Here is a 57,671-nt window from a genome sequence, read left to right as displayed (position 1 = left end):
GACTGGGCTACACCGGTGATCCGACCCTGGACACCAGCAACAAGAGCTACCGTGCGGTCGAGTTTTTCGACTGGCAGATCACGCGACAATTCGGCGGGCAGATCGAGGCCGTGTACCAGAAGGACATTCGTCCCGACGGCCAGGGCCAGAACTGGATCTCCCTGGGGGTACGTCCGACCTACGCCATTACCGAGCAGTTCAAGCTCGTGACCGAATTGGGCCATGACCAGATCGAGGCGCCGGGCGGCACCCGCAAGCTCAGCAAGTTTACCTTCGCCCCCACCTGGTCACCCCGAGGTCCGGATTTCTGGACGCGGCCCGAGATACGCCTCTACTACACCTATGCCAGTTGGAACGCGGCGGCCCAGCGTGCGGCCAATCAGTTCGATGCGGGGTCGGCGTTGTCCGATACCGGTAGTTTCGGCAGCGCCCTGCATGGCTCCAATTTCGGTGTGCAGGTCGAGTATTGGTGGGAATAAGTCCTATGCTGGCGCGGCCTTCGCCGCGCCGGCGCTTCAAAGAACAATGATAAAGGTGATGTCATGACCGCAACCTCTTCCCTGGAACTGCTCGCGCCCCTGTCCGGGGTGCTGATCGAGTTGGATCAGGTGCCTGATCCGGTGTTCTCCAGTCGCATGATCGGTGATGGCCTGTGCATCGACCCGACGTCTTCGGTGCTCTGCGCACCGTTGGCCGGGGTGGTGAGCAATGTCCAGGCCAGCGGCCATGCCATCAGCATTACCGACGATCACGGCGTGCAGGTGCTGATGCATATCGGCCTGGACACCGTGCAGCTTCAGGGCAAGGGCTTCACCGCCCTGGTCCGCGAGGGCGAGCGGGTGACGGCCGGGCAGGCGTTGATCGAGTTCGATGTCGATTACATCGCCTTGCACGCCCGCAGTCTGTTGACCCTGGTGTTGGTGGTCAGTGGCGAGACGTTCACCCGGCTGGCTCCGGCCAGTGGTTTGATTGAAAGCGGTGCGCCGCTGCTGCGTGTCGAGCACAACGGTGCATCGGCGGGTCCGGTGCTGGAAGAGGAAGGCGAGGCGTTGTTCTCAAGCCCCGTGACCTTGCCCAACGCCAATGGCCTGCACGCCCGTCCGGCGGCGGTGCTGGCCCAGGCGGCCAAGGGTTTTGCCGCGAACATCGTGGTGCATCGGCGCCAGGACAGCGCGAATGCCAAGTCCCTGGTGGCGATCATGGCCTTGCAGACGGTACGTGGCGATGTGTTGCAGGTCAGTGCGGTGGGCGAGGATGCCCCGGCCGCCATCGAGGCGCTGGCGGCCCTGCTGGCCGAGGGTTGCGGTGAGGCGGTCGAGCCTGCGGCCGTGATTGATATTCCTGTGGTGGTCGAGGCCTCTTCGCCGACCTTGTTACGCGGTGTGTGTGCCTCGCCGGGCTCGGCCTTCGGTCGGGTGGTGCAGGTGGCCGAACAGCGGCTGGAAGTTCCGGAGTTCGGTTCCGATGAGCCCCATGAGCGCGCATCGCTCGAGCGGGCCCTGGACGAAGCGACCCAGGCCTTGCAGCGGTTGCGGGACAACGCCGAGGGCAGCGCCCAGGCGCAGATTTTCCGCGCGCATCAGGAATTGCTGGAAGACCCGAGCCTGTTGGAGCAGGCCCAGGTCCTGCTCGCCCAGGGTAAAAGCGCGGCGTTCGCCTGGCGCCAGGTCACCGAGGACACCTGTGCCTTGTTCGAGCGCCTGGGCAGCAGCTTGCTGGCCGAGCGCGCGCTGGACTTGAAGGACGTCGGCCAGCGCGTGCTGCGGCTGATTCTCGGGGTCGAGGAGCGGGTCACCGAGATGCCGGACGACGCCATCCTGATTGCCGAGCAACTGACCCCGTCACAAACAGCCGGGCTCGATACCCGCCGGGTCCTTGGGTTTGTCACCGTCGGTGGCGGGGCCACCAGCCATGTGGCGATCCTGGCCCGGGCATTCGGTTTGCCGGCCCTCTGTGGTTTGCCCGCCGAGGTCCTGAAGGTGCCCGCCGGTACCCAGGTGCTGCTCGATGCCGACCTCGGGCGCCTGCACCTGATGCCGGAAGAAGCGGATGTTCAACGCCTGCTGGTCAAGCGTCAGGAGCAACGCCAGCGTCACCAGCGCGAGAAGGAGCAGGCGTCCGAGGCGGCGCGTACCCGTGACGGTCATCATTTCGAGGTGACCGCCAACGTCGCCTCGCTGCAAGAGGTGGAGCAGTCGTTGACCCTGGGCGGCGAAGGGGTTGGTTTGCTGCGTTCCGAGTTTCTCTATCTGGAGCGCCAGAGTGCGCCCAGTGTCGAGGAGCAGGCGGCGACCTATTCGGCCATTGCCCGCGCCCTTGGACCGCAGCGCAACCTGGTGGTACGCACCCTTGATGTCGGTGGCGACAAACCCCTGGCCTACGTGCCGATGGACCCTGAAGCCAACCCCTTCCTCGGCATGCGCGGCATTCGCCTGTGCCTGCAACGCCCGGAACTGCTGCGTCAGCAATTGCGGGGGATTCTTGCCTGTGCCGGGCTGACCCAGTTGCACATCATGCTGCCGATGATTACCCAACTGTCCGAGTTGCGGCAGGCGCGCCAGTTCCTCGAGGATGAAGCCCTGGCCTTGGGCCTCAAGGCGTTGCCGAAACTGGGGATCATGATCGAAGTCCCGGCGGCGGCCCTGATGGCCGATCTGTTCGCCCCCGAAGTGGACTTCTTTTCCATCGGCACCAATGACCTGACCCAATACACCCTGGCCATGGACCGTGATCACCCGCAGCTGGCGAGCCAGGCCGACAGCCTGCACCCGGCGGTATTGCGCTTGATCGCCACCACCGTGAAGGCCGCCCATGCCCACGGCAAACCGGTCAGCGTGTGTGGTGCGCTGGCTTCCGAGGCGCTGGCGGTGCCGGTATTGCTGGGCTTGGGCGTGGATGAACTGTCGGTCAGCGTGCCGCTGATTCCGGCGATCAAGGCGGCGGTCCGCGAGGTCGAGTTGACGGAGTGCCAGGTGTTGGCCCAACGGATTCTTGGCCTGGAAAACGCCGGGCAGGTGCGTGAAGCCCTGCTCGATCATCAACACACCACGGCGCTGCAGCCGCGGGTCCTGGAGAACTGAACATGTTCGAGAAATTTCAGCGGGCATTCTGGAAAGCCCTGACGCCGGACCTGGTGGCGGATCAAGCGAGTACGCCGGTTGCCACGGCAGAAGAGGCGCTGCGCCCGGAGATCGTCGCGGCCCTGGGCGGTGAGGGCAATCTCAAGTCCCACCAGCGCGTGGCCCTGACACGCCTGCGGGTGGCATTGAATGACAGCACCCGGGTCGATCAGTCGGCATTGCGGGCGGCGGGTGTCGCCGGGGTGATGATATTGGCCGGTGGCGTGGCCCATTTGTTGTTGGGGCTGGACTGATTTTCTTACGGTTTCGCAACTGCGGGTGTATCGTATTCGCCTTTTGCGCGCCCAGGCGTGCGGCTGAATAGGTGAGGTGGTTGCGTTCATGTCCTTTACCCGTCGACAGATACTCGGTGGACTGGCCGGTCTTGCAGTGGTGGGCGTTGGAGCCGGCGGTGCATCGCGTTACTGGTTGGGGAAAATGGCCGACGCCAATGCCGGCCATGACTATGAGCTGATCGCCGCGCCCCTGGACGTCGAGTTGGTGGCCGGGCATCAAACCCCGGCCTGGGCGTTCGGCCCGTCGGCGCCGGGTACCGAGTTGCGGGTGCGCCAGGGTGAATGGCTGCGGGTGCGTTTTATCAACCACCTGCCGGTGGCCACCACCATTCACTGGCACGGTATCCGCCTGCCGCTGGAAATGGACGGCGTGCCCTATGTGTCGCAATTGCCGGTATTGCCTGGCGAATACTTCGACTACAAGTTCCGTGTCCCGGACGCCGGTAGCTACTGGTATCACCCCCACGTCAACAGCAGTGAAGAACTGGGGCGCGGCCTGGTCGGTCCGCTGATTGTCGAGGAACGTGAACCCACCGGTTTCCAGCACGAACGCACCTTGAGCCTGAAAAGCTGGCACGTCGATGAAGCCGGCGCGTTCGTGCCTTTCAGCATTCCCCGTGAAGCCGCGCGTGGGGGCACGGCGGGGCGCCTTTCGACCGTCAACGGCGTGTCGCAAGCCGTGGTCGATTTACCGGCCGGACAGATCACCCGGGTTCGCCTGCTCAACCTCGACAACACCCTGACTTATCGCCTCAATATCCCCGGTGTCGAGGCGCAGATCTATGCGCTGGATGGCAATCCGGTGGAGCCGCGCCCGTTGGGCAAGGAATACTGGCTGGGACCGGGGATGCGCATCTGTCTGGCGATCAAGGCGCCGGCGGCCGGTGAAGAGCTATCGCTGCGCAACGGTCCGGTGCGTCTGGCGACCTTTCGTTCGGTGGCCGACAGCGGCACGGCGACCGACTGGCCGAAGGCCTTGCCGGCCAATCCGATAGCCGAGCCGGACCTGGCGAACGCAGAAAAGCTCAACTTCAATTTCGAATGGGTTGGCTCGGTTTCGGTGAACGTCGATAATGGCCAGCCACCGAGCCTCTGGCAGATCAACGGCAAGGCCTGGGACATCACCGACAAGACCTGCGCCGACCGACCCATCGCCAAGCTGGTGAAGGGCAAGAGCTATATTTTCGAATTGAAGAACATGACCCAGTATCAGCACCCGATCCACTTGCACGGCATGAGCTTCAAGGTCATCGCCTCGAACCGCAAGACGATCACGCCGTACTTCACCGACACCTACCTGCTGGGCAAGAACGAGCGGGCGCGGGTGGCGTTGGTCGCGGATAACCCGGGGGTGTGGATGTTCCATTGCCATGTGATCGACCATATGGAAACCGGCCTGATGGCCGCCATCGAGGTGGCCTGATGCGTCAGATACGGCCGACGCCGATCATCGACCGCAGTCGCGACCAGGACTTCATGCGTGAAGCCCTGGCGCTGGCCGCCCAGGGTGCGCTGTTGGGCGAAGTGCCGGTGGGCGCGGTGCTGGTGCAGGACGGCGAAATCATCGGGCGGGGCTTCAATTGCCCGATCAGTGGCAGCGATCCGAGTGCCCATGCCGAGATGGTCGCCATCCGCGCCGCCGCCCAGGCGCTCGACAACTACCGACTGCCGGGCAGCACACTGTACGTGACCCTGGAGCCGTGCAGCATGTGCGCCGGGTTGATCGTGCATTCGCGGATTGCACGGGTGGTCTATGGTGCACTGGAACCCAAGGCCGGGATCGTGCAGAGCCAGGGGCAGTTCTTTACCCAGGACTTTCTCAATCACCGGGTGTTGTTCGAAGGCGGCGTCCTGGCTGAGGAGTGCGGGGCCATCCTCAGCGAGTTCTTCAAGGCCCGCAGAAGCAAGTCCTGAGTCGCCCCAATCTTACTTGCGGGCGACCATCACTGCCCGCATCGGCGCCGGCAAGCCTTCGATGGTCTTGCTGTGATCTTCCGGATCGAGGAAGTCACTCAACGACTGATACTTCATCCACTCGGTCCCGCGCTGCTCCTGCACCGTGGTCACGCTCACATCGACACAGCGCACGTCGCTGAACCCGGCACGGCGCAACCAGCGCTCCAGCGCCGGCACCGACGGCAGGAACCAGACATTGCGCATCTGCGCATAACGATCTTCGGGCATCAACACCTGATGCTCGTCACCTTCCACCACCAGGGTTTCCAGCACCAGTTCGCCGCCCTTGACCAGGCAGTCCTTGAGCGCCAGCAAATGCTCGATGGGCGAGCGCCGATGGTAGAACACACCCATGGAGAACACCGTGTCGAAGCCTTCCAGCTCGGCCGGCAGGTCCTCGAAAGGGAATGGCAGATGCCAGGCCGACGGCTCCGACAAGTAGCGCTGCACAGCCTGGAACTGGCAGAAGAACAGCCAGTTCGGATCGACCCCGATCACCGTGTCCGCGCCGGCCCCGAGCATGCGCCACATGTAGTAGCCGTTGCCGCAACCGACATCGAGAATGCGCTTGCCCTTGAGGTCCAGGTGCGGGGCGACCCGCGACCATTTCCAGTCCGAACGCCATTCGGTATCGACATGCACACCGAACAGATCGAACGGGCCTTTGCGCCACGGGCACAAGCCCATCAGCGCGCTACGCATCCTGGCGCGGGTGGCGTCGTCGCAATCAGTGTCCAGGGTCAGGCCGTTCAGCAGATCGACCTGGGTCGGCTGGAGCTTCGGCAGCGCATCGAGCGCGCTCTGCCAGCGCTCCAGGTCGCCATGGCCTTTTTCCATGCGGGCATCGAGTTGCGCTTGCAGGCCGTTGGCCCACGCGGCCAAAGGGGTGCCCGCCAGGCGGCGGGCGAGGGGGGACAGATCAATCATGGCAGGGCAATCAACGAGGCAAAGTTAAGGCATTGGAACCAGGGCACGACTTTCGAGAAACCCGCGGCCAGCAGGCGTTCGCGGTGTTCTTCGAGGCTGTCGGGTTTCATGACGTTTTCGATGGCGCTGCGCTTCTGGGCAATTTCCAGTTCGCTGTAGCCATTGGCGCGCTTGAAGGCGACGTGCAGGTCGGTGAGCAGCGCGTGTTCTTCGAGGTCATTGAAACGCAGTTTCTCCGAGAGAATCAGCGCGCCGCCGGGCAGCAGGGCCTGGCGAATGCGCCCGAGCAACGCCTGGCGCTGTTCGGGGGCGATGAATTGCAGGGTGAAGTTCAGCGCCACCACCGAGGCCGGCTGGAATTCCAGGGCGAGGATATCGCCCTCGATCACGTCCACCGGCAGCAGCTCCTGGAACATCGAGTCCTGGCCGTTGAGGTACTGGCGGCAGCGTTCGACCATGGCCGCGGAGTTATCCACAGCGATCACCCGGCACCCGTCGCTGCGCACGTGACGGCGCAGGGCCTGGGTGACCGCGCCGAGGGAGCTGCCCAGGTCATAGAGCACGCTGTGGGGCTGGGCGAACTGCGCGGCGAGCACGCCGAGGTTCTCGACGATGGTCGGGTAGCCGGGCACCGAGCGCTTGATCATGTCCGGGAAGACCCGCACCACGTCTTCGTTGAAGGCGAAGTCCGGCACCTGGGCCAGGGGCTGGGCGAAAAGGCGATCGGGTTCTTTGCTCACGACGGTTCCGGCGGATGCTGAAAAGGCCGGCATTTTAGCCAAGTTGGCGCCGCGATGCGCGCTTTGTCGGATAAAACGCCTGGCCCGCTCGCTGCAAACCTCAGCGCGGCTTCTGGCTGAAGGCCGAGGCCGCAATGCCCCATTGTCCCAGCCAGTAGGCAATGATGATCAGGTAAGGCGCGGCGGCGAACTTGACCACGAAGCGATCGATGCCGATCAGGCTGTCGGAGAAGGCGAAGGTCAGGGCGCCGGCGGCCGCCAGAAGGGCGGAGCGCTTGGGCACATCGGTACCCAGGCGGGCCAGGGCGCGCCAGAGCATGGCGCTGATGGCCAGTGCGTAAACCGTGACCGGGATCAGCAGGTCGCCCAGGCCCTTGGACATCAGGATGCCGAGCAAGCCGGCGCCGATCAGCAGGGCCAGCAACAAGGGCAATGGCGCCAGTCGACGGCAGTCGCCCAGGTAAGCCTTGAGGTAGGCCAGGTGTGCGACCAGGAACGCGCCCAGGCCGAACACGAACAGATCGCCCGGCCAGGCCAGCAGCACATCTCCCAGCAGGGAAAAGATCAAACCCAGGCCGATCCAGCGGCGATACTCGGTCACCGGCGCATCGTGCAACCAGCCGAGCAGGACCAACACCGGCACCGGCTTGGTCAGCAGGCACAGCATCGGCAGCTCGATGCTCACGCCGTAGAGGAACGCGGCAGCCCCCATCAGGGCGAGGATCAGCCAAGGCATGTCAGTTCACCGTGATCGGGCAGTCGAAGCTTTGTGCCGGCGCGGCTTCCGGTTCCCAGGGTTGCTGGTAGGTCAGGCGCAGGCGCCCGGTGCCGGCGGCGAAGGCCTGGAAGCGCCAGGTCGATTGCCCGCCGCTGCCCACCAGGCCGTTGTCGTCGGGGTTGTGGTAGACCTCCGGGCCGAGGCTTTTCAGCACGCCGCCGGCCGAGTCCTGGATGGCCCAGCGAAAACCGGTGGTGGGGTTGCTGGGCAGGCTGAGGATCATGTTCTGCCCGGTCTTGAGTTGCATCGGACAGTCACTCTGTTTTTCCAGCGTCACGTTCTGGCGCGGTTGCTGGGCACAGGCGGCGAGCAAGGCGAGGCTTAACGGCAGCAGCAGGCGAGTCGGGGTCATAGTGTCTCCAGTTATTACAGCGATGACCGAGCATAACCCGTGGAGCTGGCGTTGCACTAATGCCTGGCGTTTGAGAGCGCGGATAGCGTCTTGACCCGCCATACCAGACGGCGCGGTCCTTGTAGGAGCCGGCTTGCTGGCGATTGCGGTTGATCAGTCGACAAAGGCGTCGACGGTTAGATTGCAATCGCCAGCAAGCCGGCTCCTACAGGTCCGCGCATGGTCGCTATCCGTTAGAACAAAATCTTCGCCGCATCCGAGAAGCGCTTGGCGAAGTGCACCGTGATGCCTTCCTTCAGGTAATCCGGCAACTCCTCGAAATGCCCACGGTTGGCGTCCGGCAGGATCAGCTCGAACAGCTTCTGCCGCCTCGCCGCAATCACCTTCTCGCGCACCCCGCCAATCGGCAGCACATGCCCGGTCAGCGTCAGCTCACCGGTCATGGCCACGCCCTTCTTCGGTGGCTGGTTACGCGCCAGGGACAGCAGCGCACTGGCCATGGTCACCCCGGCACTCGGACCGTCTTTCGGCGTCGCGCCTTCCGGCACATGCAGATGCACAAAGGCTTTATCGAAAAACTCCGGATCGCCGCCAAACTGCTTGAGGTTCGAGCTGACGTAGCTGTAGGCGATCTCCGCCGATTCCTTCATCACCTCACCCAACTGCCCGGTGAGCTTGAAACCCCGGTTGAGCGTATGGATGCGGGTCGCCTCGATCGGCAAAGTGGCACCCCCCATACTGGTCCAGGCCAGACCGGTGATCACACCGACCCCGGAGAGCACCTGTTCATTACGGAACACCGGCATACCCAGCGAGGCTTCGAGGTCCTTGTTGCCGATCTTGATCGCCGTGTCCGGCGCGTCCAGCAACTTGACCACCGCCTTGCGCACCAGTTTGCCCAGTTGTTTCTCCAACTGACGGACCCCGGCTTCCCGGGCGTAACCGTCGATCACCGCGCGCAAGGCACCGTCGCTGATGCTCAGGCTGCTTTTGCTGACGCCGGCCTTTGCCAACTGCTTGGGCCACAGGTGGCGCTTGGCGATGGCGAGTTTTTCCTCGGTGATATAGCCCGACAGGCGAATCACTTCCATCCGATCCAGCAACGGACCCGGGATCGAATCCAGGGTGTTGGCGGTGCAGATGAACAGCACTTTCGACAGGTCCAGGCGCAGGTCCAGGTAGTGGTCGAGGAAATCCACGTTCTGTTCCGGGTCGAGGGTTTCCAGCAGCGCCGAGGCCGGGTCGCCCTGGAAGCTCTGGCCCATCTTGTCGATCTCGTCGAGCATGATCACCGGGTTCATCACCTCGACCTCTTTCAAGGCCTGCACCAGCTTGCCCGGCTGGGCGCCGATATAGGTGCGGCGGTGGCCCTTGATCTCGGCTTCGTCGCGCATGCCGCCGACGCTGAAGCGATAGAACGGCCGCCCGAGGGATTCGGCGATGGATTTGCCGACGCTGGTCTTGCCCACGCCCGGCGGCCCCACCAGCAGGACGATGGAGCCGCTGATCTCGCCCTTGTAGGCGCCGACCGCGAGGAATTCGAGGATACGTGCCTTGATGTCATCCAGGCCTGCATGGTGCAGGTCGAGGACCTTGCGCGCATGCTTGAGGTCGAGCTTGTCTTCGCCATACACGCCCCAGGGCAGGGCAGTGGCCCATTCCAGGTAATTGCGGGTGACGGCGTATTCCGGCGAGCCGGTCTCGAGGATCGACAGCTTGTTCATTTCCTCGGTGATGCGCTTTTGCGCCTGGGCCGGGAGGACCTTGCCCTGCAAGCGCTGCTCGAACTGTTCGAGGTCGGCGCTGCGGTCGTCCTTGGTCAGCCCCAGCTCCTGCTGGATGACCTTGAGCTGTTCCTTGAGGAAGAACTCGCGCTGGTGCTCGCCGATCTTGCGGTTCACCTCGGCGGAGATTTCCTTTTGCAGCCGCGCGACTTCGACTTCCTTGCGCAGCATCGGCAGGACTTTTTCCATGCGCTTGAGCATCGGCACGCAGTCGAGTACTTCCTGCAGTTCGTTGCCGGTGGCCGAGGTCAGGGCGGCGGCGAAGTCGGTCAGCGGCGACGGATCGTTGGGGCTGAAGCGGTTGAGGTAGTTCTTCAACTCTTCGCTGTACAGCGGATTGAGCGGCAACAGCTCCTTGATCGCATTGATCAGGGCCATGCCGTAGGCCTTGACCTCGTCGGTCGGATCGCTCGGCTGGTGTGGGTATTCGACTTCCACCAGGTACGGCGGGCGATGGTGCTTGAGCCAGGTACGGATACGCACCCGGGTCAGGCCCTGGGCGACAAACTGCAATTTGCCGCCTTCGCGACTGGCATGGTGGACCTTCACCAGGGTGCCGTACTCGGGCAGCGCCTTGGTGTCGAAATGGCGGGTGTCTTCGCTGGGCGTGTCCATGAAGAACAGCGCCAGGGAGTGGTGATCGGACTTGCTCACCAGTTCCAGGGTTTCGGCCCAGGGTTCTTCGTTGACGATGACCGGCAGCACCTGGGCCGGGAAGAACGGGCGGTTGTGGATCGGGATGATATAGACCTTGTCCGGCAGGTTCTGCCCGGGCAGCGCCAGGCCGGTGCCGGAGGCGCTCGCGGCGTGGGCATCGTCAAGGGTGTGTTCGGTGTCGGCCTCTAGGGTCGGATGTTCAGGGAATTCCTGCTGCTCGCTCATGGGGCACCTGCACAGTGATATATGCCAGTTAGATGGGGCGAGCCGCCGGTGGTTTCAATGGCCGAGGGGTATAGCTTTGCGAAAGTCGGCCGATAGTTGGTCAATAAGCGTTGTACAGGGTTACTTTTTCTGTAGAGGTTTGGCCGGGCGCACGGTTGTTCGTCGGCTTTGCCAGAATAGTGGCTAATGGCCCCATTTGCCGCGTGCTCTTCCCTGCAAGCCCCGGTAATCTGCATTCGCGGAACGCTTTTATGCCAAGGTCGGCCCCCACGATCACCCACTTATGAGTAGTTGCTGCATGGCCCGCCCAACCTCGTTGATTGGTTTGTTTCTACTTGTTGCATGCCTGCTGTCGAGCGGCCTGAGCGCCGCCGCCGGTTTCCAGGCCGAGATCGTCGATCAGGACGGCAAGCCCTTGCCGAACGCGGTCTTGACCCTGCAGGGCGATGCGCCGCCGCCTGTCCTCAGCCTCAAGGCCGACATGGACCAGCGCGACAAACAGTACGACCCCCATGTGCTGGCGGTGCATACCGGCACCCAGATCCGCTTTCCCAACAGTGACAATATCCGCCATCAGGTCTATTCCTTCTCGACGCCCAAGCGCTTTGAACTGCGCCTGTACGAAGGCACGCCGTCGGACCCGGTGCTGTTCGACAAGCCCGGTATCGTGGTGCTGGGTTGCAACATCCATGACTGGATGCTTGGCTATGTCTATGTGACCGACGATCCCTGGTTCGCGGTCAGTGATAAAAAGGGCCTGATCCGTTTCGACAAACTGCCCGCCGGCCGCTACCACGTGACGCTCTGGCATCCCCAGGTGGCCGATATGCTGCCGCAGCCAGGAGGCGAAATCGGTGTGTCCGCCACGGACCTGAAGCAGCGCTTCAGCCTGTCGATCCAACCACTGTCACCGGACGCACCCGCGGCGCCGGCTCCGAGTGCTTTCGGCGATGCCTTCAATAAAGCTGTCAGTGAAACTGCGAAGTAGCTTTCAGGCGCGGGTCGCCTGCGTCCTGATCCTGCTGTTGCTGGTGGTGGTCGGCGCGCTGTATTTCAGCGTCAAGGCGGCCACCAGCAGCGCGATCCGCAGCCAGGCTGCCGAACAATTGCAGCTCGGTACCCGGGTCTTCGAACGCCTGCTGGATGTCCAGAGCCGACGCCTGAGCGATGGCGTGCAACTGTTGGCGGCGGATTTCGGCTTTCGCGATGCGGTCGCCAGCGGCGACTCGGCGACCATCCGTTCGGTGCTGATCAACCACGGCAAGCGCATCAACGCCACTGACATGATCCTTTTGAGCATGGACGGCAAGGTCCTTGCCAGCACCCTGGCCGAGGCGCCCGAAGGTTCGCAGTTCCGCTATGACCAGGCCTTGCGCGACGCGCGGCGGGCCAGGCAATCGACCCTGATCGTGCCGTTGCAGGGCCAGCCGCACCTGTTGGTGGAAGCACCGGTGCTGGCGCCCTTGCCGATTGCCCGGGTGGTGATGGGCTTTTCCATGGACACCGCGTTTGCCCGCGAGCTGCGTTCGCTGAGCAACCTGGAAGTGTCGTTCCTGACCGTGGACATGCAGCAGCCCGGGCAATTGGTGAGCACCCAGCCGCCGGCCATGGCCGAAAGCATTGAGCATCTGATGCTCGCCAACGCCACGAAACACATACAGGAACTGACCGAATATGAGCAGCACAGCTTCCTCAGCAAGACCCTGATGCTGGCCAGTACGGCCGACGAAAATGACAACCAGGTCATCGCCTTGCTGCAAAGTCCGCTGGATGCGGCGATGCAGGCGTTCGCGCCGCTCGACCAGAACATTCTGCTGATCGCCCTGATCTCGCTGGTGGCATCCCTGGCCGGTGCCTTGTTGCTGGCGCGCAGTGTTTCGCAGCCGGTGCGGGCCCTGGCCCAGGCGGCGGAACGGATCGGCCAGGGCGATTACCAGACCCCGGTGCCGCTCAAGCGCAGTGATGAACTGGGGCTCCTGGCCACTGCCTTCAACTCCATGCAAAGCGGTATCGCCGAGCGCGAACAGCAACTGGCGCACAATGCCTTGCACGACGGGCTGACCGGCCTGCCCAACCGGGCGCTGGCCATGGAACGCCTGGGCAGCGCGATCAGCGCCGGGCGTCCGGTGGCCCTGGTCTACCTGGAAATCGACAACCTGCGGGCGATCGGCGAAGCCGGCGGCCCCGACTCGGTGGACCTGATGCTGCAACAGGTCGGCCAGCGCCTGCTGGGCGCCCTGCGTGCAGGCGATACCGTGGCGCACCTGATCGGCGGCGAGTTTCTGTTGTTGCTGCAGAACACCGCCAGCGACGGCGCGGTCGCCACCGCGGACAAGCTCCAGCAACTGTTGCTCAAGCCCCAGCGGATTGCCGGGCATGACGTGGCCCTGGATTGCCGGATGGGGATTGCCGCCTTCCCGGGGGATGGCCTGTCCGCCGAAGAGCTGCTCAGCCGCGCCGCCATCGCCATGAAAGATGCCGAACAGATCCCCGGCCGTATCCAGATCTACGAACAGGGACGCGACGTCGCGCACCGCCGGCAGGTCACCCTGATTCGCGACCTGCGCCATGCCGCGGCCAATGGCGAGTTGCTGCTGCACTACCAGCCCAAGCTGGATATTCGCCTGGGCCGCGTGCGTCAGGCCGAAGCCCTGTTGCGCTGGCAACACCCGCAGTTCGGCATGGTCTCGCCGGCGGAGTTCATCGTCCTGGCCGAACGGACCGGCAGCATCCAGATCCTCACCCAATGGGTGATCGAGGAGGGCGTGCGCCAGTTGTCGGAGTGGAACCAGCGGGGCCTGCGCTTGCAGCTGTCGTTGAATATTTCGGCAGAAGACCTGCTCGGCCCCGACCTGACCGACCGGGTCTCGGCATTGCTCAAGCACTACCGGTTGCCGGCCGAACAATTGATTTTCGAGATCACCGAAAGCGCCGTGATGCGCGAGCCCGAGCAGGCCTTGAAGGTTTTGCACCGGCTGCGCGAGTGCGGCATCAGCCTGTCGGTGGATGACTTCGGCACCGGTTACTCGTCGCTGGCGCACCTCAAGCGCCTGCCGGTGCAGGAACTGAAGATCGACCAATCCTTCGTCCGCGACCTGGATGAAACCAGCGAGGACGCGGTGATCGTTCGCTCGACCATCGAAATGAGCCACAACCTGGGGCTCAAGGTGGTCGCCGAGGGCGTCGAATATGCACACAGCCTGCGCTTGCTGGAGCGCTGGCACTGCGACACCGCCCAGGGTTACCTGATCAGCCGCCCGTTGACCGCGGCGGCGTTCGAGGCCTGGGTTGCCTTACCTTTGGGTTCACCGTCCGTTATGGTTCATTGACTGCCATGAAGCGTTTATCTCTCTTGCTCTGCGGCCTGGCCTGCCTGGGTGCGCAACCGGTTCTGGCCGACAACGGCCGTTTGATCGCCACGGGTGGGGCCAGCAGCCTCGAAGGCCCGGCGGGCGGTGGGATCACGCCCTGGGCGGTGTTGACTGGCTATGGCGAACAGAACGAGTGGAGTGCCACCGCGTTCGCCACTACGGTCAATCTTCCGGATTATCGGCTCGATGTGGCCGGGGCCGCGGCGTCCTACGACAACCGCGTGGAGGTTTCCTTTGCCCGCCAGCGCTTCGACCTCGGCTCGCTGGTCAGCAAGCTGAACCTGCCGGAGGATCATCTGGGGCAGGACATCCTTGGCCTGAAGGTGCGGCTGTTTGGTGACGTGATCTACGACCGCTTGCCCCAGGTGTCCCTGGGGCTTGAGTACAAGCACCAGACCAACTTCGAGATTCCGCAACTGGTGGGCGCCAAGCGTGACCAGGACGTCGAAGGCTATCTGGCCGCCAGCCGCCTGTTCATGGGGGCGGCCTTCGGTTACAACCTGCTGGTCAACGGCGGCGTGCGCTACAGTCGGGCCAACGAGCTGGGGTTGATGGGCTTCGGCGGTGATCGACGCGATACCCGCAGCCTGCTCAAGGAGGGCTCGGTGGCGGTACTGTTCAACCCGCGCTGGGCCATGGGCGTGGAGTATCGGCAGAAGCCGGACAACCTGTCGTTTTCCGGTGAGAGCGATTGGGCTGATCTGTTTGTCGGTTACTTCCCCAACAAGCATGTTTCCTTTGTTTTGGCTTACGCCAAGCTCGGAGAAATCGCGACCCTGGATAACCAGAACGGCACCTATCTGTCCGTGCAGGGGAGTTTCTGATGCGTGGTCTGAAACTGTTGCTGGTTGTTCTTCTGCTGGCCGGTTGTGCCCAGCAGCCGCCCAAGGATGACAGCCTCTATCGTGACCTCGGCGAGCGGGCGGGGATTACCCGGATCGTCGAGGGCATGCTGCTGAACATTGCTCATGACCCACGGATCGTCGAGCGTTTCCGCAAGATCGATATCCAGCGCCTGCGGGACAAACTGGTCGAGCAGTTCTGCGTGGAGGCGGGCGGGCCTTGCGTGTACACCGGCGACACCATGGCCGAGAGCCACAAGGGCCAGAACGTCAGCCGCAGTGATTTTAATGCGCTGGTGGAGGACCTGATTGCGGCGATGGATGCCCAGGGTATTCCGGTGCCGGTGCAGAATCGTTTGATTGCACGGCTGGCGCCGATGCGCGGTGAGGTTATTCAGCACTAGGTTGAGTCGCTGCGATTTGGTGTTGTCTGTGTAGGTGTAGTTGCCTGAGTGTTTGCATAACGGCTACTGGCCTCTTCGCGGGCAAGCTCCGCTCCCACAGTATTTGCGTTGAGCCTGGATGTTGTGCACGACACAAATCTAATGTGGGAGCGGAGCTTGCCCGCGAAGAGGCCGGCCCAGACACTACAAATCTTATGGGTGCTCTACGGCACGCTCATTCAACGCCGAATCCACCAACGCCTTCGCCAACTCGATCAGGTGCACCACGCCCAGCACCACCTTGCGGTTGGCGCCGCTCAGGTTTTCCACGGATTCATAGGCGGTCGCGGCGGCCGATTCGAGCAACTCATAGGCGGCGGTCAGCGACTCTTCCGAGCGCACATCCGTGCGGATCCGGTACAGGCTTTCCGGCAGTTTGCAAGGTTCGGGCGGTTCCAGCGGCGGCAGGTTGTAATGGGCGAATACCCGGTCGCTGGTCTTGTCGTGCTTGTACAGCGGGTTGACGGGGGGATCGGGAGTAATCTTCGACATAGGTCTAGCTCTCTCAACATGGGTTGAGCTGCTACCGAGTCGCGACTAAACGATGGGGGTGGCAGCTGTACGCAGGTTAGTCGACCGGCGAGCTAAGGAACCGGCGCGCCCGAGGGCGCCCTGCGCACAGCCACCATAAAGTGCAGGCAACAAAAAAGCGCCTGAACAGGACGATGGCGCTATGCGCCTTAACTCAACAGTGGGCGACTAAACCCGATCACTGAATTGGCAGTGACCAACGAAGACTAGTCACGTGTTTTGGCAGGCGCAAGCGGTCAGGATTTTCTAGGAAACTTCATACGAATGAAAGAGCAAAGTCGCATTCGAGGGGGATCCATCAGGCCTTTTCAGGGACTGTTAACGCACCGTATCAGCCTCATTCGTCGGTAGTGTTTTTTCAAAGCGCTTGCGAGCGGGGCTGCCGTTGGTCAGAACTGTCATTTCTGACAGTAGAGCCTTGTCTCGCGTTCTTCTAGGGTCATGCTCAGCAGGCCCCGCGTTGTATCGAGTGCTTAACCGATAAGGGTCTTTGAGAACTCGGAGGTTGCGCGAGTCAGGAGCCAAGGTCATGAGCCATGACAGGGTTTTGATGCAAGGCTGGCGTGGGGGAGCCTTGAAGGGCGTGGCACTGCTGGGCTGGGTGACATTGGGCATCCAGCTCTACCAGAACTGTCAGGCCGCGGGGAGCCTGTTGGGTGGGCTGGACGTCTTCTTCAGTTACCTCACGGTGCTGATCAATATCCTGGCGGCGTTGGTGTTGACCTGCGTGGCGACCTCAGGTGATTCGACCCTGCGGCGTTTCTTTCTCCAGCCCTCGGTTCAGGGCGGCGCGGCGGTCGGCATGATTCTGGTCGCCCTGGTGTACAACCTGCTGTTGCGCGTTCCGTTGAGTTTCCAGGAGTTCCAGTGGGTCCCCGATGAGTTGATGCACGATGTGATGCCGGTGCTGTTTTTGCTCTATTGGTGGTTCTGTGTGCCAAGGGGACGCTTGTCATGGCGGGATGCGCTGCCATGGCTGATCTATCTGCTGGTCTACTGCGCTTACCTGCTGCTGCGCGGATACCTGATCGGCGCCTACCCTTATGACTTCATCGATGTGGGCGAGCTGGGTTATCCCCAGATGTTTATCAATGCCGGGAGGGTGGTGTTGGCATTCGTGCTGTTGTCGGTGCTGCTGATTGCCGTGGATCGCTGGCGAGGCCGGCGCTGATGGTGACCGTTGGTCAGGACTGTCATTTCTGACAGTAGAGTCTTGTCCTGCATTCTTCTAGGGTCTTGCTCAACAGACAGCCTGTTTATAAGCGCCCAATCGATGGGGGCTTTGCCGTCGCAGGTGCCGCGTAGCCAGGAGCCAGGTCATGAGCGACGAGATGGTGTTAACGCAAAGCGTGGGCGGTATTGCGGTGAAAATCGCGGCAGTGCTGGGATGGTTTGCCCTGATCCTCCAGCTTTACGTGATCCTGATGTCACGCTGGCAGGGCGACAAGAGCCTGTTGGGCGGGGTGGATATCTTCTTTAGCTACTTCACGGTGTTGACCAATATCCTGGTGGCGATCGTGCTGACCTGCGCGGCCACATCAGGGGATTCGCCGCTGCGGCGGTTTTTTCTCAAACCCACGGTACAGACTGGTGTAGCCGCCGCCATTGTGCTGGTCGGGCTGGCGTACAGCCTGCTGCTGCGCAATACCTGGAATCCCGAGGGCCTGCAGTGGGTGGCCGACGAGTTGCTGCACGACGTGATGCCGGTGCTGTTTGTGATCTATTGGTGGTTCTGCGTGCCCAAGGGCACCCTGCAATGGAGCGATGTGTGGCCGTGGCTGATCTATCCGGCGGTCTATTTCGTTTACGCCCTGGTGCGTGGTTACTTTGTCGGCTCCTATCCTTATCCCTTTATCGACGTGGGCCAACTGGGTTATTCACAGGTGCTTATCAATGCGCTGATGGTACTGGTGGTCTTTGTGGTGATATCGCTGGTGCTGGTTGCATTGGATCGCTGGAAAGGCAAGGGCTGATCCGTGCAGCGGTCTCTTGAAAAGGCGGCCACCGAGAGGTGGCCGCCTTGTTCATGGCCAACTGAAGGATCAGTGGGACCGGACCTTCGCAAGGCGCTTCAGAACGTGGTACGCAACCCGAACTCCACGCTGCGCCCCGGCGCCGGCGCGATATCCCGCAGGATCGAACTGGCGTAGCGCACGGTCTGGTTGGTCAGGTTGTCACCCTTGACGAAGGCCAGCCACTGGCTGCTGCCGATGTCGAAGTGGTAACCGGCGCTGGCGCCGAACGTGGTGTATCCCGATGTGCCGGTCTCGTTGGCCGGCACCCGCCCTTGTCCCGCCGCATGCTCGACGTCGATCCGCGCTTGCCAGCGATCCAGCTCCCACAGCAGGCCGCTGTTCAGGCGCAACGGAGCGATCCGTGGCAGCGCCTCGCCGGTGTCGAGGTTGGTGGCTCGGGTGTAGTCCCCGGACAGTTCCAAGGCAAATTTGCCGTAGGCGCTTTCGCCAAGTTTCCAGTGATCCTGCGCCTCGAAACCGGCGAAACGTGCGCGTACCCCGGAGTAGCGGTATTCGGGAATTCCGGCCGCGTCTTCCTGACCTTCGTCGTTGAGGGTGCGACCGGTGCCCAGCAGGCCGATGTAGTTGGAGAAGTGGCTGTAGAACACGCCGACGCTGCCCTTGTGGGTGCCGTTGTCGAAGCGCAGGGCCAGGTCGCTGGACACGGCTTTTTCCTTCGACAGGTTGGCGTCGCCCAGTTCATAGGTGCCGGTCGCCACGTGGGCGCCGTTGGCGTACAGCTCGTAGAAGGTCGGCGCGCGTTCGGTGTAGTTCAGGGTCGCGGCCACGGACCAGATCGGCGTCAGGCTGTAGATCGCGCCCGATGACAGGCTGCCGGCGGTGAAGTTGCTGGAGCGGTCGGCGGCGAAGCGTTCGTTGCCCTGGGCGTTGGGGTCGATGCTCGTATGTTCCAGGCGGCCGCCGAGGCTGAAGGTCAGGCGCTCGCTGGCCTTTAATTCTTCCAGCAGAAACAGCGCGCCAGTGTTGGTGTCGGTCTGTGGCACGAAGGCTTCTTCGCCCAGTGCCGAGAACTCGTTGCGACTGACCTGTGCGCCGATCACCCCGTTGAACGGACCGATGGGCAGGTGCCGGGCTTCGACCCGCGCTTCGTAACCCTTGTTCTTGAAGGTGGTGCCGACTTGCCCGTCCTCGATCTCGCTGTGCTTGTACTCGGTGTAGCCGGCATCGAGTTTCACCGAGCTGAAGGGGCCTTGCAGGTTGCGGATTTCAGAGGCGAAGGCGTAATGGTCCTGCTGCATGCGAATACGCACGTCCTGCTCGGCAGGGGAGCCGTAGTTGGAGTCGTAGTTGCTGTAGGACAAGCCGGCGTAGCCGTCGTCCCAGGTGTAGGAACCGCCGATTGCGCCGCCATCCTGGCGCCCGTCACTGTTGCCCAGGCGTCCCTTGCGTTGATCGGCCTCTTCGCTGGCCGGTGCGTTGCGGTCTCGGGCGAAACCTGGAATGCGCAGGTCGTTGAACTCGCGGGCACTGGCATCCAGGTGCAAGGCGAAGGTGCCGTCACCGGCTTCCAGCTTGCCGGCGCTGCTGCGGGTGGTGTCGGCACCGCCGTAGCGCAACTCCCCGGCCCCATGGATACCGTCGATGGCGGTGGTGGGGATGCGGTTGTCGAAGGTATTGACCACGCCGCCGATGGCGCTGCCGCCATAGAGCAGGGCGGCCGGGCCGCGGACGATTTCAATCCGTTCGACATTGACCGGGTCCAGCGGCACGGCGTGGTCGTAGGACAGCGCCGAGGCATCCAGCGCGCCGACGCCATTGCGCAGCAGGCGGATGCGATCGCCGTCCTGGCCACGAATGATCGGCCGGCTGGCCCCCGGACCGAAATACGAGGACGACACGCCAGGTTGCTTGTTCAGGGTTTCGCCAAGGCTGCCTTGCTGTTGCAGGGTCAGGTCATCGCCTTCCAGTACGGTGCTGGGGGAGGCGAGTTGTTGGCTGCCCAGCGGATTGCCGGTGATGACCTGGGGTTGCAAGTCCAGGGCATGGGCCGGGGAGGCCATCAGCAAGGCGGCGGCCAGCGGTGTCAGGTGAGAACGCAGGGGAGAGGAGAGGGACATCGATGCTTCCTTGGCAAGCGGGGCGCGAAATAGAGCGCCTTGAGTCAAATGAAAGGCTGGAACGGTAGATGGATGTGATTGTTAATATTTCTCATATGTTATGACATAACATAGCTTTTTTGTCAGGAAAACAAAACCCCGAGTGTTTTCGGTGGCAGCGCTAGACTTGAGGCAGAGGGCGTTCTTGCGATTGATCGCCAGCAGGCCGGCTCCTACAGGGACTGTCGTTCGTGCGCAATTCGCGTGCTGCATCAGAGCGGTCTTACGGTCATTTCAGATACGGGACGCCTTGTCTTCGCCCGTGACTCTTCCCCCCGCCCCAAGGCTCGGCTAAGGTGCGCGGCTTCTTCCACTTCCTGACCTGAAGGCCTGGCATGACGGCATCGAACAACAACCCTTTGCACGGCGTGACCCTGGAGCAGATCCTCAATGCCCTGGTGGCCCATTACGAATGGGAAGGGTTGGCGCAACGCATCGATATCCGTTGCTTCAAGAGCGACCCGAGCATCAAGTCAAGCCTGACGTTCCTGCGCAAGACTCCCTGGGCGCGGGAGAAGGTCGAAGCCCTCTATATCAAGCTGGCGCGGACCAAGCGCGAGCTGTGAGCGCGGGAGCCAGAGCGATGCACAGCGCTGTGGAAACCTCGGGCGGCTGGCGGCGGATCCTGCTGACGGGAGCGGCGTTGCTGGGTTGGGGCGGGCTGACGATCCAGCTTTATCTGCTGCTGATTTTTCGCTGGCAGGTGGAGGCCAGCCTGATCGGCGCGTTGGTGACCTTCTTCAGTTTTTTCACCGTGCTGACCAATACCCTGGCGGCGACGGTGCTGACCTGTGCGGTGACTTCGCGGGACTCAGCGGGCAGGCGCTGGTTTCTCAAACCGGCGGTGCAGACGGGGGTGACGGCGAGCATCGTGGTGGTCGGGCTGGCCTACAACCTGTTGTTGCGCCATCTGTGGCATCCCCAGGGGTTTCAGTGGCTGGCCGATGAGTTGCTGCACGACGTGATGCCGGTGCTGTTTGTGGTCTATTGGTGGTGCTGCGTGAGGAAGGGCACTTTGCGGTGGTGGGATGGGTTGCCTTGGGCGATCTATCCCGTGGTCTATTTCGCTTATGTACTGCTGCGCGGACATCTGATCGGGGTGTACCCGTATCCCTTTTTTGATGTGGATAAGTTGGGTTATCCACAGGTGTTTATCAATGCCGGGCAGATTCTGTTGGGGTTTTTGCTGGTGTCGGGCGGGCTGATCGGGATGGATCGGTGGCGGGGCAGAGGTTAGCTCTGCTCCCGCTGTTTGTGGTGGGGTGAATCACTCCTCGGCGCTGTTGTCCAGTTTCCAGTAGCCGACCGCCTTGAGGAATTCCTCGTTCAAGCCATGGCTGCCCAGTAGCACCTTGCGGATCTTGCGTGACAGCGCCGCTTCGGTCGCCACCCAGGCATACAGGCTGCCTTCGGGGATATCCAGCTGTTCGACGGTGTGCAGCAGATCCTGCTCCGGCGCATCGCGCCGCACCCAGGTCACCTCGACCTGCGCCGGGCTTTGCAGCTCCTGCTGCTCCCCGGCATTCTCCACTTCGATCACCACTCGCGCCCGACGATTGGCCGCCAGGCCTTCCAGGCGTCGGGCAATGGCTGGCAGTGCGGTTTCGTCGCCGATCAGCAGGTAGCTGTCGAAGATATCCGGCACCACCATCGAGCCCCGCGGGCCGCCGATATTGAGGAACTGACCGGGCACGGCCTGGGCCGCCCAGGTCGCGGCGGGGCCGTCGCCGTGGAGGACGAAGTCGAGGTCCAGCTCGCCGCTTTCCAGGTCATAACGCCGTGGGGTGTAGTCACGCATGGCGGGCATCGGGCCGTTGTCCTTGGCCCCCAGCACCATCGTTTCCAGGGCGGCCTGTTCGGCGGCGTTCTGTGGGAAAAAAACTTTCACATGGTCGTCCGTGCCCAGGCTGATAAAGCCCGCCAGCTCCGGCCCGCCGACGGTAATACGGCGCATGCGCGGCGTAAGGTCGACGACCCGCAACACCTCCAGGCGGCGTCGCTTGATCTCGTGCATGACGCGATGAATCCCTTGTTGATTGACTGCATTCATTCCGGTTTCTCCGAGCAGGATGGAGCGGATACAGGCCCATCGACGATGGCCTTGGCGGTGTTGTTCAGCAGATCGCGAACCCGAAGGATTTCTTCCGGGCTCCAGCGGCCGTTGTGCAGTTGCAGGGCGTGGCGCAGGTTGTGCACCGCCTCGTGGATTTCCAGCGGTCGTTCATGACCGCGCAGCGAACGCTTGCTGACATCGATGCGCATGCGTACGCCATCGAGGGCTACGGCCTGTTCGACCAGGGACTGTCGTCCGGCGTCGGTCACGCTGTAGCGCTTTTTCCCGGCCGCAGCGTCGCCGAGGATCATTTCGCTTTCTTCGAGGAAGGTCAGGGTCGGGTAGATCACGCCGGGGCTCGGGCTGTAGGCACCGTCGAACATGCCTTCGATCTGGCGGATCAGGTCGTAGCCGTGGCAGGGCTGTTCGGCAATCAGTGCCAGCAGCAACAGCTTCAAGTCGCCAGGGGCAAAGACCCGCGGGCCGCGGCCGCCGCGTTCGCGACCGGGACGACGTTCGAAGCCGTCATGGCCATCGCCGAATTCCCGGGGATGGTGACGATGGTGGGGGTGTTCCTCTCTCATTTCTCTTTCTCCTGTCTAGTTAAGATATACCTTAAGATATATCTTATCTGGGCGGCAAGAAAAAATGACGAACGGACGTTAAGCCCCGTTTGTGCACATTTGCCCTTCAGGGTTTGGTTGGATTTTCTGTGCCTACTTAGAGTTTTCCCCTATGCCAATAGAAGAAAAGCACTCTAAGCAAGGTCGGGACAGCTCTTTACCATGCCGCCTTGTGTCAAAAAGGCGGGACTTATTCATGCCCAGTTTCTTGTTCGGAGCGCTGCTGTGGGTGTCACCGGGCCTGTTCCTGTCGGCCCACGCGGCTCTCGATGGGGCGAAGCCCGTTTCATCGGCCAAGGTACTAAAGGGATTGCGGCCCAAGGCCGCGCCGGCACCCATCGACAATGTCGTTGGCCGTGCCCATGAATTGATCGGCACGCCCTATCGGTGGGGCGGGATGTCGGTCAACGGCTTCGATTGCAGCGGCTTGCTGGTCTATCTGTTTCAGCAGGAGGCCGATATCAAGTTGCCGCGTACTACCGTCGGCATGCGCCGTTCCAACGCCAGGACCATCGAGCGAAAAAATCTCAAGCCCGGCGATGCGGTGTTCTTCCGACGTAATGGGCAGAACACCGTCAATCATGTCGGGCTCTATATCGGCGGGGACAAATTCATTCACTCGCCGCGCAGCGGCAAGACGGTACGCATCGATTCGCTGAGCAATAGCTACTGGAAAAAGAGCTACACACTCGCCAAGCGTTTTCACGCGACCCGTTGAGGCGCTTCTCCTGTCGTCAGGGTGTTTGCGCGACCTTTTGCGCGGTGCACAAGGTGTTGCTGCCCGGTTGCAGGTAAGGCGTCAGGATCGGCGCCATGCCCTTGAGCACCTGCACCGGCAAGGCCGAGGTGAACTTGAACGACTCGGCCGAGCGTCCCGGCACGAAAGCGGTCAGGGTGCCGAAGTGATGATCGCCGATGTAGAACACAAAGGTGGCCGTGCGGTTGATCGACTTCGAACTCAGGACCCGCCCGCCGGCGCCGATGGCCTCGATGCGGTTGTCGCCGGTGCCGGTTTTCCCACCCATGGCCAGCGGTGTGCCGTCCGGCTGTTTGAAGCTGCCGGAGACCCGCCGCGCGGTGCCCGCATCCACCACTTGTGACAAGGCTTCGCGCAGGGCCGTGGCGACCTCCGACGGCATCACCCGCTTGCCCTTGCTGGGGTCGTTGACCAGGCGGGTTTCGTAAGGCGTATCGGCGGCGAAGTGCAGGCTGTCGATGCGCAGGGTCGGCATGCGCACGCCGTCGTTGAGGATGATCCCCACCAGTTCGGCCAGTGCCGCCGGGCGGTCGCCGGAACTGCCGATGGCGGTGGCCAGTGACGGCACCAGGTGGTCGAAGGGGTAGCCGACCTGTTGCCAGCGCTGATGGATATCGAGGAAGGCTTCGATCTCCAGCATCACCCGGATCCGGCTGTCGCGGGCGCTCTTGTGTTTGCTCTTGAACAGCCAGCCATAGACTTCCTGACGTTCGAATTCGCTGGCGGCCACCACCTGGCTGAAGTGCGCCTGGGGGTTGTTCAGCAGGTAGCCGAGCAGCCACAGGTCCAGCGGGTGAACCTTGGCGATAAAGCCCTGGTCGGGCAGGTCGAAGGTCCCCGGACCATAGGTCTTGTAGAGTTTGGCCAGGCGTTCGTCGGTGACTTTCTCGGTTTTCAGGTGGGCCCGGACAAAGGCATTGAAAGCCGCTTGCGGAGCGTTCGGCAGCAGGTAGCGATGCACCGCGGCCAGGCGAATCGGCGTCGGGTGCATGCCGTCGAGGAAGGTGTCCAGGCGTTCCTGGGACGTCTTGTTCTGGTACTTCTTCCAGAAGCGCAGCATAAAGGCCGTGCCCTCGCGGTCGGCGAAGCGCGCCAGGTATTCCTGGCGACGCGGCTCGCTGTCGTCCTTGAGCAATTCGGCGCTGTTGTTCGGGCCCTGGTAGGTGCTGTAGCGCACCAGGTCGCGCATCAGGCGGATAAAGGGCAGGTTGATCGACTCGCGCAGGGCTTCGCGCAAGGTCGGGCTGCGGCCGTTGTCTTCCTTGCGGAAGTTGTGGAAGTGGTGCAAGCCGCCGCCAGTGAAAAAGCTTTCGCCGGGGTTGGCCGAGTATTGCCGGTTCAGGGCGGCGTCGAGCATTTTCGGCAAGGAGCGGTCGCTGTTCTGCGCCAGGTAATCCACCGCCCAGCGGGTGATCGGGTCCTGGGACTGGTCGGAGGCTTTCTTCAGTTCGGCGGGTGACTGATCGCCATAACGGTCACGCAGTTCGGAGATGATCTGCAGGTAGCTGGTCAGCACCCGCAGTTTCGCGGTGGAGCCCAGTTCCAGCTTGCTGCCCTCGTTGATGTCGAAGGGCTGGTCGGTGCTGTCGGTCTGTACCCGCACCCGCGCGCTGTCGGGGGTGAGCTCGAAGAGGGTGAAACTGTAGCGCACTTGTTGTGTGCTGGTGGGGGTCAGCAGGTGGTCACCCAAGAGGCCCAGGGATTTGGCGAACTCGGGGTCGGCCAGGCGCTTGAGGTAGTCGCTGGCCTGGCTTTGCAGGTCCGACTGCAAGGTACTGGTGGCCGAGAGGTCGAGGCGGTCGAGGTCGTAGAGGGGTCGATCGAGCATGGCCGACAGGCGACTGCGGGCCAGGCTGATGCCCTTGTTCGATTCCACCGGCTGGATCGTCGGCTCCTGTTGCCAGTCGCGGTAGGTCACCTTGCTGGCCAGCGCGGCGGCGGCCAGGGGGCCGTCGATCACCGCGTTCTGGGCCAGCAGACGGATATGGCTGTCGGTCAGTTCGGCCAGTTCGTCGCGGCCGCGGGCCAGGTAATGGGAGGGGCGACGCTGGGCAATCATCAGCGACAGCACTTCACGCAGGGCCAGGCCGCGTTGGGACAGGCTCAGGGGATCGCTGGCAACGCTGTTCAGGCGGGCGTTGACCTGGGCGAAGTCGGCGCCGTACCAGACGCGCAAGCCTTCCGCCATGCCATGCACTTCGCCATGCCCGGGCACGGCGGACAGCGGCACGCTGTTGAGGTAGTCGCGCACCACGTCCTTGCGCACTTCCAGGGTTTGCGGCCCGCCCTGATAGGCCCGCACGCTGGCGGAAATCATCTGGCGGATTTTTTCGCCGCCGGAGAGGGTCAGGCCGTCCGGCGAGTGCCGGTACTTTTCCAATTGGGTCGCCAGGGTGCTGCCGCCGGCGGTCTGGCCGCCGATATGCAGGACCTTGGTAATCTGCGACAGCACCGCCTTGCCGAAGCGAGGCCAGTCCACGGCAGGGTTGGCCTCGGGCTGTTTCGGGTCGAGCAGCTCACGGTTCTCGATGAACAGCAGGCTGTTGACTACCAGCGGTGGAATGGCTTCGAAGCTGGCATAGAGTTGTTGCGGATAGTCGTAGTGGTAGACATCGCCCCCACGGCAATCGGTGATCGACAGCCCGGCCTGGATTTTCTCCTTGTAGGGCACGAAGAAGCCTTCCTGGCTGTAGTCCAGCAGCGCCGGGGAGAAGCGGGCCTGGGCTTCGATCAGGTAATTGCGTTTCAGCAGGCGTGGGAGGAATTCGCCGAGGGCGCTGTAGCCCAGGCGTTTGTCGAAAGGTCCGTCACCGGGATAGAGCATCGAGTCACTGGGGCCGGGCTCCAGCGAGTAACCCAGGTCGGCAGCGAGACGACTGAACTCGCGCGCCTGGATCTTTGAGCTGCGCATTTCCCGCGAGGCGGCAAACCCCAGCAACACCAGGGCAATCAGCAGTACCAGCCAGAACAGCCGCCACCACAGCCGACGCTTACGCGGTTTTTTCGGTAAAGGCGCTTCATCCTCCCTGTTGGCTGGCGCCACAGTGTTGCTCGAATCGGATTGCCATAAAGCGCCCATAGTCGATTCATCCATTCACGCAGATTGATCGCACTTGCCTGAAGCTTAGACGTTGCTTTGGAGCGGTGAAAAATATGTGAGGTGGGTCAGGTTTTTCTGGCTGAGGGGTTTACCCGTGGCAGGAGGGCATGAGCGGCGCAATGTCATGCAGCATCTGCGTAGCCACTGGCTGAAAAACGCCGCCAAAGTCATGACCCCCCGGATAGGCCGTGGCTTTTATCCAGGGTGGTAATCGGGTTGTTTCGCACAGGCTTCTGTCGGCCACGTGGATTGAGGGAGCGGTTCCGAAGTAACAGACAACGGGTAGCTGTTGCTGGAGGCTGATCAAGGGGGGCAGGGCATCGTAATGCCTGACGGGCAGGACGGCGTTGCGCAGTCGTTTGGCCTGGGTCCGCAGCCAGCTTTGGTGCATGTAGTTTTCCAGTTCAACCTCGAAAAAGATGTCCTGGGTCGGTCCCAGTAACGTCAGCGCGATCACGTGGCTGCGGTCCTCGGCGGGTAACCGTTCGATCAGCGAAGGCAATACATTGGCGCCAAAGGAATAGCCGATCAGCCAGATGTGGGACTTATGCCACTGTTCGCGGTAGCGAGTGATCAGGAGGGACAGGTCAGCGACGGCCGACTCGGGCGAGCGCCCATTCCAGAAGTAAGCCTTGGTATCGACGCCCAGTACCGAAATGGCATGCTCGTTGAGGGGCTGGCTCAGTTGTTGTTCAACGAACCCCCAGCCCGAGTCTCCCGAATAGAAAATTGCGAAGAGATCCCGGCACTCACCCTGGGCAGGAGCAACCAGGGTGTTGTCCACGACCGTCAGGGATTGTTCCAGCGGGCTTGTGCCCCAGGGCAGGAGCACAAGTATTCCGAGGACCGGAAAGAGACACAGCAACCACAGTAGTTTTCCGGAGAGTCCGTTCATGGATGCGCTCAACTGTTGGTCGTTGGCTACATCGTTACGGCACATCAGCCAGGGTGGGGCGGGTAGGATTGATTCCAGCAGCGATGGTCCGCCGGCGATAGCTGTCAATACTGACAGTCCCGACGAATGGTCCACGGCAGCCGTCCTGTCAGGCGGCGACCACTTGTGCGGGACGCCCCAGGCGCTTGTTGAGGTCCAGCCAGCCGGCCAGCGCTGCCATCAACGCCACGCCCAGCAGAGCACTGAACACCCGAACCGGCAAGCCATCTCCCGCCTGGGCATTGAGCATGTCCGCCAACGGTGCCAGCAGCACGCCGAAGCAGAACACTTCAAGCGAGTAACGGCCCATCCGGCAACTTTGTCGGGCCAGCCAGTGATCCAGCCAGCCACTGTTGGGCAACAACTTCGCCAGCACATAGGCCAGCGCCAGGAAATGCAGCAAGCGCGCCGGCGAAAGATTGGTCTTGCTGATCGGATAGAGCCATTCGCCCAGCAGCTTGGGCATGAAGGCGTCATGCGCCTGTGGCCATTTCCACGACAGGGCTATCACCGCGCAGACCAGCAGATAGACCGCGCAGGTCACGAACAGTGGCTGGTGTAACAGGGGGCGGGTCTCCGGAAGTTTTTCCCGCTGCCCATGGATCGCCGCCGCGCCACCGAGCACGAACAGCAACTGCCAGGCCATGGGGTTGAAGAACCACACGCCGCCCTCCTGGGCGGCCAGGTTCCATTGGAACCAGGGCGCCAGCAGGTACAGCAGCACCGACAGCCCCACCACGTATTCGGCCTTGCGCAGCAGCATCGGCAGGATCAGCGGCAGGCCGAGCAACAACAGGATATACAGCGGCAATGGGTCCATCAGGTTGGGTTTGAAGCGCAGCAACAGTTCGTCCACCAGCGCCTGCTGTGGATGGGTGAGGAAATACTGCAAGCCCATTTCCTGCACCAGGTCACGGGTTTCCACCTGGCTGTTGGCAAAGAACACGATGCCCATCAGCACGGCCAGCAGGAAGATATGCACCACATAAAGCACCCAGGCCCGGCGCAGGATACGCACACTGGCCACCAGAAAACCGTCGCGGCGGGCGATCTTGCCGTAGGCCAGGATCGCGGCGAAGCCGGCGAGAAAGACAAAGATCTCCGCCGCGTCGCTGAAACCGAAATTGCGCACGGTGAAATGGGCGAGAGGGTTCTGCGGCACGTGATCCCAGAAAATGAAGATCAGCGCCAACCCGCGGAAAAAGTCGATGCGGCGATCGCGTCCGTTGGACATCACGGGAAAACTCTTGGGCGAATGTTGAATAGGGCTGTTGTGGGTGTAAGAAATTGCACGCGCACAGCGGCGGCGTGCAGGTTGGCGGGAATCGGTGGGAATTGCAAAGCGGGGGTATTACTGAATGTCACAGTTTTGTGTTGGGGGTTGCCCGACCGCGTTTGCCGGGGCGTGGATGACATAGAGCCGGAGTTCCATGCTGCCGGCGTGCTTGGCAAACTGGCACTGCCAATCGCTGGGGAACGGGCGTCGTTCATCTTCCCAGTGAGTCGATGTCACCCACCACACGCGCTTTTTTATACCCGCTGGTAAATGCTCAAAATCCTCAAAAAACAATTTATCCCGGTCCGCGTAAATGAGTGTGGATGCGCCGTAGCCATTAGGTCGGTTGTCACGACCTTCCCAGGGTGGATCAAAAAGCAAAGGCTTGGCGCCTGCGCGGTTGTAATAGGCCACGCTCAGATACTGGTATCCGCCCTGAACGACGATGCTATCGCCCTCAAGATAGCGCTCGTCTATATAGGCAACGATGTCATCAAGAGGGGCGTCCTGCTCATTGCGGGGGTCATCCAGATCGTCTTGTTGAGCGTAAAGGGTTTGCAGCCCTATCAACTGAATGCTGATGATCAGCAGGAGCGTGCTCAAGGCCAAGATGGGAAACCGGCCCAGCAGCCTGCTGATGGCGACAGACAGTAGCATCGGTATACCCAAGGCCGCAAAAGACACATAACGCTCGACAAAGACTGGGAATATAAATGAAATCAGAAAAACAACCAGGATCGGCAGGAACGTATAGAGCGAAAGTAAAAGGCCAAACTTGAAGCGACTTTTTATCTGAAAGGCTCCGGCCAGGGCCAGGGCGGTGATGAACAAGGGGAATAGCAGGTAGCCCGCTGTAAAGAACTCAAGCCCGTTTCTGACGGAAAAGAACATCCAGAGGGAAGAGGGTAATGTAGAAAGCGTGGGATCTGGCACCCACAAAATATCGCCGCTGACTTTTAATTTATCAAAGTTGATAAACAACTCGTCGACCAGGCTGATCAACCATGGCACATACAAGAGGGCGATGCTTATATTGGCCAGCCACCACGCCCAACGGAAAACAGGTCGCGTTGGGTGGTTTCTCTGGAAGGCCAGCATCGACAGGTACGTCCAGTGAGAGAGTACGCAGAAGATTGCAAAGTAATGGGTATAGAGTGCTGCCGTCATGAGCAGCGCGTACGCCACCAGGTATCGATCACGAGCCCTTTTCACCCAGTAGACCAGGGCAATGGTTGCACCCAGTAGCCAGACGTGTTCCAGCGTATACATCCGTGTTTCCTGGCTGTAACGGACGGCGATCGGAAACAGGGCGAGGAGCAGCCCGGCCAGCACGGCCGTTCGCGGTGTATCCAGCAAGCGCATCAACCACATGCCCAACAGCGTGCTCAGTACCCCGGCCAGCGCACTCATTGCCCTCAGCGAAAATACGCCATCGCCATACACGGCGCTCCAGGCATGAAGCAGCAGGAAATAGAGCGGCGGAGAGATGTCGTGCCCTGCGTGAAACCATATCCGCTCGGGGGATTGGCTGCTGATCAGGGCCGACAGGGCCTCGTCGGTCCAGAAATAGGGGCCCTGAATAGCATAAAACCGGACATAGGCGGCCAACGCCAGGACCAGCACCCAGAGGTATTTTTCAGATAGACAGGGCAGGTTTGAAAGAACCCCGTCATGGCGTTTTTTAGCGTCCATGTTTTCCTGGCAACGAAAACCCACGGGCAGGAGCCTTACACTAGAGCGCTTCAACAGGTCTGTCTACTGTCGGGAATAATAGGTGTGTACGTGCCAGAAGGAACGGCAGAGTGCCTTGGCCGGAGAGTGGGAACTCATATGTACCTGTGATTTCTGACAGTAGACAGACCTGTTGACGCGGCCTAGTGTTGAACTCTCACCACGCTGGTGTTTCGTTGTACGTGGAAGCGCCCCTCGGTACTTATCGGGCGGGTATTTCTTTCCGGCTGCGGAATCCAGGATATGGCCGTGTGTGTGTTGCTCAAGCATTTTTCGACTTACGTCTATATTGGCGTTCTGAATACGCTAATCCACTGGGGCGTCTTCCTGACGCTGCACAGCGTCCTATCGGTTCGTCAGGCCACCAGTAATATCTGTGCTTTTGGGGTGGCGGCCACGTTCTCTTTTTATGCCAATTCGCGATATACCTTCAAGCAAACTGCAACGTTGGCTCGCTATTTATCCTTTGTCGGCTTTATGGCTTTTATGAGCTTTGTAATAGGGTGGCTTGGAGATGGGTTGGCCCTGCCGGGTATCGTGACACTGGTCGTTTTTTCAGGCGTCAGTCTGGTCGTGGGTTACTGCTATGCCAGTTACGTGGTCTTTCGGAGCACGCCGACGTGAAAGTTTCCTTGGTGGTTCCGCTGTTCAATGAAGATCAGACGATTGAGCTTTTTTACCAGAGCGTCAGACAAGAGCCTGGGTTGAGTCTTTACCAGGTCGAAATTATTTTTATCAATGACGGCAGTTTAGATGCTACGGAAAACATCGCTCGTGCGTTGACACTGATGGATGACAATGTAGTGCTGGTCAATTTCTCACGAAATTTCGGTAAAGAACCGGCGTTGTTCGCCGGCCTTGAGTTTGCCAGCGGTGAGGCGGTCATTCCCATCGATGTTGACCTGCAGGATCCGATCAAGGTCATTCCCCGATTGCTCCAAGCCTGGCAAAACGGCGCTGATGTGGTGTTGGCCAAGCGCCGGGATCGTTCCAGTGACGGTTACCTGAAGCGTCACAGTGCTTCTCTCTTCTATCGTCTGCTCAAGCACATCGCCTACACCCACATCGAGGAAAATGTGGGCGATTTCCGCCTGATGGACCGCAAGGTGGTGGACGTGATCAAGGCGTTACCTGAACAGCCACTGTTCATGAAAGGCGTGCTGTCGTGGGCCGGTTTCACGGTCGCCATTATTGAATACGATCGCGCGCCCCGTGTCGGCGGCCGGAGCAAGTTCAATGCCTGGAAGTTATGGAACCTGGCACTCGACGGGGTCACCTCGTTCAGTACCTTGCCGTTGCGTCTGTGGAGTTATATCGGGGGCGGGATTTCAGTGTTGGCGTTGCTGTATGCCGGTTATATGGCGTTGGACAAGATACTGTTTGGTAATGATGTGCCGGGGGCCCCGTCGTTGATGACGGCGATTTTGTTTTTGGGCGGTGTGCAACTGATCGGGATTGGGGTGCTGGGGGAATATATAGGGCGAATTTATATGGAATCTAAACACCGTCCCAGATATGTTGTTAAAGACGTGGTTTCAGGGAAGCCTAGTGGTTTGCTTTCTCGGCAGTCGAGCGTGAAATAAAAGGGACAGTGGTGGGCTATGAAATTTGATGTTCTGAAGAAGCAGCTGTCGCAAGGTGAAGCGGTAGTTTTTTACCTGATTGTCAGTTTTTTATATGTGCTCCCCTTTATATTGTCCGACTATCTCTATGTTGATGATGGTTGGCGTTCTGTATTTGCCAGGGCGGACTTTTCCGACGAGGGACGAGTTCTGACGGATATTCTGTATGGGCTATTATCGTTAAGTCATGCCGCGCCTAATATGTTTCCGTTAGCCCTCCTGCTGGCGATCACAGTATTGGCATTGGCTTTGGCCCGTCTCTCCAGGCATTATTTTACTGACTTGACATACAGCCGTTGTCTCGTCGTCTTGCCCTTGCTGTATTGTCCGTTCTTCCTGCAAAATCTGACTTATCAGTATGATGGGCCGTCAATGATACTCGGTATTGTTGCGAGCATCCTAGCGGTGACCTACCAAGAGCAGGTGTTCTGGAAACGAACGGCGATGCCGGCTTTACTGGTGGCTGTGCTCACGGCTTTCTATCAGCCTATGATCAACGTATTTGTGGGATTGTGTTGTATTGAGGTGTTCAGGTTGCTGGAGAGGGGCGAGCCTCTTGAGCGTATCTTCAGGGTAACAGGTGATAAACTGCTTCAGTTAGGGATTGGCGTCGTTATTTATTATGTAACGGCCTACCCTTTAATGGGCGATGAGCGTAAGACACTGATTAAGTTGGACGCCTCCGCGATCGCGGAAATCGGTTCGAGAATCATGTTGTTTTTCGACGGAACCCCGGAGACGTTCACCGGCGCAAGCTACGGGCTTGTTCTGTGCCTGTCAGGGGTGGCAGCAGTCGGCTATTGCTGGGTGGTTGTTGAAATGCTCAGATCTGATATTCGGGCTCGAGAAAAATTAATAAGAGCCTTATTGTACAGTGTGTTGCTGGGTGTGCTGGGTCTGTCCATTCACGGGATCATGCTCGTATTCGAACCTTTTAATTTGGGGGGCGGACACTGGTTGGGGCTTCGGTACTTCTGATGTTCTTGTTTTATCTAAGTGCTTCGGTGTTGGTGAGGTGTTATCCACAAGCCGGGGTTTTGCTAGCGGTGCCGTTGCTGTACATGTTGTCCTTTTCCTACGCCTATGGGCGGGTACTGATGATGAGGCAGGAGATGGAAAAGACAATTTCATTTAATCTGAGTTACGATGTTTTCAGCCGTGTGGAACTAAGAAAGGTCAAAAAATTTCACCTGCAGGATGACGATTCAGGTTGGGTGCCGGCCGCTCAAGGCACGCTGGCGGTAATGCCCGGTATTGACGATATCATGGGACTGGGTGCGGCAGTCAGTTTGGCGGCTCTTTTAAGAGTGGGTATGGATAATGTCGAGGATGCTGATGAGTCGTATCTCAGTAAAGATAAACTCGATGACTTCGGTATGCCGGTGGTGAATAATAAGTTCTATGATATTTATCTTGGTGGGGAAGAAGGACTTATCATGATGAAACAGATTAAGCCCTAGGCTGAACGTCCAGGAGTGCTGGCGTCATGAATGATATCCCATCAATTGCCGTGACGGTCCCGCGTTCACACGCCATCGGGTGGTGGATCTTCGCGATTGTTAGCGTGTCGACAGTGCTGCGTTTTTATCTGTTGACCAACGCCTCCATATGGTCCGATGAAGGTTTTACTCTGGAGTTGATTGCCTATCCGCTGGCTGATATCTGGACGTTAAGCGGACGCGATGTACATCCTCCGCTTTTTTATATGCTCCTGCATGGGCTGGTCGCACTGACCGACAGCAATGGGTTGGTGTGGACGAGAGGTTTCAGTGCCGTGCTTGGCGTCGTCAACGTCGGGCTCGGCATTTGGCTGGTGCGGGTGGTTTCAACACCGCGAGCGGCAATAACGGCGGGCTTGTTGCTGGCGTTGTTACCTATCGCGGTTCGCTACAGCCAGGATGTCCGCATGTATGCGCTGATGGGGGGCGAACTGACGGGCGCCACCCTTGCGCTGGTGTATTGGGTGCTCAAACCGCAAAAAAGTAGCTACCTGGTGATGTATGTTTTATTGATGGTGAGTGGACTTTATACCCATTATTTTTCGATTTTCTGCGCGCTTTCCCATTGGTTGTACCTGCTGTTGATCCGGCTGCCGGCTTATGGGCGGCATCGAGGCATAGAACGGCCCCAGTGGTGGCTGGCGAACGGGGTGATTGCCCTGCTTTACTTGCCCTGGTTGTCAAGTGCTTTTACCCAGTTGAACACCTTTGGCGTGGGCTGGATTCAGCCCGTTTCCGGTTATAGCTTGCCATCAGCGATATGGAAATTCTTGATCGTTAACGATGGGCGTGGCTGCAATGCGTTTATTTACTGGCTGGTGCCGATCGTGTATGGGGTGACTGGAGGTATCGTGTTGTGGCAAGACCGCAGCCGGTACGCAGTGCAAACCCTGATTGTTATCTGCAGTTTTTTGACCGTGATGGTCGTTTTTTTATTCTCTTTCTATATTCCTGTGTTTGTAGAGCGATATTTGTTTTTTTCTGCGGTGATGATGCCCCTTCTTGTGGCGATAGCACTGGATAAGCTGCGTAATAGATGGGGGTTTGTCATGGCGGTGGGCGTATTGTCAGCGGTAGAGGTTTTTGGCTTGAGCCATGTTTATAGTCAACAGCATACAATGAACAACCCTTACCGGATGGCTGACGATAGGCTGGCTGAGTTGATGGAGGATTTTAACGTCAAGTCAATGAGCGGTGATGTATTGGTGGTGAGCGATGCCTATCTCTTTTACGCTGGGCATTTTTACAACGATAAACACCGGAAGCTGCTGTTGCACTTTTCGTCGTCATCAGGCCATCGGCCCATCGCGTCAGGCTTTTCTGCCCCGATGATGAAATATGGCGATGACACTTATGTTGAGTCTCTCGATCGTCTTGAAACGGCAACAGGTCGAGTATGGTGGCTGGACTACGTCTATAAAAAGCCGGGGGACGAGGTTGATCTTCCCCGTCGCTGGCATTCGATCACGCAAACAGTGATGGGCGATAATGTTCTGGGGTTGTATGAGATCTGTGGGAGTGTGCCAGGCGATAACCCCGTCAGGTGTGAATAAAGGCGCCTGGCCCTTGGCGGCCAGGCGCTTTTACTCTCTTTGCGCGACGGCCATTTCATTGGGCTCGAAACTATCCGCCCGCACCATCTCATTCCGGGACCGAACACCCAGGTCTCTCAACAACGCTGTCTGCTGTCAGAAATAACAGGTGTGTCCGTGTCGCAAGAGACGGCCGGGCGCCTGGGGCGGGCAGGGCAGCCGCAGGTGAAAAAACTCGTCTGTACCTGTCAATTCTGACAGTAGACAGACCTGTCGACGCGGTCTAGTGTTGAAACCTCACCACGCTGGTGTTTCGCTGTACGTGGAAGCGCCCCCCAGTCGGTATCGGGCGGGTATTTCTTTCTGGCTGCGGAATCCAGGACATGGCCGTGTGTGTATTACTCAAGCGCTTTTCGACCTGCGTTTATATTGGCGTTCTTAATACCCTGATCCATGGGAGTATTTTCCTGACGGTGCACGGTGTCATATCGGTTCGTCAGTCCGTCAGTAATATCTGTGCTTTTGCCGTGGCGGCCACGTTTTCCTTTTATGCCAACTCGCGATATACCCTCAAGCGAACTGCAATGTCGGCGGCGGGATCTCATTGTTCGCGCTGCTGTATGCCGGGTACAGGGTGGTCGATAAACTGTTATTTGGTAACGAAGTACGGGGTATTCATCGTTGATGACGGCCATGTTGTTTCTAGGCGGGATGCAACTGAAGAGCTGGATGGATTGCCATGCTGAGAGGGCTGGGCGATTAGGGTTAGAGGAGGTGAGGTTGTGTTATTTATGAGTCGTCGGGATAAAGAGTATTTGGTTTGTTAAATGATATTGAAAGCAAATGGGAGAGTAGGGTAATGAACATAGATATGGCAAATAAAGAGCTGGAGAATAAAGAGATAAAAGGGTTGTTAACTATAAAGAGGCTAGAGGGGAAGGTGCATATAGAGACAGCGCTTGCTGGGACAAGGCCGGTAAGTGTGAATGTCACTGATAATATATTGTTTTTAGAATCTTTTAGAGTTACAAAAGCAGAGGTGGCTAGTATCAATAGTTGGGGGGGTGGTCGTGGTGGGGCAGCAGTATGGTTTGGGTATAAGAGGGTAGATAATGCAGATAGCCTACTGGTATATATGCCTGGTATATCTGCTTCAGATGAAGAAATAAAAGCTGCTGTTGAAAGGCTGATATCGGTGCCTGCAAATGTTGTAGTCGCTGTAAATTCATGGGAAACTGCTTTGGGTGTTTATAAAGCTAATCCAGAAAGAATAATGTTTCATTCTGGGTTTGAAGACGAAGCTCCCTATCGCTACAATATGGATAGTGGTTTGCTGGAAAGATATATAAGTAGTGTGGCTTCGATTCATAAAACTCAGTTGTCAGAGCTGCTTGCATATTTTCAAACTGTAAATGCACACATGTTTGGATTAGGCCTTTCAAGCAGTGAGATGGTCGTACGATTAGAGGGGGCGATATCAGGAGATCCTGCGGAAATTAAGGATAATATTTCTAGGATGACATTGGTGCCAGTGGGGAGAATTACATTGCAGATCATTACCCTGAAGTAGTAAATATAAATATTATATATTTAAAATTCGGGTTTTGAGCTTGGTTGGCAGTGTTGGATGTTATGGTTGATAATAGAAAAAAAAGGGGGCAGCGCAAATATGCGTTGCTTCCCTTTATGTTCTAGCTAAGTTGCTGGCATTTGTATCGAAGCAGCGACGCCGTCTTGCGACATCGGTCAACAGGAGCCTTGTCTGATTAAGCCGCCGAGACTTCATGCGGTTCGAAGCTATCGGCCCGCGCCATCTGCCACATACGTGAATAGAACTCGCCGTTCACCTCTCCAGTGAGCAATTCACCCGGCTTGAGGAACACATGCAGCTGCGAGAACAACTTGATCTCGGTCGCCGACATCCGCCGGACCAGATGCTTGGCCTCCAGTTGCGCCGGATGCTCCAGCCCCGCCGCCGCAAGCATTTCGGCCAGCGCCTTCAAGGTATTGCGATGGAAGTTGAACACCCGCTGGGCTTTATCCGGCACCACCAGGGCGCGTTGGCGCAAGGTGTCCTGGGTCGCCACACCGGTCGGGCACTTGTTGGTGTGGCAGCTCTGCGACTGGATGCAGCCGATGGCGAACATGAAACCCCGCGCCGAGTTGGCCCAGTCGGCACCGATGGCCAGCACGCTGGCGATATCGAAGGCACTGACGATCTTGCCACTGGCGCCGAGCTTGATCTTGTCCCGCAGGTTCAAGCCCACCAGGGTGTTGTGGACGAACAGCAGGCCGTCGCGCATCGGTACGCCGATATGGTCGGTGAACTCCACCGGTGCCGCGCCGGTACCGCCTTCCTTGCCGTCGACGACGATAAAGTCCGGAAGGATGCCGGTCTCCAGCATGGCCTTGGCAATGCCCATGAATTCCCACGGATGACCCAGGCAGAACTTGAAGCCCACCGGCTTGCCGCCGGACAGCTCACGCAACTGGGCGATGAAATGCATCATCTCGACCGGCGTGGAAAACGCACTGTGCCGTGATGGCGATACACAGTCTTCGCCCATCATGATGCCGCGGGTTTCGGCGATCTCCTTGGTCACCTTGTGCTTGGGCAGGATGCCGCCATGGCCGGGCTTGGCGCCCTGGCTCATCTTGATTTCGATCATCCGTACCTGCGGGGTCTGCGCCTGGGCGGCGAAGCGTTCCGGATCGAAACGGCCGTCCGCGGTGCGGCAGCCGAAATAACCGCTGCCCAGTTCCCAGGTCAGGTCGCCGCCGTTCTCTCTGTGGTAGGGGCTGATGCTGCCTTCACCGGTGTCGTGGGCAAAGTTGCCGAGCTTGGCGCCCTGGTTCAGGGCGCGAATCGCGTTGGCGCTCAGGGAGCCGAAGCTCATGGCCGAGATGTTGAACACCGAGGCCGAGTACGGTTGCTTGCACTGCGGACCGCCGACGATCACGCGAAAGCTGCTCGGATCGCTCAGCGGTGCCGGGCGCATGGAGTGGCCGATAAATTCGAAACCGCCCTGGTACACGTCGATCAGGGTACCGAAGGGCTTGTCGGCGCTTTCGTTCTTGGCCCGCGAATACACCAGCGAGCGCTGGGACCGGGAGAAGGGCAGGGCATCACTGTCGGATTCCAGCAGGTACTGGCGGATCTCCGGGCGAATGCCTTCCACCAGATAACGGATATTGCCCAGGATCGGGTAGTTGCGGCGTACCGCGTGGGGACTTTGCAGCAGGTCAAACAGGCCCAGCAGGCTCAAGCAGCCGGTCAGCAGGGTGAACGGCCACAGCCAGTCATGCGCGAGGAATGGCAAGCTGGCGAGGGTGAAGATCACACAACCGGCAAAGAAGGCGTAGCGGCTCAGAAGGGACAGGCTCATACGGTTTCCTTTGGTTCGGACTCGTCGGGAGGTCGGGTATTCTGCGCCTCTCGGGAAAACGATACAAAGTGTGTAGCCGAAATCCTTGTCACTCGTAGGGTGGGTTTTCCGGTGTGCGTAACATGCGCGGTATCGCCGAGCCGAGCCCTTTGACCCGCGCGGTGTTGGTTATCTCGAAGCTTGCCTGATTGTCCGTGGCCGAACTGCCACCGACAAAGACGGTAAAGGTGCCGGGTTCTACCCGCCGTAAAAAGTACTGGTCGAGGAAGGCAAAGTCGTCCTGATCCAGCAAGAAACTCACCGTTCGGGCTTCGCCGGGCGCCAGCCTGACTCGGGTAAAGCCGCGCAGTAGCCTTACCGGACGTGTCACGCTGGCGACGTTGTCATGCAAATACAATTGCACGATCTCTTCGCCCTCTCGTTGACCGGTGTTGTGAACCGTCACTTGCACCTTCAGCGTGTCGGTGGCGGCTAGTTGCGTGGCACTGAGTATTGGCGGGTCGTAGGTGAACGTGGTGTAGCTCAGCCCATGGCCGAACGGGTAAAGCGGTGTCCCGGACAGGTCAATATAGGCTTCGTCTTTCTTCGAGGGTTGCCCAGTATTCTTCTGGTTGTAGTAGAGGGGAACCTGTCCTGCCGAACGTGGAAAGGTAATAGGCAGTTTACCGCTGGGATTGACGTCCCCGAACAGGACATCGGCCACGGCATTGCCCATTTCGGAGCCGAGAAACCAGGACTCTAGAATCGCCGGGACCTGTTCGGCCATCCGTGGAATGGTCAACGGGCGTCCGTTCATGAGAATGACCACCAGGGGCTTGCCGGTTTCAACCAGTCGGGCCAGCAGGGCATCCTGAGCCCCAGGCAAACCCAGGGAGGATCGACTGTGCGCTTCTCCGCTCATGTTCGCGCGCTCGCCGAGCACTGCAACGACCACATCGGCATCAAGGGCCGCTTGGTGTGCCTTGTCGACTTCCGAGAGGTCGAGGTCATCGGGTGAGGCTCCCGGGATGTAGACCACTTGCGTGGCGGACGAAACCGCGCCTTTGATACCTTGCAGAACGCTGATCGCTTCTTCGGCGCGCCCGTCGCCAGACCAGGAACCCAAGGTCGAGAGTTGGTCGTCAGCGAGTGCGCCCACCACCAGGAGTTTTGGCAGGTCCTTGTGCAAAGGCAGCAAGGCCCCGTTGTTTTTCAACAGCACCATGGATTTCTGTGCGGCCTCCCTGGCCAGGGCGCGTGACTGGGGTGTCAGTAGATTGGTTTTTTCACGGGCCGCATCGCTGTAGCGATAGGGGGCGTCGAATAGCCCAAGTCGTTGCTTGGCCTCGAGTACGCGGCGTACAGCGGCATCCAACGCGTTCTGTGAAAGTTGGCCACTGCGTACCAGCTCCGGCAATTCCTGAGCGTAGAGGCCACTGACCATATCAATATCCACTGTGGCGCCGAAGGCGAGTTTGACCGCTTCCGTCGGCGTGGCGGCGACACCATGCTGCATCAGTTCCCGCACGCTGCCGAAGTCGCTGATGATGAGGCCACGAAAGCCCCACTGCTCACGAAGTTTCTCCTTGAGCAATGGATCATTGGCGTGCATGGGGACACCGTCCAGTTCGTTGTAGGCGGGCATGACGGCATCCACTCCGGCTTGCACGGCGGCACGAAACGGCGGGAGGTAGGTTTCGAGCAGCGTACGTTCCGAGAGATCGCTGGTGTTGTAGTCTCGTCCCCCTTCGGGGGCACCGTAGCCGACAAAGTGCTTGGCGGTGGTCAGCAGCGTGGAAACATCAGGCGCCCCCTGGCCATGAAAGCCGCGTACACGTGCCACGGCGAGCGCGGAACCCAGGAAGGGGTCTTCGCCGGCCCCTTCCACCACACGTCCCCAGCGTGGGTCACGGGTAATATCGACCATGGGGGCATAGGTCAAGTGTACGCCGCTGGCACTGGCCTCAACGGCGGCGGCCCGGGTGGTGCGTTGTGTCAGGTCCGGGTCCCAGGCCGACGCTTCGGCCAGCGGGACGGGAAAAATCGTACGAAAACCATGGATGACATCGGTTGTGAACAACAGGGGGATATGCAGGCGGGATTCTTCCACGGCAATTTGTTGCAAGTGGCGCGTGTCCCGCACCCCAGCGGCACCAAGAAGGGAGCCAACCCCCGAGTGGCGTATGACGTCCTCTCCGCCGTTTGCCACCACCGGTCCGGAGGGGGACTTTTGCACGATCAGTTGGGTGAGTTGCCCGGCTTTTTCTTCGAGTGTCATCCGGGCCAGTAGTTGCTCGATCTGTTGTGCTTTGTCGGTCAGTGAGTCGGCGTGCACGCTCACACAGGTCTCCAGGGTTGCAGTGGCCAACAGGGCCGCAACAAGGTGCGTGACCAAGATACGACGCAAGAGGCCCATGGGCTCAAACCTTGCCGTCGGGTATTGCAAATCTCGGGAGTGCGCGGTGTGCAAACATGGTTACCTGCCAAAAGTGCTCAGTGGAAACGCAAGCGTCAACGCTCGAATTCACTGGGGCACCTGTCCGTGGCGGGGACCGTTCCCATGGGGATCGGTCCTTGCGTCTTTTTCTTTCGTACAGGCGGGCAGTCGGCGTACAGCAACTCCATCAACTCGTGAGGGAATTGTTCGATCAGGGCAAGTTGGCTGTCTACTGTCAGAAATGACAGGTGTTGATCATTTCTGACCGGCGGTTATCCCGTCATTGAGCTGTGCGATGGCTCAAGCTCTTTGGGCCTGCAGGAAAATCGAGAACAGCTCCGACTGGGATTTGATCCCCAACTTGCTGTACATGTGCTTCTTGTGGACCTTCACGGTCTCGATGGAAATCTCCAGCTTGCGGGCGATTTCCTTGCTTGAGCAACCGCTGAGCATCAATCGCCCGACGTCCAGTTCACGGGCGGTCAACTGTGCACCCTTGAGCTGTTGCACCGAGGCTTCCAACTGCGTGCGCCAATCACCTTGCCCGGCGCTGCTCGGCTGGGCCACGGCTTCGTGGACTTCATAGGGCAGGCGTTGACGCAGCAGCGCCAGCACCCACGGCTGGATCAGCGAAAGCAGGGCGATCTGTTCGGCACTGAAGGGCGTGGTGGAGCCCAGCGACAGGCACAGGGTGCGGTCGCCATCGAGCTGGCAGTTGAACTGGATTTCATCGGCCACCACGTTCAGGCGGAAGTAGCGCTGGTAGTACTCGGTCAGCTCGAAATGCTCCGGTGCGACCTCCGGCAGGCGGTACAGGCCGGTGCGTTGCTGTTCGCGGCTGGCGATGTAGAAGGGGTCGAGCAGGTACAGGCCACGCAGGTAATCCTGGAACAACTGATCCGGGCCGCCGTCCTCGCCCGGGCATTCGGCGAACACTTCCGGGTGCCGGCCGTTGCTGAACAGCAGTACCACCCAGCTGTCGAAGGTCACGTACTGGTCGAGCAGGCGCACCAGTTGCGTCCAGAAATTCGGCCGGTCGAGGGCCTCGATCATTTGCCCCATCGCCCGGTGCCAGGCGATGTCGTCCAGGATCAGTGTCATTCGTCTACCCCTATCAGGTTACCCCGGCCGCGTGATTCCCACGGCCCGCCCCCGGTGCGCATACTGAACCCACACACAATGGCCGGGCACTCATTCTGCCAGCTCGGCGCCGTCATTGAGCCTGGCCGGCTATCGAAAACAAGGAAAAATCCATGAAGGTCGAATTTGCCCAGCTTGCGGGCCGGGACAACGATACCGCCTACAACCTCGGGCGGGCACTGGCGGCGATTGCGGCCTGCGCCGCCGATACGCAGCTGATCGTATTCCCGGAAACCCACCTGATGGGCTTTCCGTCCGCCGAGACCGTGGCCGCTGTCGCCGAGCCGCTGGATGGCCCGACCGTGCAGGCCGTGCAGCAGGCTGCTCGGGAACGCAACCTGGCGGTGGTGATTGGCGTCGCCGAAAACGACGCCGGGCAGTTCTACAACAGCACCTTGCTGATCACCCCGGAAGGCATTGCCCTGCGCTATCGCAAGACCCATCTGTGGGCCTCGGATCGTGGCGTGTTCACTGCCGGCGACCGCTATGTCACCGCTGAGTGGAACGGCATCCGCGTCGGCCTGCTGATCTGCTACGACATCGAGTTCCCGGAAACCGCCCGGGCCCTGGCGCAGCTGGGCGCCGAGTTGTTGATCGTCACCAACGGCAACATGGACCCCTACGGCCCGACCCACCGCACCGCGATCATGGCCCGCGCCCAGGAAAACCAGGCGTTCGCGCTGATGGTCAACCGGGTCGAGGAGGGCGACGGCGGCTTGCTGTTCGCCGGGGGCAGTGCGCTGGTGGATCCGTTCGGCAGCCTGCTGTTCGAAGCCGGGCGTGAGGAAGGGCAGTTCACGGTAAAGCTGGACCTGAGCCAGCTGGCGGCGGCGCGGCGTGATTACCGTTATCTGGATGACCAGCGCCTGCGGTTGCCGGGCGAGGTGATCGGGCACGCCAACGGGGTACGGGAGTTGCTGATTCCCAAGGATTGACCGGGGCCCGCGGCGGCGGGCTGCCGATGGTTTTTTCAAAACAAGAATTTCGTAGTACCGCTCCAACCTTGCCGAACTCGGCTCTGCCATAAATCCAATAACATTCGGAGTAGTCGCCTCATGGCTCGTTTGCAACGCACCCTTTCGCTGGGGTCGGTGGTGCTGTTCGGCATCGCCTATATGACGCCGATCATTGTCCTCGGCACTTTCGGCATTCTTGCCCAGTCCACGGCCGGCATGGTTCCGGCCGCCTATCTCGCCGCGCTGGTGGCGATGTTCTTCACCGCCATGAGCTACGGGCGCATGGCCGCCGCCTTTCCGGTGGCCGGCTCGGCCTACAGCTATGTGCGCAAGGCCATCAGCCCCAAGCTGGGCTTTATTGCCGGCTGGGCGGTGTTGCTCGATTACCTGTTCCTGCCCATGGCGATCTGGCTGATCGGCGCGGCGTACCTCAACTCGGCATTCCCCTCGGTGCCGCAAGCGGTCTGGGTACTGGCCTTTATCGGCATCACCAGCGTGATCAATATCGTCGGCCTGCGCCTGGCCAACGGTATCAACGCCTTGCTGATGCTGGTGCAGTTCCTGGTGCTGGTGGCCTTTGTCGCCCTGGCGATCCACTACATCGGCGGTGACGCCAGCAAGCCGTTGTGGACCATCGCACCCTTTATCAGCGGCGATATGCAGATGCCCCTGATCATGAGCGGCGCGGCGATTGCCTGCTATTCGTTCCTGGGCTTCGATGCGGTGAGTACCCTGACCGAAGAAACCCGCGATCCGCGCCGGACCATTCCGCGGGCGATCATGCTGATCACCCTGATCGGCGGCCTGATCTTCGTGGGGGTGTCGTACTTCGTGCAGCTGGCCCATCCGTCGTTCGTGTTCGACAACGTTGATTCGGCCGCCTATGAAATCGCCCGCAATATCGGTGGCGACCTGTTTGTGACGATCTTCCTGATCGGCCTGATCGTCGGTCAGTTCGCCTCGGGTCTGTCGGCCCAGGCCAGCGGTTCGCGCCTGCTGTATGCGATGGGGCGCGACGGAGTGTTGCCGAAGTCGTTCTTCGGCACCTTGCATGAGCGTTTCGGCACGCCGGTCAACAGCATCCTGCTGTGTGCGGTGGTGGCCTTGCTGGCACTGAAGCTCGACGTGACCACCTCCACCTCGTTCATCAACTTCGGCGCGTTCCTGGCCTTCAGCCTGGTGAACCTGTCGGTGATTTTCCACTACTGGATCGGTGGCGAGAAACGTGGACCGCGTGAGCTGCTGCTGTTCCTGGTATGCCCGCTGATCGGCCTGGTGGCGGATCTGTGGCTGATGATCAGCCTCGATCACCTGGCGATCTACCTGGGCCTGAGCTGGCTGGCGGTCGGCCTGGTGTACCTGGGGTTCCTGACCGGTGGTTTCCGCAAGCAGCCGCCGGAAATGGATTTCCAGGAAGCAGCTTGAAACAATGGGGGAGCCGGCCAGCCGGCTCCCCCGTGGTTCAAGCCGCCTTGTTCTGGCGGATCGGCAATTCGATCCTGAACGTGGTGCCGACGCCCACTTCACTGCGCACGGTAATCTGTCCGGCATGCTTCTGCACGATGCCATAGGACAGCGACAAGCCCAGGCCCGTACCCTGGCCGATGGGCTTGGTGGTGAAGAACGGGTCGAAGATCTTCTGCACGGTCTCGGGCGCCATGCCCGAGCCGGTGTCGGCCACTTCCAGCCAGATCCGCTCACCGAGGCTGCCACCCCGCAGGGTGATGGTGCCGCGCTCCGGCCCCATGGCCTGGGCGGCATTGACCACCAGGTTCATGATCACCTGGTTGATCTGCGATGCCAGGCACTCGATCTCCGGCAGTGCCGCATAGTCCTTGACCACATCGGCCTTGTACTTGAGCTCGTTGGCGACAATGTTCAGGGTCGACTCGATGCCCAGTTGCAGATTGCTCCATTGCCACTCCTGATTCGAATCAACCCGGGAGAAGTTCTTCAGGTCCTTGACGATCTGCCCGACCCGGCCGATGCCTTCCTTGGATTCCTTGATCAGCAACGGAATATCTTCTTCGAGGAAATCCAGTTCGACCCGTTCGCGCAGGTCCTTCAAGCGTGCCCGCAACTCGACCGCGGCGATCCCTTCCTCGGCGTTCTGATAGGCCTGGAGCATTTCCAGCAACTTGCCGAAATAGCCCTCCAGGGTCCCCAGGTTCGAGGAAATGAAGCCGATGGGGTTGTTGATCTCATGGGCGACACCGGCAGCCAGTTGGCCGAGGGAGGCGAGTTTCTCCGATTGCACAAGCTGTCCTTCCAACTGCTTGCGCTCGTCGATCTCGTGCTGCAAGGCCAGGCTGGTCTGTTTGAGCGCCAGGGTCCGTTGCTCGACCAACTCTTCCAGCCGGTGCATCTGCAGGTTGGCGCGCTCGGTCATTTCCCATTTGTTGGTCAGGGTGTTGGCCAATTGCTGGACTTCGATATTGTCGAAGGGCTTTTTCAGGATCACCAGCCGGTCGTGACCGTGCAGGCGCTCCAGCAGTTCGTCCCAGGAATAGTCGGTATAAGCGGTGCAGACCACCACTTGCAGGTTGGGGTCGACCTGCCACAGGTGCTCGATGGTTTCGGCACCGTCCCAGCCCTGGGGCATTCGCATGTCGACGAAGGCCAGGGCGTAAGGCTGCCCACAGGCCACCGCCTGTTCGACCTTTTGCAGACCTTCCTGTCCTTGATAGGCCGAGTCGAGCTCGAACGGCAGGACGCTGCTGGTCTTGATCTCCTGGCCGAACAGCGCGGCTTCCATCAGGTCCAGGTCCGGCGACTCGTCGACAAGGGGGGTGAGAATCTTGCGAAAGTCCTCGTGGATCGATGGGGTGTCATCGACCAGCAGGATACGGCGGTTGCGGAGTGTGTTCATACAGCCCCCACGGCGGTTTTCAAGGGCAATTCGAGGGTAAAGACGGCGCCTTTTCCGGGGCCGTCGCTGTGGGCGGTCAGGCGCCCTTTCATTTCAATCGCGGCCAGGGCGCAGCTGTGCAGGCCGAAGCCATGGCCGTCCTTGCGGGTGGTGAAACCATGGGCAAAGATCCGCGTCATGTTTTCCGGCAGGATGCCTTCGCCGGCGTCCTTGACGCTGATGCGCAAGGTGTTGTCTTCGATCGCCTTGACCAGCAGGGTGATCTCCCGCGGGCGGTCGGCGAGGTTGGCCATGGCCTGCTTGGCGTTGCTGATCAGGTTGATCAGGATCAGCAGCAAGCGGTGCTTGTCGGCCATCACCCGGGGCACGTCGTCGTATTCGCGGATCACCGTGACGTTGTGCCGGCTCAGGGCGCCGGAGTTCATGCGCAGGGCGTCCTCGAGCAGATCGCGGATGTGCAGCGGCTCCTCCATGCTCGAGACGCCGGCATAGGATTGCTGGGTCGAGACGATGTCCTTGATATGGTCGACGCTCTTGCTCAACTGGGTCAGTTCGTCGCTCATGCTCTGTTGTTCCGCGGCAATGGCCTCGACCAGCTGGTTGAGATACCCGGGTAATAGCTTGCCACGTTCGTCGCCGGTAATGAACTCGCCGAGATCGTGCTTGTGCTCGTTGATCATCGTCACCGCCTTGGCCAGGCCCTGGGCCTTGCTGCTGCGCAACTTGCGCGCCACCAGGTCGGCGGAGATGTTCACGCTGTTGAGCACATTGCCGACGTTGTGCAGCACGTTGGTGGCGATCTCGGCCATGCCGGCCAGGCGCGCGCTTTCCATCAGTTCGCTCTGGGCCTCGCGCAGGCTTTGGGTACGTCGCTCGACGCGTTGTTCAAGATCGGTGTTGGCGACTTGCAGGGCGTGGTTGACCCGGTTGATTTCGGCATAACTGCGGATCAGACGGCTGGCGAGGTACAGCAGCAGGACGAGCAGCAGGGCGGAAAAGATCAACAGGTACAAATGGTGGCGCTGGTTGATCTGGTCGGCCTGTTGCTGCTCCTGGTTCAGTTGGTCGGTGATGGCGTCCAGGCTTTCGGAGACCGGCACGGCGTCGATCTGTTCGATCAGTGAGTTGACCTTGGGTTGTTCGCGCAGGATCAGGTTGACGTGGTTGAGCAGGATTTGCACCGGCTCATTGAACGAGGGCGGCTGGCGTTGTGCGTCGATCATCACTTGATTGAGCCCCAGTTCGATAGTGTGGGCGCGCTCATCGGTGGTGGTCTGGGCGAATTCCAGGGTGCTGAGCAGCAGGTCGTAGATGTCGTTGGACATGTCCTGGAGCATCAGTTTGTCCTGGTCCTGCAGCTCGCTGAGTTGGTGCTGGATATCGTCTTCGGCGGTCGGCAGGAAGGCCAGGGAGTTGCGCAGTATCGCGTTGCGGGATTTGAACTGTTCGACCAGCCGGGCTTTTTCGTCGAGCGCCTGGATCAGGGTGTCCCGGCGGTCCTTCCAGGCGTCGGCGGCTTTATGTTCCTGGCCGGGATCGATCGGGGTGAACGTCTGCAAGAGTTGGTGCATTTCCTGCGGAGGCTTGACCAACGGGTCGTAGTTGCGGGTCACCGCGATCCTGGCCTTGAGGATTTCGGTGTCCCATTGTGCATCCAGCTGTTTGACCCGGTTGATCAGGTCACGGCAACGGGCATAGTCCAGGGTCGCGTCGGTGTCGGCCATGAGGTATAGAAGCCCCAGCATCGCCACGAGCAGAACGGCCAGGCGCGGCAGGAGGACCCGGTTCAGGAAGCCGCTGGTCTGAGTCATAGCGGTTTGCCTCCCAGTTCGCCGGTCAGGGTCTTGAGAAACAGCACGATCAGGCGGATGTCCTCGGTGGAAGGGACACGTCCCAGTTGATAGGTGAACATGACGTGGACGGCGTCGTCCAGGGTCTTGGCCGAGGCATCGTGAAAGTACGGTGCGGTGAGCGCGACATTGCGCAGGCTGGGAACCTTGAACACGTTGCGGTCGTCTTCGTCCCCGGTCACCAGGAAACGTCCCAGGTCGGCCTCGGTGGGATTGCCCCGGGCCTTGAAGTAGTCGCCCATCACGCCGAACTTCTGAAACATGTTGCCGCCGACATTGATTCCTTGATGGCAGGCGATGCAGCCGTAGTCCTTGAAGCGCTGGTAACCGTATTTTTCGTCGAGGGTCAGGATGTCGGTGTTGCCCTTGAGGTATTGGTCGAAGCGCGAGTTGGGGGTCAGCAGGCTGCGCTCGTAGCTGGCCAGGGCATTCTGCACGTTGGCGATGGTCACGCCATCCTTATACGCCTCGCTGAAGGCCTCTTTGTAACTCTGGGTCTGGTTGAGGGTCTCGACCACGTGGGGCCAGGTGTTGCCCATTTCTATCGGGCTTTTCACCACGTCCTCGATCTGCGCCTCCAGGGTCTCGGCGCGACCGTTCCAGAACTGCTTGAAGTTCAGCGCCGCGTTGAACACGGTCGGGGTGTTGATGCCCAGGGTGCCGCCCTGGAAACCGATGGAAAAGGGTTTATCGTCCGCCCCGCCTTGCTCCAGGTGATGGCAACTGGCGCAGGAGGTGGTGTTGTTGATCGACAGTTGCTTTTCATTGAACAACTGGCGCCCCAGCTCGACTTTGCGCGGATCCTGCACCGGGATATCCGGCAATGGCTTGAGCGGTTCGTCCAGCGGCGCGGCGACCAGAGGTGTGCTGAGCAACATCCCGCAGCAGGCGAGCGATCTCGCCAGCAACGACAGCGGTGCGCGAGGCATCATGAGCATGTCCTTGGCAAAAGAGGCGGGTTCCGGGATCAGGTCTGTGCCGGTCGTTCGAAGCGCTTGTCCTGCAACAGGTTCAGGAACGTCCCGGCTTCGACCGCCTTGCTGAAGTAGTAACCCTGGCCTTCCTCGCAGTCATGGGCCTTGAGGAAGGACAACTGATCCTGGGTTTCCACGCCCTCGGCGATGACGTTCAGGTGCAGGCTCTTGCCCAGGCTGATGATCGCGCTCACCAGCGCGGCGTCGTTGCTGTCGCCATTGAGGTCGCGGACGAACGACTGGTCGATCTTCAGTACATCGATGGGGAAACGTTGCAGGTAGCTGAGGCTCGAATAACCGGTGCCGAAGTCATCGATGGCCAGGCGGATACCCAGGGCCTTGATGGCTTTCAGGGTTTCAATGGTGTGGTCGACATTCTGCATCAACACGCTTTCGGTGATTTCCAGTTCCAGCCGGGTTGGCTCCATGCCGGTTTCTTCCAGCACCTGGCGGATGCTGTCGAGGAAATCGCGCTGGCGGAAGTCCATTGCCGAGATATTCAGCGACAGGATCAGCCCTGAGTGGGTCTGATCCTGCCAGGCCCGACCTTGCAGGCAGACCTGGCGCAACACCCAATGGCTCAGTTGGACGATCAGGCCACTGTCTTCGGCCACCGCGATGAAATCCGCGGGGTAGAGCAGGCCGCGTTCGGGATGCTGCCAGCGGATCAGCGCCTCGGCACCGACCACCTTGCCGGTCTTGAGGTCCAGCTTGGGTTGGTAGTGCAGCACGAACTCGTTACGCTCCAGGGCCACGCGGATACCGGACTCGATGGATTGATGCTCGCGGGCTCGCAGGTTCAGGTCCTCGATGAAAAAGCCGAAGTTGTTGGCGCCCTGTTCCTTGATGTTGCGCATGGCGGCTTCGGCTTTCTTGATCAGCACCAGCGGCTCCTCGCCGTCGCCGGGATAGAGGCTGATCCCCATGCTCGCGGTGACCCGCAGACGGTGCCCGGCGATTTCATGGGGCGTATTGAGTGCCGCGAGCACCTTCTCGGCGGTGCCACGGGTATGTTGCGGGTGGATGAACTCGGGCAGCACCAGGACAAACTCATCGGAACGGTAACGAAACACCGAGTCCGATTGGCGCAAGGCCGCCACCAGGCAGTCGGCGACATGCTTGAGCATTTCATCACCCGCCGGATAGCCCATGGCATTGTTGATGCGCTTGAACCGATCCAGCCCGATAAACATTACGGCAACCTGTTCGCTGTGCCGTTTGGCCAGGGCAATGGCCTGTCCCAGGCGGTCGCCGAGCAGGGTGCTGTTGGGCAGCTCGGTGAGCACATCGAATTGCAGCAGCCGGGAAACCTGCAGCAGTTCCTGGACCCGCTCCTCGATGGTTCGCTCCAGGTGGGTCATCTTCGAGGCGATGTCCCGCGCCAGCTGCCACTTCCAGGTCAGGGCACTGGCCATCTGGCGAATTTCCAGGGCATCGAAAGGCTTTTTCAGGATCAGCAGTTGGTCGCCGAAGGCAACGCGTTCGTCCATGGACTCCCAGGAGTAGTCCGAGTAGGCGGTGCACAGGGCGATTTGCAACTCCGGGTCGACGGCCCACAGTTGCTCGATGGTTTCCAGGCCGTCCCAGCCCGGCGGCATGCGCATGTCGAGAAAGGCCATGGCATAGGGTTTCTCGGCGGCCAAGGCCAGCTTCACCAGCTCCAGCGCCTCCTGCCCCTGGTAGGCCGAGTCGATCTCGAAGCTTTGGCGCTGCGGGCGAGTGGTGCCGAACAGCAGGTGCTCGGTGGTGTCCAGGCTCAGTTCATCCTCCTGTTCGGGCCCGAGGATCTTGCGAAAGTCCTGATGAATCGAGGCGGTGTCGTCGATGATCAGGATGCGCTTGTTGGCAGCGCCGGCTGCGCGATTCATAGGCGGATCTCTGACGTTGGACGGGGGGGGATATGGCCGGCGTGCAGCAGTTCGCTGGCACGCTGGCTGTCGACGGCCTTGCTGAAGTAATAGCCCTGGGCCGTCATCGGTGAACCGGTGGCCATCAATGAATGGCGCTGCTCCTGGGTTTCCACGCCTTCGGCGATGATGCCGATCCCCACTTCCCGGGCAAAGTTGATGATCGCCCGCAAGGTGGTGGCGCTTTCCACGTCCTGGCTCGCGTGGTTGATCAGCGACTGGGCCAGCTTCAGGTGGTTGACGCGGTAGGTCTTGAGGTAGTCGAAGGACGAGTAGTCGGTGCCGAAATCATCGATGGCGATCTTCACGCCGAGTTCGCGCAGCTTGGGCAGTACGTCGTTCTGGGTCCATTTGGTGTGGGCCAGGGTCGCTTCGGTGACGTCGAACTGCAGGTCCGCGGGCGACAGCCCCCATTTGCCGGTGGTCTCGAGCACATCGCGAATCAGTTCGCTGCCGCTTTTGAGCTGGGCCAGTGACAGGTTGATGGCGATTACCGGCGGTGCCATGCCGTCCTTGCGCCATTGGTGCATCTGCCGGCAGGCCTGCTCCAGTACCCAGCGCCCCAGGGCGACGATGGTGCCGGTCTTTTCCGCGGCGGGGATGAACTGGTCGGCGCCGAGTATGCCGCGCTCAGGGTGGTTCCAGCGCACCAGTGCCTCCATGCCGAGGATCTTGCCGCTGCCCAGGTCGACTTCCGGCAGGTAATGCAGCTCCAGTTCGTCCTGTTCGATGGCTTTTTTCAGGTCCTGGGTAATCGCGACCCGGTCGATGACTTCCTGGTTGATCTCCTCGGAATGGAAGTGGTACTGGTTGCGCCCGCTGTTCTTGGAGCGATACAGCGCCATATCGGCCTGGACCAGCATGCTGTCGGCGCTTTCGCTGTCCTGGGCATAGGTGCTGATGCCGACGCTGGCCGAAATCCGCACTTCATTGCCTTCCAACTGGTAAGGCTCCACCAGGGTCTTGAGTATCTTGCTCGCCAGGGCGCCGGATTGCGCGGGGTCGAGCATTTCCGTCTGCAGCACCGCGAACTCATCGCCGCCGAGGCGCGCCACCACATCGTTTTCCCGGGTGCAGGCCTGGATGCGTCGGGAGACTTCCTGCAGCAGCAGGTCGCCCACCGGATGCCCGAGGGTGTCGTTGATGTGCTTGAAGTGATCCAGGTCCAGGTAGAACACCGCGAACGGCGAGGCGCCACGCCGGGCAGCGGCAAAGCTCTGGTGCAGGCGCTCGATCAGGGTCGAGCGGTTGGCCAGCCCGGTGAGCCCGTCGGTGCGGGCGAGCAGGGCGATTTTCTCTTCGGCGAGCTTGTGTTCGGTGATGTCGATGATGATGCCTTCGACTTCCAGCAAACGCCCCTCCGGGTCGCGGACCGGCACGTAGCGGTTTTCCACCCAGCGCAACTGGCCGTCACCGGTACGCAGGCGAAACTCGATCGAGGCGCCCTCGGCGTCCTTGTCGAGGACCTTGGCCATGGCCGCGTCGACCTTTTCCTGGTCATCGGCGTGGATCAGCTCCGCGGCCCAGTCGGTCGAGGCCAGCAAGTCCTCGGCGACATGCCCGAACTTGGTGATGTTGTGGGAGATGTACATCAGCGGGAACGAAGGCTCGCCGCGCAGGCGATAGAGCAGGGTCGGGCTGTTCTGCACGATGATGTTGGCATCGGACAGCTCGCGGGTACGTTCTTCGACGGCCTGTTCGAGCTGGTCCATTTTCAGCGCGGCGTCTTCGGTCATCTGCCATTTGACGGTCAGGGCACTGGCCAGTTGGCGAATCTCGATGGCATCGAAAGGTTTTTTCAGGATCAGCAGGCGATCGCCCATTTCGACCCGTTCGTTCATCTCTTCCAGGGAGTAATCGGAATAGGCGGTGCACAGTGCGACTTGCAGCTTGGGATCGGCTTGCCAGAGCCGTTCGAGGGTTTGCAGGCCATCCCAGCCCGGCGGCATGCGCATGTCGATAAAGGCCATGGCGTAGGGTTGCCCTTGCAACAGGGCCTGTTCGACCTTGGCCAGGCCGTCCTGGCCCTGGAACGCCGAATCGAGTTCGAAACAATCGACCTTGCGGGCGATGGTGTCGCCGAACAAGGCTTGCTCAGCCATTTGCAAGTGGTCTTCGACTTCTTCCGGGCAGAGGGTCTTGCGAAAGTCTTCGTGGATCGACGGCGTGTCGTCGATGATCAGGATGCGACGATTGGCGCGCGCGGCCGGGATGCTCATCGCAAGGCTCCGGTCGCACTGACAGCGGGATGTACCGAGTTCATGCGGAGTTCCTTTCCTGATAACCACGCTTGCTGTGGCACGCTGGATTGCTTGCAGCATAGATCGGCCTGAGCTGGATTGCTGATAAACATGATGCCAATTGATGGTCGAACATCTACCCTTAGCGCAAAAGACAGGGACTGCCGGCTATTCAAAGGTCCCTGGATCTAAGCCTGACGCAGACATGAGGTGCTCCATGGATGAATCCACAGTTGAAGTCGTGATCAAACCCCGTGTTCTGCTGGTTGACGATGAAGAGTCGATCCTCAACAGCCTGCGTCGTTTGCTGCGCAGCCAGGGCTACGAACTGTTCCTCGCCGACAGCGGTGCCCGTGCCCTGGAGATCATGGCCGAGCAGCCCATCGACCTGGTGATCAGCGATGCGCGCATGCCGAACATGGACGGTGCCACTCTGCTGGCGCGGGTTCATGAGCTGTATCCGGCCTGCCTGCGGATCCTGCTGACCGGTTACGCCGACCTGGACATGATCGCCAAGGCGATCAACGAAGGGCGGATCTACCGTTACCTGAGCAAACCCTGGAACGATGAAGAGCTGTTGATGACCATCACCCAGGGCCTGGCCTTCCAGCACTCGGAGCGTGAGCGCCAGCGTTTGCAGCTGTTGGTCCGCGAGCAGAACCGGCAGTTGCAGTCGCTCAATGCGACCCTGGAAAAGCGCGTGATCGCGCGCACCAGTGAAGTCCAGCAGACCGCCGACATGCTCGACCTGGCCTATGAAGAACTCAAGCGCAGCTACGCCGTCACGGCCGAGGTGTTCTCGCGGATGGTCGAATGGCGTCTGCCCAAGGACAAGCAGACCAACCGGGCGATCATCGATCTGGTCAAGATCTACTGCAAGGTCCATGTCATGAATGAAGCGGCCAGCCGCGACCTGGCCATGGCCGCGGCCCTGCACAACATCGGCAAGATGAGTTGGACCGACAGCATGATGGGCGCGCCGGCCGACCTGCTGCACCACACCGATCGCGACCGTTATCGCGGTTATCCGAAGCAGAGCGAGTCGCTGCTGATGACCCTGGAGCCGATGCAGGATGCGGCCCGGTTGATTCTGCATCACCAGGAGCGCTGGGACGGCACGGGGTTTCCCGATCACCTCAAGGGCGAGGGGATTCCCTTCGGGTCGCGGGTGTTGAAACTGGCGGTGGACTTCATCGAGTTGCAGCGCGGCCTGATTCTCGAGCGGCAGATGAACAGCGACGAGGCGCTGCTCTTTATTCGCAAGTACGCCGGCAAGCTCTACGACCCGGGCCTGGTCGAGGACTTCGTCAAGGTCTGCGCCGAGTACCTGAGCGATGTGACCCTGGGCGATCCGTCGGTGAAGGTCATGAGCACCCGCGAGCTGGTGGCCGGGATGATCCTGGCGCGCAACCTCAATGCCGACAACGGCATGCTGCTGCTCAACGCCGGCAAGGTCCTCAGCGCGGCGCTGGTGGACAAGCTGATTGCCTTCGAATCCATGGAAGGCGCCAAGTACAGTGTGTTCGTCAAGATTCCGGAGGAAGTCCTGGCGTTGTTGGAACAGGCCGAATAGCACCTTCTCATGATTGCACGGTCATCGCCGCCCATGTGATCCTGCGGCCTTTTCCCAAGGCCGTTGTGATCCCCATGACCTGCAAAACTATCCGTATCGCCGCCGCCCTGTTGATCGGCCCCGACGGTCGAACCCTGCTGGTGCGCAAACGTGGTACCCAGGCCTTCATGCAGCCGGGTGGCAAGATCGAAGCCGATGAGCAACCGGTCCATGCCCTGGCCCGCGAACTTGAAGAAGAGCTGGGGCTGGTCATCGACACGACTGCCGCGACCTACCTCGGCCAGTTTGCGGCAGCGGCGGCCAATGAGCCGGGTCACCAGGTGGTGGCCGAGCTGTTCCGGGTCCATACCGACGAACCGCTGGAACCCGCCGCCGAGATCGAAGAGGTGGTCTGGATCGATCCGGCCGGTGATGGCGGCCTGTTCCTCGCGCCATTGACACGGGACCTGATCCTGCCGTTTTATCGTGCTTCGCGGGTGCCAGGCGCCTGATGTTTCATGGCGCCGCGGGGTTTCAGCGTACCGCGCTGACCCCATCGAGGGTCGAGAACGAAGTGTCCTTGGCCGTCAGCAGGAAGTCACGCATGTAGGGCGCATCGAGCATGTCGGTGCGGACTGCCGCATACAAGGTGGCGAACAGGCCTTTCTCGCCCAGCCGCTTGGCCTTGACGTAACCCCGCGAGCTGTATTCGTGCAGCGCCCAATGGGGCATGCCGCAGACACCACGGCCGCTGGCCACCAGTTGCATCATCATCACCGTCAGTTCGGAGGTGCGCACCTGCGCCGGTTCGACGTCCGCGGGTTCGAGGAAACGGGTGAAGATATCCAGCCGGTCGCGCTCCACCGGGTAGGTGATCAGGGTTTCCTTGAGCAGGTCCTCGGGCACGATATAAGGCTTGTTGGCCAGCGCATGCTGGTTGGCCACCGCGAGCATGGCTTCATAGGTGAAGAGTGGCACGTAGGTGATGCCCACCAACTCCAGCGGGTCGGAGGTCACCACCAGGTCGAGGTCGCCACGGGCCAGGGCCGGCAGCGGGGCGAAGGAAAAGCCCGAAGCCAGGTCCAGCTCGACTTCCGGCCAGGCATCGCGGAACTGGTCGATGGTCGGCATCAACCACTGGAAGCAACTGTGGCATTCGATCGCCATGTGCAGACGGCCGGCGGTACCACCGGCCAGGCGCGAGATATCCCGCTCCGCCCCGCGCAGCAGCGGCAAGGTGGCGTCGGCCAGTTGCAGCAGGCGCAGTCCGGCGCTGGTGAACCGCACCGGCTTGGTCTTGCGCAGGAACAACGGCATGCCCAGGCGCTCTTCCAGTTCCTTGAACTGGTGGGACAGGGCCGACTGGGTCAGGTGCAGGCGTTCGGCGGCTTCCACCAGGCTGTCGGCTTCGCGCAGCGCGTGAAGGGTTTTCAAGTGACGGATTTCCAGCACCTGGGGCTCCATGAGTAGATTTTGTGAGTGGCGGGCAGGGCATGAGTTTGTCTCATGTTGCCCTGGCTGTCGACAGGAGCGCTCTCGCTGGGTTGATGCGAGCCTGTGGGAGCCGGTGCCACTCGGCAATCTTCATCAAACTGTCACGGAACTGTGGCAGCGCGGTTGAACAAATAACATCAAACTCGCGCCTCAATGGGGTTCTGCGTTTCGGTGTTTTCATGCGTGTAGTAATTTTCCTGGCCGCACTGCTGTTCGGCCTGCCGTCTTTTGCGGCTTCAAGATGCGATGTCAATGTTCCGACCCAGCGGGTCGACCTGGAAAACGTCAGCCTGGCCTACCAGAGTATCGGGCGTGCCTCGGATCCGGCCTTGCTGCTGGTCATGGGCCTGGGCGGGCAACTGATCCACTGGCCGGACGAGGTGGTGGTCGCGCTCTGTCAGCAGGGGTTCCGGGTGATTCGCTATGACAACCGCGATGTCGGCCTGTCCACCTGGCGCCAGGCGCCGGCCAGCGCCAACCTGACCTTCGAGGTATTGCGCTACAAGCTCGGCCTGCCGGTGGCGGCGCCTTATACCCTGACCGACATGGCCGGCGATGCCCTGGGCCTGATGGATGCGTTGCAGATCCAGCAGTTCCATGTACTGGGTGCGAGCATGGGCGGCATGATCGCCCAGCACGTAGCGGCGATGGCGCCGGAACGGGTCGAGAGCCTGACCCTGGTGATGAGCAGTTCCGGTGCCGAGGGCCTGCCGGCGCCGAGTGCGGCACTGGTGCAGTTGCTCTCGCGACGCAGCGCGCCGAACCGTGAGGTGGCGATCGAGCAGCAAGCCGATCTGCTGGCTGCCCTGGGCAGCCCCGAGGTACGCGACGATCGCAGCAAGCTGTTGCAGCAGGCGGCGGCGTCCTATGACCGTGCTTTCAATCCGGAAGGGGTGAAGCGCCAGATCATGGCGATTCTCGCCGAGCCGAGCCGGGTGCCGTTGCTCAATCAACTGCGGGTGCCGACCCTGGTGGTCCATGGCACGGCGGATCCATTGCTACCGGTGATGCACGGCGTGCACCTGGCGGCGCATATCCAGGGCAGTCAGCTGGTATTGATCCCGGGGCTGGCCCATCGTTTCCAGGAGGCGTTCAAGGCGCCGTTGCTGGCGGCGGTGCTGCCGTATCTGCGCCTGCATCAGGCGGATGTCAGTCGTTGGGCACAGCTCTGAGGGAACTCATCGTTATCGCCGCCAAGCCATGCTCCTACAGGTTATGCAGGGTTTTCCGAACCCGCTTCAGCGGATGATCTTGTCGACGTGGATCGCCAGCTTCTTCAGGCGATACCAGAAGCTGCGTTCGGAAATCCCGATCAACTGCGCCGCGGCTGCCTGCACGCCATTGCTTTCCTGCAGGGCCGCGAGGATATAAGCCTTCTCCACGTCCGCCAGGGCCGCGTCGAGGTCCTTCGGCAGGCCGGGGGCGATGCCGGGCAGCGGATTGGCACTGCTCTGGGGCGGTGTCGGCTCGAACAGGTAAGCCGGCAGGTCGGTCTCTTCGATCACGTGCCCGGCCGCGACGATGGTCGCCCGTTCCACGCAATTCTGCAGTTCGCGGATATTCCCCGGCCACGGGTAGTTGAGCATCGCCTGCAAGGCTTGCGCGCT

The 57,671-nt window shown here is 60.6% G+C and carries 49 protein-coding genes (2 of these 49 cut by a window edge); 26 read left to right on the top strand and 23 right to left on the bottom strand.

What is annotated here, in order from left to right:
* The 5 genes from CWE01_RS32030 to tadA all read left to right on the top strand — a co-directional run.
* Positions 1-479: the 3' end of a carbohydrate porin gene (locus CWE01_RS32030; RefSeq protein WP_100944552.1), read on the top strand. It extends 745 nt beyond the left edge of the window; 479 of the gene's 1,224 nt are visible here — the last part of the coding sequence; its start codon lies beyond the left edge, outside the window; it ends in the stop codon at positions 477-479.
* A gap of 63 nt (positions 480-542) precedes the next feature.
* Positions 543-3,080, top strand: coding sequence for a phosphoenolpyruvate--protein phosphotransferase (ptsP, locus tag CWE01_RS32025; protein ID WP_100944551.1), 2,538 nt, complete (start codon positions 543-545; stop codon positions 3,078-3,080).
* A gap of 2 nt (positions 3,081-3,082) precedes the next feature.
* Complete coding sequence (locus CWE01_RS32020) at positions 3,083-3,373, top strand: PTS transporter subunit EIIB (protein ID WP_100944550.1); 291 nt, start codon at positions 3,083-3,085, stop codon at positions 3,371-3,373.
* 88 nt (positions 3,374-3,461) lie between these two features.
* Entirely contained in the window at positions 3,462-4,838 is a 1,377-nt protein-coding gene (locus tag CWE01_RS32015; protein ID WP_100944549.1) for a multicopper oxidase family protein, read from the top strand.
* On the top strand, positions 4,838-5,329 hold the full coding sequence (tadA, locus tag CWE01_RS32010) for a tRNA adenosine(34) deaminase TadA (protein WP_100944548.1): 492 nt from the start codon (positions 4,838-4,840) through the stop codon (positions 5,327-5,329). The genes CWE01_RS32015 and tadA overlap by 1 nt, the downstream gene beginning before the upstream one ends.
* Positions 5,330-5,341: 12 nt before the next feature.
* Here the strand turns inward: tadA and cmoB are convergent, their stop codons facing one another.
* From cmoB to lon, 5 genes are all read right to left on the bottom strand, one after another.
* Complete coding sequence (cmoB, locus tag CWE01_RS32005) at positions 5,342-6,298, bottom strand: tRNA 5-methoxyuridine(34)/uridine 5-oxyacetic acid(34) synthase CmoB (RefSeq protein WP_100944547.1); 957 nt, start codon at positions 6,296-6,298, stop codon at positions 5,342-5,344.
* Positions 6,295-7,071 (bottom strand): carboxy-S-adenosyl-L-methionine synthase CmoA, encoded by a 777-nt coding sequence (cmoA, locus tag CWE01_RS32000; protein ID WP_177143379.1) that lies wholly within the window; start codon positions 7,069-7,071, stop codon positions 6,295-6,297. Before cmoA ends, cmoB begins: the two co-directional genes overlap by 4 nt.
* Positions 7,072-7,138: 67 nt before the next feature.
* The gene (locus CWE01_RS31995) at positions 7,139-7,774 is read right to left on the bottom strand and encodes a lysoplasmalogenase (protein ID WP_100944545.1); all 636 of its coding nucleotides are present in this window, start codon (positions 7,772-7,774) and stop codon (positions 7,139-7,141) included.
* 1 nt (position 7,775) lies between these two features.
* A complete protein-coding gene (locus CWE01_RS31990; RefSeq protein ID WP_100944544.1) occupies positions 7,776-8,168 on the bottom strand; it encodes a protease inhibitor I42 family protein in 393 nt (130 codons plus the stop codon).
* Positions 8,169-8,401: 233 nt separating this feature from the next.
* Positions 8,402-10,834, bottom strand: a complete 2,433-nt coding sequence (gene lon, locus CWE01_RS31985) for an endopeptidase La (RefSeq protein ID WP_100944543.1) — start codon at positions 10,832-10,834, stop codon at positions 8,402-8,404.
* 298 nt (positions 10,835-11,132) lie between these two features.
* Here lon and CWE01_RS31980 point away from each other — a divergent pair, with 298 nt between their 5' ends.
* Genes CWE01_RS31980 through CWE01_RS31965 form a run of 4 tightly spaced genes read left to right on the top strand, consistent with a single transcriptional unit; the run spans position 11,133 to position 15,451 of the window.
* The gene (locus CWE01_RS31980; protein WP_177143285.1) at positions 11,133-11,822 is read left to right on the top strand and encodes a methylamine utilization protein; all 690 of its coding nucleotides are present in this window, start codon (positions 11,133-11,135) and stop codon (positions 11,820-11,822) included.
* Positions 11,806-14,163: a bifunctional diguanylate cyclase/phosphodiesterase gene (locus tag CWE01_RS31975; RefSeq protein ID WP_100944542.1), complete on the top strand. Its 2,358-nt coding sequence runs from the start codon at positions 11,806-11,808 to the stop codon at positions 14,161-14,163. Before CWE01_RS31980 ends, CWE01_RS31975 begins: the two co-directional genes overlap by 17 nt.
* A gap of 5 nt (positions 14,164-14,168) precedes the next feature.
* The gene (locus CWE01_RS31970; RefSeq protein WP_100944541.1) at positions 14,169-15,029 is read left to right on the top strand and encodes a DUF3034 family protein; all 861 of its coding nucleotides are present in this window, start codon (positions 14,169-14,171) and stop codon (positions 15,027-15,029) included.
* On the top strand, positions 15,029-15,451 hold the full coding sequence (locus CWE01_RS31965) for a group 1 truncated hemoglobin (RefSeq protein WP_100944540.1): 423 nt from the start codon (positions 15,029-15,031) through the stop codon (positions 15,449-15,451). Before CWE01_RS31970 ends, CWE01_RS31965 begins: the two co-directional genes overlap by 1 nt.
* Positions 15,452-15,643: 192 nt before the next feature.
* On the opposite strand, the gene CWE01_RS31960 is transcribed toward CWE01_RS31965, so the two are convergent.
* Positions 15,644-15,982 carry a DUF6124 family protein gene (locus tag CWE01_RS31960; RefSeq protein WP_100944539.1) on the bottom strand — a complete coding sequence of 113 codons (339 nt, stop codon included), beginning with the start codon at positions 15,980-15,982 and terminating at the stop codon, positions 15,644-15,646.
* A 568-nt stretch (positions 15,983-16,550) separates the two neighbouring features.
* Between CWE01_RS31960 and CWE01_RS31955 the strand changes: the two genes are divergently transcribed.
* Together CWE01_RS31955 and CWE01_RS31950 are read left to right on the top strand one after the other, a co-directional pair.
* Complete coding sequence (locus tag CWE01_RS31955; protein WP_100944538.1) at positions 16,551-17,192, top strand: Pr6Pr family membrane protein; 642 nt, start codon at positions 16,551-16,553, stop codon at positions 17,190-17,192.
* Positions 17,193-17,340: 148 nt separating this feature from the next.
* Positions 17,341-17,994 carry a Pr6Pr family membrane protein gene (locus tag CWE01_RS31950; protein ID WP_100944537.1) on the top strand — a complete coding sequence of 218 codons (654 nt, stop codon included), beginning with the start codon at positions 17,341-17,343 and terminating at the stop codon, positions 17,992-17,994.
* Positions 17,995-18,092: 98 nt separating this feature from the next.
* On the opposite strand, the gene CWE01_RS31945 is transcribed toward CWE01_RS31950, so the two are convergent.
* A complete protein-coding gene (locus CWE01_RS31945) occupies positions 18,093-20,114 on the bottom strand; it encodes a TonB-dependent receptor (RefSeq protein WP_100944536.1) in 2,022 nt (673 codons plus the stop codon).
* 374 nt (positions 20,115-20,488) lie between these two features.
* Here CWE01_RS31945 and CWE01_RS31940 point away from each other — a divergent pair, with 374 nt between their 5' ends.
* Positions 20,489-20,719: a VF530 family DNA-binding protein gene (locus tag CWE01_RS31940; protein ID WP_040070571.1), complete on the top strand. Its 231-nt coding sequence runs from the start codon at positions 20,489-20,491 to the stop codon at positions 20,717-20,719.
* Positions 20,720-20,736: 17 nt separating this feature from the next.
* Positions 20,737-21,390, top strand: coding sequence for a Pr6Pr family membrane protein (locus CWE01_RS31935; protein WP_100944535.1), 654 nt, complete (start codon positions 20,737-20,739; stop codon positions 21,388-21,390).
* A gap of 30 nt (positions 21,391-21,420) precedes the next feature.
* Here CWE01_RS31935 and CWE01_RS31930 read toward each other — a convergent pair whose 3' ends face one another.
* Entirely contained in the window at positions 21,421-22,203 is a 783-nt protein-coding gene (locus tag CWE01_RS31930) for a siderophore-interacting protein (protein WP_100944534.1), read from the bottom strand.
* A complete protein-coding gene (locus CWE01_RS31925; RefSeq protein ID WP_100944533.1) occupies positions 22,200-22,790 on the bottom strand; it encodes a PadR family transcriptional regulator in 591 nt (196 codons plus the stop codon). Before CWE01_RS31925 ends, CWE01_RS31930 begins: the two co-directional genes overlap by 4 nt.
* 235 nt (positions 22,791-23,025) lie before the next feature.
* Here CWE01_RS31925 and CWE01_RS31920 point away from each other — a divergent pair, with 235 nt between their 5' ends.
* The gene (locus tag CWE01_RS31920) at positions 23,026-23,547 is read left to right on the top strand and encodes a C40 family peptidase (protein ID WP_100944532.1); all 522 of its coding nucleotides are present in this window, start codon (positions 23,026-23,028) and stop codon (positions 23,545-23,547) included.
* Positions 23,548-23,563: 16 nt separating this feature from the next.
* Here CWE01_RS31920 and CWE01_RS31915 read toward each other — a convergent pair whose 3' ends face one another.
* The 4 genes from CWE01_RS31915 to CWE01_RS31900 all read right to left on the bottom strand — a co-directional run bounded on the left by CWE01_RS31915 (position 23,564) and on the right by CWE01_RS31900 (position 30,588).
* Complete coding sequence (locus CWE01_RS31915) at positions 23,564-26,665, bottom strand: transglycosylase domain-containing protein (RefSeq protein ID WP_100944531.1); 3,102 nt, start codon at positions 26,663-26,665, stop codon at positions 23,564-23,566.
* A 109-nt stretch (positions 26,666-26,774) separates the two neighbouring features.
* Entirely contained in the window at positions 26,775-27,716 is a 942-nt protein-coding gene (locus CWE01_RS31910; protein WP_157815313.1) for an AcvB/VirJ family lysyl-phosphatidylglycerol hydrolase, read from the bottom strand.
* A gap of 13 nt (positions 27,717-27,729) precedes the next feature.
* Positions 27,730-28,854 carry an OpgC family protein gene (locus CWE01_RS31905; RefSeq protein ID WP_100944529.1) on the bottom strand — a complete coding sequence of 375 codons (1,125 nt, stop codon included), beginning with the start codon at positions 28,852-28,854 and terminating at the stop codon, positions 27,730-27,732.
* A 117-nt stretch (positions 28,855-28,971) separates the two neighbouring features.
* On the bottom strand, positions 28,972-30,588 hold the full coding sequence (locus CWE01_RS31900) for a glycosyltransferase family 39 protein (RefSeq protein WP_100944528.1): 1,617 nt from the start codon (positions 30,586-30,588) through the stop codon (positions 28,972-28,974).
* A 288-nt stretch (positions 30,589-30,876) separates the two neighbouring features.
* On the opposite strand from CWE01_RS31900, the gene CWE01_RS31895 reads away from it, so the two are divergent.
* The 7 genes from CWE01_RS31895 to CWE01_RS33465 all read left to right on the top strand — a co-directional run bounded on the left by CWE01_RS31895 (position 30,877) and on the right by CWE01_RS33465 (position 36,850).
* Positions 30,877-31,251, top strand: a complete 375-nt coding sequence (locus tag CWE01_RS31895; RefSeq protein WP_100944567.1) for a GtrA family protein — start codon at positions 30,877-30,879, stop codon at positions 31,249-31,251.
* Positions 31,248-32,210, top strand: coding sequence for a glycosyltransferase family 2 protein (locus CWE01_RS31890; protein ID WP_100944527.1), 963 nt, complete (start codon positions 31,248-31,250; stop codon positions 32,208-32,210). Before CWE01_RS31895 ends, CWE01_RS31890 begins: the two co-directional genes overlap by 4 nt.
* Positions 32,211-32,228: 18 nt before the next feature.
* Positions 32,229-33,227, top strand: coding sequence for a glucosyltransferase domain-containing protein (locus CWE01_RS31885; RefSeq protein ID WP_100944526.1), 999 nt, complete (start codon positions 32,229-32,231; stop codon positions 33,225-33,227).
* Positions 33,228-33,361: 134 nt separating this feature from the next.
* A complete protein-coding gene (locus tag CWE01_RS31880) occupies positions 33,362-33,709 on the top strand; it encodes a hypothetical protein (protein WP_157815312.1) in 348 nt (115 codons plus the stop codon).
* 26 nt (positions 33,710-33,735) lie between these two features.
* On the top strand, positions 33,736-35,301 hold the full coding sequence (locus CWE01_RS31875; protein ID WP_100944524.1) for a glycosyltransferase family 39 protein: 1,566 nt from the start codon (positions 33,736-33,738) through the stop codon (positions 35,299-35,301).
* A gap of 362 nt (positions 35,302-35,663) precedes the next feature.
* Positions 35,664-36,026 carry a GtrA family protein gene (locus tag CWE01_RS34465; RefSeq protein ID WP_371917170.1) on the top strand — a complete coding sequence of 121 codons (363 nt, stop codon included), beginning with the start codon at positions 35,664-35,666 and terminating at the stop codon, positions 36,024-36,026.
* A 74-nt stretch (positions 36,027-36,100) separates the two neighbouring features.
* Positions 36,101-36,850 (top strand): hypothetical protein, encoded by a 750-nt coding sequence (locus tag CWE01_RS33465; protein WP_157815311.1) that lies wholly within the window; start codon positions 36,101-36,103, stop codon positions 36,848-36,850.
* A gap of 196 nt (positions 36,851-37,046) precedes the next feature.
* On the opposite strand, the gene CWE01_RS31865 is transcribed toward CWE01_RS33465, so the two are convergent.
* From CWE01_RS31865 to CWE01_RS31855, 3 genes are all read right to left on the bottom strand, one after another.
* A complete protein-coding gene (locus tag CWE01_RS31865) occupies positions 37,047-38,666 on the bottom strand; it encodes an FMN-binding glutamate synthase family protein (RefSeq protein WP_100944523.1) in 1,620 nt (539 codons plus the stop codon).
* An 88-nt stretch (positions 38,667-38,754) separates the two neighbouring features.
* Entirely contained in the window at positions 38,755-40,986 is a 2,232-nt protein-coding gene (locus tag CWE01_RS31860; protein WP_256579439.1) for a glycoside hydrolase family 3 N-terminal domain-containing protein, read from the bottom strand.
* A gap of 396 nt (positions 40,987-41,382) precedes the next feature.
* A complete protein-coding gene (locus CWE01_RS31855) occupies positions 41,383-42,183 on the bottom strand; it encodes a LuxR C-terminal-related transcriptional regulator (protein WP_100944521.1) in 801 nt (266 codons plus the stop codon).
* A 152-nt stretch (positions 42,184-42,335) separates the two neighbouring features.
* On the opposite strand from CWE01_RS31855, the gene CWE01_RS31850 reads away from it, so the two are divergent.
* Together CWE01_RS31850 and CWE01_RS31845 are read left to right on the top strand one after the other, a co-directional pair.
* Complete coding sequence (locus tag CWE01_RS31850; protein WP_100944520.1) at positions 42,336-43,157, top strand: carbon-nitrogen hydrolase family protein; 822 nt, start codon at positions 42,336-42,338, stop codon at positions 43,155-43,157.
* 120 nt (positions 43,158-43,277) lie between these two features.
* Positions 43,278-44,603, top strand: a complete 1,326-nt coding sequence (locus tag CWE01_RS31845; RefSeq protein WP_100944519.1) for an APC family permease — start codon at positions 43,278-43,280, stop codon at positions 44,601-44,603.
* A 37-nt stretch (positions 44,604-44,640) separates the two neighbouring features.
* Here the strand turns inward: CWE01_RS31845 and CWE01_RS31840 are convergent, their stop codons facing one another.
* From CWE01_RS31840 to CWE01_RS31820, 5 genes are read right to left on the bottom strand one after another with little or no spacing between them, the layout of a single operon-like run.
* On the bottom strand, positions 44,641-46,047 hold the full coding sequence (locus CWE01_RS31840; RefSeq protein WP_100944518.1) for an ATP-binding protein: 1,407 nt from the start codon (positions 46,045-46,047) through the stop codon (positions 44,641-44,643).
* Positions 46,044-47,858 (bottom strand): DAHL domain-containing protein, encoded by a 1,815-nt coding sequence (locus tag CWE01_RS31835; protein ID WP_100944517.1) that lies wholly within the window; start codon positions 47,856-47,858, stop codon positions 46,044-46,046. Before CWE01_RS31835 ends, CWE01_RS31840 begins: the two co-directional genes overlap by 4 nt.
* Complete coding sequence (locus CWE01_RS31830) at positions 47,855-48,826, bottom strand: cytochrome c peroxidase (RefSeq protein ID WP_177410531.1); 972 nt, start codon at positions 48,824-48,826, stop codon at positions 47,855-47,857. The genes CWE01_RS31835 and CWE01_RS31830 overlap by 4 nt, the downstream gene beginning before the upstream one ends.
* Before the next feature lie 38 nt (positions 48,827-48,864).
* Positions 48,865-50,739 (bottom strand): bifunctional diguanylate cyclase/phosphodiesterase, encoded by a 1,875-nt coding sequence (locus CWE01_RS31825; protein ID WP_100944516.1) that lies wholly within the window; start codon positions 50,737-50,739, stop codon positions 48,865-48,867.
* Entirely contained in the window at positions 50,736-52,997 is a 2,262-nt protein-coding gene (locus tag CWE01_RS31820; protein WP_100944515.1) for a bifunctional diguanylate cyclase/phosphodiesterase, read from the bottom strand. The genes CWE01_RS31825 and CWE01_RS31820 overlap by 4 nt, the downstream gene beginning before the upstream one ends.
* A gap of 238 nt (positions 52,998-53,235) precedes the next feature.
* On the opposite strand from CWE01_RS31820, the gene CWE01_RS31815 reads away from it, so the two are divergent.
* Positions 53,236-54,591: an HD domain-containing phosphohydrolase gene (locus CWE01_RS31815; RefSeq protein ID WP_100944514.1), complete on the top strand. Its 1,356-nt coding sequence runs from the start codon at positions 53,236-53,238 to the stop codon at positions 54,589-54,591.
* A 74-nt stretch (positions 54,592-54,665) separates the two neighbouring features.
* Complete coding sequence (locus CWE01_RS31810; RefSeq protein WP_100944564.1) at positions 54,666-55,082, top strand: NUDIX domain-containing protein; 417 nt, start codon at positions 54,666-54,668, stop codon at positions 55,080-55,082.
* Positions 55,083-55,104: 22 nt separating this feature from the next.
* Here CWE01_RS31810 and metR read toward each other — a convergent pair whose 3' ends face one another.
* The gene (gene metR, locus CWE01_RS31805; RefSeq protein WP_100944513.1) at positions 55,105-56,022 is read right to left on the bottom strand and encodes a transcriptional regulator MetR; all 918 of its coding nucleotides are present in this window, start codon (positions 56,020-56,022) and stop codon (positions 55,105-55,107) included.
* Between the two features lie 221 nt (positions 56,023-56,243).
* On the opposite strand from metR, the gene CWE01_RS31800 reads away from it, so the two are divergent.
* A complete protein-coding gene (locus CWE01_RS31800; RefSeq protein WP_100944512.1) occupies positions 56,244-57,236 on the top strand; it encodes an alpha/beta fold hydrolase in 993 nt (330 codons plus the stop codon).
* A gap of 66 nt (positions 57,237-57,302) precedes the next feature.
* Here the strand turns inward: CWE01_RS31800 and CWE01_RS31795 are convergent, their stop codons facing one another.
* On the bottom strand, positions 57,303-57,671 hold the 3' end of the coding sequence (locus CWE01_RS31795) for a sigma-54 dependent transcriptional regulator (RefSeq protein WP_100944511.1). It continues 1,029 nt past the right edge of the window; only the last 369 of its 1,398 coding nucleotides appear in the window; its start codon lies off the right edge, out of view — the gene reads right to left on this strand; it ends in the stop codon at positions 57,303-57,305.

The sequence above is a fragment of the Pseudomonas sp. QS1027 genome (genome assembly GCF_002814235.1).
Lineage (GTDB): Bacteria > Pseudomonadota > Gammaproteobacteria > Pseudomonadales > Pseudomonadaceae > Aquipseudomonas.
This window is presented reverse-complemented; position numbering and strand designations above follow the sequence as displayed.

Coding starts and splice junctions, on each gene's coding strand:
- CWE01_RS31965 (WP_100944540.1), top strand. CDS start 15,029: ATGCGTGGTCTGAAACTGTTGCTGGTTGTTCTTCTGCTGGCCGGTTGT.
- CWE01_RS31930 (WP_100944534.1), bottom strand. CDS start 22,203: ATGAATGCAGTCAATCAACAAGGGATTCATCGCGTCATGCACGAGATC.
- CWE01_RS31995 (WP_100944545.1), bottom strand. CDS start 7,774: ATGCCTTGGCTGATCCTCGCCCTGATGGGGGCTGCCGCGTTCCTCTAC.
- CWE01_RS31815 (WP_100944514.1), top strand. CDS start 53,236: ATGGATGAATCCACAGTTGAAGTCGTGATCAAACCCCGTGTTCTGCTG.
- CWE01_RS31925 (WP_100944533.1), bottom strand. CDS start 22,790: ATGAGAGAGGAACACCCCCACCATCGTCACCATCCCCGGGAATTCGGC.
- CWE01_RS31990 (WP_100944544.1), bottom strand. CDS start 8,168: ATGACCCCGACTCGCCTGCTGCTGCCGTTAAGCCTCGCCTTGCTCGCC.
- lon (WP_100944543.1), bottom strand. CDS start 10,834: ATGAGCGAGCAGCAGGAATTCCCTGAACATCCGACCCTAGAGGCCGAC.
- tadA (WP_100944548.1), top strand. CDS start 4,838: ATGCGTCAGATACGGCCGACGCCGATCATCGACCGCAGTCGCGACCAG.
- CWE01_RS31960 (WP_100944539.1), bottom strand. CDS start 15,982: ATGTCGAAGATTACTCCCGATCCCCCCGTCAACCCGCTGTACAAGCAC.
- cmoB (WP_100944547.1), bottom strand. CDS start 6,298: ATGATTGATCTGTCCCCCCTCGCCCGCCGCCTGGCGGGCACCCCTTTG.
- CWE01_RS31850 (WP_100944520.1), top strand. CDS start 42,336: ATGAAGGTCGAATTTGCCCAGCTTGCGGGCCGGGACAACGATACCGCC.
- CWE01_RS32015 (WP_100944549.1), top strand. CDS start 3,462: ATGTCCTTTACCCGTCGACAGATACTCGGTGGACTGGCCGGTCTTGCA.
- CWE01_RS31970 (WP_100944541.1), top strand. CDS start 14,169: ATGAAGCGTTTATCTCTCTTGCTCTGCGGCCTGGCCTGCCTGGGTGCG.
- CWE01_RS31800 (WP_100944512.1), top strand. CDS start 56,244: ATGCGTGTAGTAATTTTCCTGGCCGCACTGCTGTTCGGCCTGCCGTCT.
- CWE01_RS31835 (WP_100944517.1), bottom strand. CDS start 47,858: ATGACTCAGACCAGCGGCTTCCTGAACCGGGTCCTCCTGCCGCGCCTG.
- CWE01_RS31855 (WP_100944521.1), bottom strand. CDS start 42,183: ATGACACTGATCCTGGACGACATCGCCTGGCACCGGGCGATGGGGCAA.
- CWE01_RS31845 (WP_100944519.1), top strand. CDS start 43,278: ATGGCTCGTTTGCAACGCACCCTTTCGCTGGGGTCGGTGGTGCTGTTC.
- CWE01_RS31810 (WP_100944564.1), top strand. CDS start 54,666: ATGACCTGCAAAACTATCCGTATCGCCGCCGCCCTGTTGATCGGCCCC.
- CWE01_RS34465 (WP_371917170.1), top strand. CDS start 35,664: ATGGCCGTGTGTGTATTACTCAAGCGCTTTTCGACCTGCGTTTATATT.
- CWE01_RS31885 (WP_100944526.1), top strand. CDS start 32,229: ATGAAATTTGATGTTCTGAAGAAGCAGCTGTCGCAAGGTGAAGCGGTA.
- CWE01_RS31935 (WP_100944535.1), top strand. CDS start 20,737: ATGCACAGCGCTGTGGAAACCTCGGGCGGCTGGCGGCGGATCCTGCTG.
- CWE01_RS31880 (WP_157815312.1), top strand. CDS start 33,362: ATGGAAAAGACAATTTCATTTAATCTGAGTTACGATGTTTTCAGCCGT.
- CWE01_RS31865 (WP_100944523.1), bottom strand. CDS start 38,666: ATGAGCCTGTCCCTTCTGAGCCGCTACGCCTTCTTTGCCGGTTGTGTG.
- CWE01_RS31950 (WP_100944537.1), top strand. CDS start 17,341: ATGAGCGACGAGATGGTGTTAACGCAAAGCGTGGGCGGTATTGCGGTG.
- ptsP (WP_100944551.1), top strand. CDS start 543: ATGACCGCAACCTCTTCCCTGGAACTGCTCGCGCCCCTGTCCGGGGTG.
- CWE01_RS31875 (WP_100944524.1), top strand. CDS start 33,736: ATGAATGATATCCCATCAATTGCCGTGACGGTCCCGCGTTCACACGCC.
- CWE01_RS31830 (WP_177410531.1), bottom strand. CDS start 48,826: ATGCCTCGCGCACCGCTGTCGTTGCTGGCGAGATCGCTCGCCTGCTGC.
- CWE01_RS31900 (WP_100944528.1), bottom strand. CDS start 30,588: ATGGACGCTAAAAAACGCCATGACGGGGTTCTTTCAAACCTGCCCTGT.
- CWE01_RS31980 (WP_177143285.1), top strand. CDS start 11,133: ATGGCCCGCCCAACCTCGTTGATTGGTTTGTTTCTACTTGTTGCATGC.
- CWE01_RS31905 (WP_100944529.1), bottom strand. CDS start 28,854: ATGTCCAACGGACGCGATCGCCGCATCGACTTTTTCCGCGGGTTGGCG.
- CWE01_RS31945 (WP_100944536.1), bottom strand. CDS start 20,114: ATGTCCCTCTCCTCTCCCCTGCGTTCTCACCTGACACCGCTGGCCGCC.
- CWE01_RS32020 (WP_100944550.1), top strand. CDS start 3,083: ATGTTCGAGAAATTTCAGCGGGCATTCTGGAAAGCCCTGACGCCGGAC.
- CWE01_RS31825 (WP_100944516.1), bottom strand. CDS start 50,739: ATGAATCGCGCAGCCGGCGCTGCCAACAAGCGCATCCTGATCATCGAC.
- CWE01_RS31920 (WP_100944532.1), top strand. CDS start 23,026: ATGCCCAGTTTCTTGTTCGGAGCGCTGCTGTGGGTGTCACCGGGCCTG.
- CWE01_RS31840 (WP_100944518.1), bottom strand. CDS start 46,047: ATGAACACACTCCGCAACCGCCGTATCCTGCTGGTCGATGACACCCCA.
- CWE01_RS31955 (WP_100944538.1), top strand. CDS start 16,551: ATGAGCCATGACAGGGTTTTGATGCAAGGCTGGCGTGGGGGAGCCTTG.
- CWE01_RS31940 (WP_040070571.1), top strand. CDS start 20,489: ATGACGGCATCGAACAACAACCCTTTGCACGGCGTGACCCTGGAGCAG.
- cmoA (WP_177143379.1), bottom strand. CDS start 7,071: ATGCCGGCCTTTTCAGCATCCGCCGGAACCGTCGTGAGCAAAGAACCC.
- CWE01_RS31820 (WP_100944515.1), bottom strand. CDS start 52,997: ATGAGCATCCCGGCCGCGCGCGCCAATCGTCGCATCCTGATCATCGAC.
- CWE01_RS31915 (WP_100944531.1), bottom strand. CDS start 26,665: ATGGGCGCTTTATGGCAATCCGATTCGAGCAACACTGTGGCGCCAGCC.